The 42,450-nt window shown below is 68.8% G+C and carries 28 protein-coding genes; 18 read left to right on the plus strand and 10 right to left on the minus strand.

Annotated features, from left to right (window positions below):
* Positions 1 to 454 precede the first annotated feature (454 nt).
* Entirely contained in the window at positions 455 to 1,528 is a 1,074-nt protein-coding gene (locus tag I8N67_RS31875; RefSeq protein ID WP_200307721.1) for a lytic polysaccharide monooxygenase auxiliary activity family 9 protein, read from the plus strand.
* A 288-nt stretch (positions 1,529 to 1,816) separates the two neighbouring features.
* Here I8N67_RS31875 and I8N67_RS31880 read toward each other — a convergent pair whose 3' ends face one another.
* Entirely contained in the window at positions 1,817 to 5,614 is a 3,798-nt protein-coding gene (locus I8N67_RS31880) for a GH92 family glycosyl hydrolase (RefSeq protein ID WP_200307722.1), read from the minus strand.
* A 472-nt stretch (positions 5,615 to 6,086) separates the two neighbouring features.
* Between I8N67_RS31880 and ngcE the strand changes: the two genes are divergently transcribed.
* The 9 genes from ngcE (at position 6,087) to I8N67_RS31925 (ending at position 18,452) form a co-directional block, all read left to right on the plus strand.
* Positions 6,087 to 7,565 carry an N-acetylglucosamine/diacetylchitobiose ABC transporter substrate-binding protein gene (gene ngcE / locus I8N67_RS31885; protein WP_200307723.1) on the plus strand — a complete coding sequence of 493 codons (1,479 nt, stop codon included), beginning with the start codon at positions 6,087 to 6,089 and terminating at the stop codon, positions 7,563 to 7,565.
* 85 nt (positions 7,566 to 7,650) lie between these two features.
* Positions 7,651 to 8,577 (plus strand): carbohydrate ABC transporter permease, encoded by a 927-nt coding sequence (locus I8N67_RS31890; RefSeq protein ID WP_200307724.1) that lies wholly within the window; start codon positions 7,651 to 7,653, stop codon positions 8,575 to 8,577.
* A gap of 4 nt (positions 8,578 to 8,581) precedes the next feature.
* A complete protein-coding gene (locus I8N67_RS31895; RefSeq protein ID WP_200307725.1) occupies positions 8,582 to 9,505 on the plus strand; it encodes a carbohydrate ABC transporter permease in 924 nt (307 codons plus the stop codon).
* A 252-nt stretch (positions 9,506 to 9,757) separates the two neighbouring features.
* Positions 9,758 to 10,957 (plus strand): ROK family transcriptional regulator, encoded by a 1,200-nt coding sequence (locus I8N67_RS31900; RefSeq protein WP_200307746.1) that lies wholly within the window; start codon positions 9,758 to 9,760, stop codon positions 10,955 to 10,957.
* Positions 10,958 to 11,080: 123 nt separating this feature from the next.
* A complete protein-coding gene (locus I8N67_RS31905; RefSeq protein ID WP_372443847.1) occupies positions 11,081 to 12,178 on the plus strand; it encodes a sugar ABC transporter substrate-binding protein in 1,098 nt (365 codons plus the stop codon).
* 212 nt (positions 12,179 to 12,390) lie between these two features.
* Positions 12,391 to 13,182 (plus strand): ATP-binding cassette domain-containing protein, encoded by a 792-nt coding sequence (locus I8N67_RS31910; RefSeq protein ID WP_200307726.1) that lies wholly within the window; start codon positions 12,391 to 12,393, stop codon positions 13,180 to 13,182.
* Positions 13,179 to 14,516: a sugar ABC transporter permease gene (locus I8N67_RS31915; protein ID WP_200307727.1), complete on the plus strand. Its 1,338-nt coding sequence runs from the start codon at positions 13,179 to 13,181 to the stop codon at positions 14,514 to 14,516. The genes I8N67_RS31910 and I8N67_RS31915 overlap by 4 nt, the downstream gene beginning before the upstream one ends.
* A 312-nt stretch (positions 14,517 to 14,828) precedes the next feature.
* Entirely contained in the window at positions 14,829 to 16,748 is a 1,920-nt protein-coding gene (gene dxs / locus I8N67_RS31920) for a 1-deoxy-D-xylulose-5-phosphate synthase (RefSeq protein ID WP_200307728.1), read from the plus strand.
* A gap of 180 nt (positions 16,749 to 16,928) precedes the next feature.
* Positions 16,929 to 18,452, plus strand: a complete 1,524-nt coding sequence (locus tag I8N67_RS31925; RefSeq protein ID WP_200307729.1) for an amino acid permease — start codon at positions 16,929 to 16,931, stop codon at positions 18,450 to 18,452.
* 13 nt (positions 18,453 to 18,465) lie between these two features.
* Here the strand turns inward: I8N67_RS31925 and I8N67_RS31930 are convergent, their stop codons facing one another.
* Positions 18,466 to 18,834 (minus strand): PIN domain-containing protein, encoded by a 369-nt coding sequence (locus I8N67_RS31930; protein ID WP_200307730.1) that lies wholly within the window; start codon positions 18,832 to 18,834, stop codon positions 18,466 to 18,468.
* A 204-nt stretch (positions 18,835 to 19,038) separates the two neighbouring features.
* Here I8N67_RS31930 and I8N67_RS31935 point away from each other — a divergent pair, with 204 nt between their 5' ends.
* Positions 19,039 to 20,157: a DUF8189 domain-containing protein gene (locus tag I8N67_RS31935; protein WP_200307731.1), complete on the plus strand. Its 1,119-nt coding sequence runs from the start codon at positions 19,039 to 19,041 to the stop codon at positions 20,155 to 20,157.
* A 90-nt stretch (positions 20,158 to 20,247) separates the two neighbouring features.
* Here the strand turns inward: I8N67_RS31935 and I8N67_RS31940 are convergent, their stop codons facing one another.
* Entirely contained in the window at positions 20,248 to 21,363 is a 1,116-nt protein-coding gene (locus tag I8N67_RS31940) for an LCP family protein (RefSeq protein ID WP_200307732.1), read from the minus strand.
* 376 nt (positions 21,364 to 21,739) lie between these two features.
* Here I8N67_RS31940 and I8N67_RS31945 point away from each other — a divergent pair, with 376 nt between their 5' ends.
* From I8N67_RS31945 to I8N67_RS31955, 3 genes are read left to right on the plus strand one after another with little or no spacing between them, the layout of a single operon-like run.
* Positions 21,740 to 25,588 (plus strand): bifunctional glycosyltransferase/CDP-glycerol:glycerophosphate glycerophosphotransferase, encoded by a 3,849-nt coding sequence (locus tag I8N67_RS31945; RefSeq protein ID WP_307835431.1) that lies wholly within the window; start codon positions 21,740 to 21,742, stop codon positions 25,586 to 25,588.
* A gap of 16 nt (positions 25,589 to 25,604) precedes the next feature.
* Positions 25,605 to 25,784 (plus strand): hypothetical protein, encoded by a 180-nt coding sequence (locus tag I8N67_RS31950; RefSeq protein ID WP_200307734.1) that lies wholly within the window; start codon positions 25,605 to 25,607, stop codon positions 25,782 to 25,784.
* Between the two features lie 15 nt (positions 25,785 to 25,799).
* A complete protein-coding gene (locus I8N67_RS31955) occupies positions 25,800 to 27,356 on the plus strand; it encodes a hypothetical protein (protein WP_200307735.1) in 1,557 nt (518 codons plus the stop codon).
* A 104-nt stretch (positions 27,357 to 27,460) separates the two neighbouring features.
* On the opposite strand, the gene I8N67_RS31960 is transcribed toward I8N67_RS31955, so the two are convergent.
* From I8N67_RS31960 to I8N67_RS31975, 4 genes are all read right to left on the minus strand, one after another.
* Positions 27,461 to 29,596 (minus strand): 3-hydroxyacyl-CoA dehydrogenase NAD-binding domain-containing protein, encoded by a 2,136-nt coding sequence (locus I8N67_RS31960; protein ID WP_200307736.1) that lies wholly within the window; start codon positions 29,594 to 29,596, stop codon positions 27,461 to 27,463.
* Positions 29,593 to 30,819 (minus strand): thiolase family protein, encoded by a 1,227-nt coding sequence (locus I8N67_RS31965; RefSeq protein WP_200307737.1) that lies wholly within the window; start codon positions 30,817 to 30,819, stop codon positions 29,593 to 29,595. Before I8N67_RS31965 ends, I8N67_RS31960 begins: the two co-directional genes overlap by 4 nt.
* A gap of 225 nt (positions 30,820 to 31,044) precedes the next feature.
* On the minus strand, positions 31,045 to 32,079 hold the full coding sequence (locus I8N67_RS31970; RefSeq protein ID WP_200307738.1) for a LacI family DNA-binding transcriptional regulator: 1,035 nt from the start codon (positions 32,077 to 32,079) through the stop codon (positions 31,045 to 31,047).
* The gene (locus tag I8N67_RS31975; RefSeq protein ID WP_200307739.1) at positions 32,076 to 34,463 is read right to left on the minus strand and encodes a glycoside hydrolase family 2 protein; all 2,388 of its coding nucleotides are present in this window, start codon (positions 34,461 to 34,463) and stop codon (positions 32,076 to 32,078) included. Before I8N67_RS31975 ends, I8N67_RS31970 begins: the two co-directional genes overlap by 4 nt.
* A gap of 160 nt (positions 34,464 to 34,623) precedes the next feature.
* Between I8N67_RS31975 and I8N67_RS31980 the strand changes: the two genes are divergently transcribed.
* From I8N67_RS31980 to I8N67_RS31990, 3 genes are read left to right on the plus strand one after another with little or no spacing between them, the layout of a single operon-like run.
* Positions 34,624 to 35,940 carry an ABC transporter substrate-binding protein gene (locus I8N67_RS31980; protein ID WP_200307740.1) on the plus strand — a complete coding sequence of 439 codons (1,317 nt, stop codon included), beginning with the start codon at positions 34,624 to 34,626 and terminating at the stop codon, positions 35,938 to 35,940.
* Complete coding sequence (locus I8N67_RS31985; RefSeq protein ID WP_200307741.1) at positions 35,940 to 36,911, plus strand: carbohydrate ABC transporter permease; 972 nt, start codon at positions 35,940 to 35,942, stop codon at positions 36,909 to 36,911. The genes I8N67_RS31980 and I8N67_RS31985 overlap by 1 nt, the downstream gene beginning before the upstream one ends.
* Positions 36,908 to 37,765 (plus strand): carbohydrate ABC transporter permease, encoded by an 858-nt coding sequence (locus I8N67_RS31990; protein WP_234046629.1) that lies wholly within the window; start codon positions 36,908 to 36,910, stop codon positions 37,763 to 37,765. Before I8N67_RS31985 ends, I8N67_RS31990 begins: the two co-directional genes overlap by 4 nt.
* Positions 37,766 to 37,874: 109 nt before the next feature.
* Here the strand turns inward: I8N67_RS31990 and I8N67_RS31995 are convergent, their stop codons facing one another.
* The 3 genes from I8N67_RS31995 to I8N67_RS32005 all read right to left on the minus strand — a co-directional run bounded on the left by I8N67_RS31995 (position 37,875) and on the right by I8N67_RS32005 (position 40,966).
* Entirely contained in the window at positions 37,875 to 39,176 is a 1,302-nt protein-coding gene (locus I8N67_RS31995; RefSeq protein ID WP_200307742.1) for an HRDC domain-containing protein, read from the minus strand.
* Between the two features lie 176 nt (positions 39,177 to 39,352).
* Complete coding sequence (locus tag I8N67_RS32000; RefSeq protein WP_200307743.1) at positions 39,353 to 40,012, minus strand: helix-turn-helix transcriptional regulator; 660 nt, start codon at positions 40,010 to 40,012, stop codon at positions 39,353 to 39,355.
* A 324-nt stretch (positions 40,013 to 40,336) separates the two neighbouring features.
* Entirely contained in the window at positions 40,337 to 40,966 is a 630-nt protein-coding gene (locus tag I8N67_RS32005; RefSeq protein WP_200307744.1) for a DUF3000 domain-containing protein, read from the minus strand.
* Positions 40,967 to 41,194: 228 nt separating this feature from the next.
* On the opposite strand from I8N67_RS32005, the gene hemE reads away from it, so the two are divergent.
* Positions 41,195 to 42,262, plus strand: a complete 1,068-nt coding sequence (gene hemE, locus I8N67_RS32010; protein WP_200307745.1) for a uroporphyrinogen decarboxylase — start codon at positions 41,195 to 41,197, stop codon at positions 42,260 to 42,262.
* Positions 42,263 to 42,450: the final 188 nt, after the last annotated feature.

Below are 42,450 nucleotides of genomic sequence, written 5' to 3' on the forward strand. Positions count from 1 at the left end.
TTGCGCCTCAGCTTCCGCCTCCACAGTCGTCTCGCGCGGCCGTCCTCCCCTGGGCGTGCGGCAACGACTACGGAATGGAGCTCCTTCGACAGCATCTCCTTTCGTCACCTCACCACCGGTGAGCTGACCGTACGCCGGGTCCCACCGTCGTACGAGAGTGTTCCTGTCATCGCACGGGCCGCGCCCCTCCGGGTGCGGCCCTTGTGCGTCGGTACGCGTCAGGCGTTTACAAGCACACCACTCCGCGCTAGCTTCCGAAGAAGGTGGGGGTGGGAGCGCTCCCATACCGAGCGGCGGACCGGAACCCGCTGCCCGGACCGGCTCCCACCCCCACCCATCCAGCCACACGCGGACGTACACCCACACGTGCGTCCACAGGCACACGCGCATCCACACGTACATACACAGGCACACGCGCACGTACCCAAGAGCCGTACACGCAAGGAGCCTTGTCATGCTCGTGACAAATCTACGATTAAAGCTACCCCGCCGCCACCGCGCACTCCTCCTCGTTCTGCTCGCCCTCGTGACCACGATCCCGGCGCTCGGCCTGGTCGTCACGGCGGGCAGTGGCAAGGCGGAGGCGCACGGCACCCCGATGAAGCCCGGTAGTCGTACCTTCCTGTGCTGGCAGGACGGGCTGACCGACACCGGGGAGATCAAACCGGTCAACCCGGCCTGTCGCTCCGCACAGCAGGTGAGCGGGACGACCCCGTTCTACAACTGGTTCTCGGTGCTCCGCTCGGACGGCGCCGGCCGCACCCGGGGCTTCGTCCCCGACGGCCAGCTGTGCAGCGGCGGCAACACCAACTTCACCGGGTTCAACACCCCCAGCGCAGACTGGCCGTTGACCCACCTCACCTCCGGCGCGACCGTCGACTTCTCGTACAACGCGTGGGCGGCGCACCCCGGTTGGTTCTACGTCTACATCACCAAGGACGGCTTCGACCCGACGAAGACGCTCACCTGGAACGACATGGAGGAGCAGCCGTTCCTGAGCGTCGACCACCCGCCGCTGAACGGCAGCCCGGGCACGGTCGAGGCCAACTACTCCTGGACCGGGCAGCTTCCGGCCAACAAGTCGGGCCGCCACATCGTCTACATGGTCTGGCAGCGTTCCGACAGCGCGGAGACCTTCTACTCCTGCTCCGACATCGTCTTCGACGGCGGCAACGGCGAGGTGACCGGCATCAAGGAGCCCGGCAACCCCACCGAACCGGTACCGGGCGAGTGCGCCGCGACCCGGCGTACGACGGGCAGTTGGACCGGCGGCTACCAGTCCGAGGTCGTCGTCACCAACACCGGCGACGTGCCGATGCTCGGCTGGATGGTCAACTGGACACTGCCGACCGGGCAGAAGGTCGACAGCCTCTGGAGCGGCAGCCCGACCTATTCCGGACAGGACGTGATGGTGCACAACGCCGACTGGAACGGGTCGTTGGACCCCGGCGAAACCGCCACGTTCGGGTACGTCGTACAGGGGTCGGGAGGTGATCCCGCGGCGACGCTGCCCTGCCGGGTGGGCTGACCGGGCCCGATCCGCGGGACGGGCCCCGCGCTCGGGGCGGACCGGGTGAGCGGGCGGTGCGTGCTCACCCGGTCCGCGAGCCGCGCCCGGTACGGGGGAGACCGGGCGCGGAGGGAATGTGGCTCGGGAGACCGAAGGACTGGACAAGGACAACGTTGTCGAGTGGTCTGAACATGACTCTATCGTTTCAACGGCCAACGACGTCAAGCGGGTTGGGGTCGGGTGGCGCCGGACCGTCAGGACGGTCCGGCGCCGGACGACACCCGGGCGCATGTCGTCGCCCGGGCGTCAGGACAGGAGCTCCACCTCCGCCAGTGTCGCCGTGTCGTCCAGGACCAGCCGGTAGTGCCCGTACGTCTTCGGGGCGGGGAGCGAGAAGGCGCGGGTCTGGCGGTCCCAGGTGAAGGATTCTCCGGAGCGTCGGTCGAGGGTCCGCCAGCGGGTGCCGTCCGTGGAGCCCTGGAGGGTCCAGCCGGTGGGTGCCTCGGTGCGGTCGGACGAGGTGAGCGTGTACTGGACCGCCTTGGTGCGGGCGGGGACCGGGAGCGGCACGGTCTTCACCGATGCCTTCGTCGACGACGTGTCGTCGAACAGCTCGCCCTCGCCCTCGATGGCGTCCGAGCGCGGCGCGGGCACCTCGCCGTTCTTCGTGATCGACACCGGCGCGGCGCTCTCGCCCGTGCCCCAGCGGGACGGCTTCGGACCCATGTCGAACTCCAGGACCCCGCCCTTGGAGATGAGCGCGTGCGGCAGTGAAGTCGACGTCCACGCCTTGCCGTTGACCTTCAGACCTCGTACGTACACGTTCTTCGCGCTGTTCTTCGGGGCCTCGACCACCAGGTCCCGCCCGTTGTCCAGATGGACCGTCGCCTTGGTGAACAGCGGTGAGCCGACGGCGTATTCGCCGCTGCCCATCACCAGCGGGTAGAAGCCGAGCGCGGAGAAGAGGTACCAGGCGGACTGTTCGCCGTTGTCCTCGTCGCCGTGGTAGCCCTGGCCGATGTCGCTGCCGACGTAGAGGCGGGAGAGCGCCTCGCGGACCTTCTCCTGGGCCTTCCACGGCTGCCCGGCCGCGTCGTACATGTAGATCGCGTGGTGGGCGACCTGGTTGGAGTGGCCGTACATGCCCATGCGGACGTCACGGGCCTCGGTCATCTCGTGGATCACTCCGCCGTAGGAGCCGACGAGGTCGGGGGAGGCCGTCTCCGGGGTCGCGAAGTAGGTGTCCAGCTTCTTCGCCAGCCCGCTCCGGCCGCCGTACAGGTTCGCCAGGCCCTTGCTGTCCTGCGGTGCGGTGAAGGCGTAGCCCCAGCCGTTGGTCTCGGTGTAGTCGTGGCCCCAGACGCGGGGGTCGTACTTCGAGGAGTCGAGCCGCCAGGCTCCCGTGCCGTCCCGGCCCTGGAAGAAGCCGGCCTCGGCGTCGAACAACTCCACATAGTTCCTGGCCCGGTTGAGGAAGTACGCCGACTCCTCCCGGTAGCGCTTCTCGCCCGTCTCCCGGTACAGGGCCTGGCCCATCCGGGCGATGCCGTAGTCGTTGAGACAGCCCTCCAGCGCCCAGGACAGGCCCTCGTGGGTGTCGGTGCTCGTGTAGCCGAGGAAGGGCGAGGTGGCCATGCCCTTGCGGCCGACGCCCGCCGACGGCGGGACGACCGTGGCGTTCTTCAGAGCCGCCTCGTACGCCGACTCCGCGTCGAAGTCGACGCCCTTCACATACGCGTCGGCGAACGCCACGTCCGACGAGGTGCCCGTCATGAGGTCCGCGTAGCCGGGCGAGGACCAGCGGGAGGTCCAGCCGCCGTCCTTGTACTGCTGCACGAAACCGTCGGCCAGCTCACCGGCCTGACCTGGCGTCAGCAGCGAGTAGGCGGGCCAGGTCGTCCGATAGGTGTCCCAGAAGCCGTTGTTGACGTAGACCTTGCCGTCGACGATCTTCGCGCCGGTGTGCGTCGGGGTGTCCGGGCCGGTCATGGGGGAGAAGGGCGAGGCGTACCGGTACTGCGAACCGACCTTCTCGAAGCCGGAGTTGGGGTACAGGTACAGCCGGTAGAGGCTGGAGTACAGCGTCGTGAGCTGGTCGGGGGAGGCCCCTTCGACCTCCACCTTCCCCAGAACGCGGTCCCACTGCGCTCGCGCCCGGTCCTTCACCGTCTCGAAAGGCGTGCCGTCCGGGATCTCCTGGCGCAGGTTGTCCTTCGCCTGGTCGAGGCTGATGAGGGAGGTGGCCAGCCGGAGGGTCACCGAGCGGTCCGCGCCGGCGTCGAAGCGGAGGTGGCCCTTCACCCCGGTCGAGCCGCCGTCCGTCACCGGCGCGTCGAACACCCCGTACACGAAGAGCCGGGTCGCGCCCGTCGACAGCCCGGACTTCACGTCCGAGAAACCCGTCACGACCCCCTCGGCCTTGTCCAGGGTCAGGCCCGCCTGGTCCGTCACATTGTCGAAGAGGACGCTCGCGTCGTCGCCGGGATAGCTGAAGCGCAGCGCCGCCGCGTGGTCCGTCGGCGCCATCTCCGCCTTGACGCCGTTCTCGAAGCGCACCCCGTAGTAGTACGGCCGGGCCGTCTCGTTCTCGTGCCGGAAGGCCAGCGCCCGCGCTGTACGGCCCAGGTCGGGGGTGCCGGTGGCGGCCGACGGCATCACCTGGAAGGTCTGCCGGTCTCCCATCCAGGGGCTCGGCTCATGACTCGCGCTGAACGCCTGGACGGTCGGCAGGTTGTCGGCGTTGTTGGCCCGCGCGTAGTCGTACAGCCAGCTCAGCGAGCCCGCGTTGGTCACCGGCGTCCAGAAGTTGAAGCCATGCGGTACCGCCGTCGCGGGGAAGTTGTTGCCGCGGGAGAAACCGCTGCTGGAGTTGGTGCCCCGGGTGGTCACCGCGTAGTCGGAGAGATGGGCCTTCGGCCGCTCGGGCGCGCGCACCCGCAGCGTCACGTCGTCGAGCCAGCCGCGGAACCTCGCCGGCCCCTTCGCGGAGTCGTACGCCACCACGATCCGGTCCACGGTCCGCCCGGCGGCGACCGAGCCGATCCGCGCGACCACGTCGTTCCACTGATTGACGTACAGCACCTTCGCCGCGCCCTGGCCGCGCGGCGACAGCGGGAATCCGTGCTGGTCGACCGCCCGCAGCTCACTGAGCGAGGTGCCGTCGGTGAAGACCAGGTCCACCGCCACGTTCGTCGCGTCGTAGTCCAGATCGCCCTCCGCCATCGACGGGAAGATCCGGTACGCCAGCTCGGTGTCCCGCTCGACGTCCACATCCACGTCGAAGACCTTGTTGTACGAGTACGCCCGGCCGTCCGCCGTGTGCCGGCCCGCGTACCGCAGGGCCCGCTCGCCGGTGAAGCCCGCGCCCGCCTTCGCGGTCGCCGAGCCGCTCGGCCCCCGGTCGACCAGAGACAGCATGTCCCTCGGCGCGGGCTCCTGCCCGCCACCGGTGGAGAACTGCACGTCGGCGAGCTGGATGATGGTGGAGGCCCCGTTGTTCTTCGAGATGTCCAGCCGGTAGTGCCGGTACTCGGCCGCCGCGTCGCCGGGGAGGTCGTACGACTTCGTCTCGAACCGCTCCCCGAAGGTTTCCCCGGAGCGGGTGTCGAGGGTCCGCCAGTCCTTGCCGTCGGCGGAGCCGCGCAGGGTCCAGTCCTTCGGGTCGCGTGTCTCGAAGTCGTTCGCGGAGGTCAGCGCGTAGGTGACGACCTTGGCCGGCTTGTCGAGGTCGAACTCCGCCCAGCCCGTGGGCTGGAAGCTGAGCCACTTGGTGCCGGGCTCGCCGTCGACCAGGTTTTCCTTCACCTCGCCGCCGGAGGTGTTCTCGCCGCTCGCCCGGACGTCGGTGACGTGGTCGGTGATGTTGCCGGGGATGCCGGTGGTGTAGCCGCCGTCGACGCCGGATGTCCGCCGGGAGCCGTCCGGTGCCGTGTCGACCGTACTGAGCCAGTCCGGAGCCGGGTCGTCCGGTTCGAACGAGGAGCTGAACTCCCGCTCACCGGTCGCCGGTCGGTCCGGGAACGCCATGGCCGCGCCCTGCGAGGCCACCACCAGAGCGAACGCGGCGGCGCCGAGCGCCGCCGTGGAACCCCGTCTGTGCCGCATCGGCGAGCACTCTCCCTACGTCCAGCAGACCGTTTTCGATCAAGAAGTGATCAAAGAAGGACAACGTTGTCGATCGTTTAACGCAGGGACCAGTAGGGGTTGAAGTGACGAGTGATGTCAAGGGTGTTGAGTGCGCCATCCGGGTCGAATGGCGGGGATTTTCCGGTCGGGCGGTGCAAGGGCGCTCATATTTCCAAGAGGTCTCAACTCGGAAAAGACCGATGGTCAACCTTGCATTCGATCTTGCCCCCTCGACAGGAAGTGGACTATACCTGTCGGCGTCCGCATAGTGGTCGCACAGCTGCGGACGGGCACTACCTGGGGGGAATTACCGGCGGTCGCGGACGTGTCCGCGCGCCGACCGCGGTCTTGCCCCTGTTGAATCCTCACGCACGACCCCAGCTTGAACCGACCGCGGTGCCGGGAGGATCCGGTTCACCGCCTGAGTCCTGGAGAAGGCGAGGACTTGAGCATGGGATCCACTACGGCTGAGAACGACAACGGCGCCGAGGACATCGGCGCCACCGGCCCCGAAGGCGTCGGCCGCCGCGACCTGATCAAGCGTTCCGCTGCGCTGGGCCTGATCACCGTCCCTACGATGAGCTTCCTGTCGGCCTGTGCCAGCAGCGGCGGAGACGGCGAGGAGAAGGCCGAGGCGGGCGAGAAGACCGCGAAGAACCCGCTCGCCGTCAACGACAGCGCGCGGATGGAGTTCGTGCTGTTCGACGGCGGCTTCGGCAAGGAGTACGCCGAGGACGCGGTGAAGATCTACGAGAAGAACTTCCCCAAGGCGAGCGTGAAGTTCTCCGCCACCCAGAAGATCCAGTCCACGCTCCAGCCCCGCTTCAACCAGGGCACCCCGCCCGACCTGATCGACAACTCCGGCGCCGAGCAGATGGACATGGGCGTCCTGGTCGGCAAGAACCAGCTTGCCGACCTCACCCCGCTCCTCGACGCCCCGTCCTACGACGACGCCGACAAGAAGGTCCGCGACACGCTGCGCCCGGGCATCGTTGAGATGGGGCAGTTCGACGGCGACCCTGTCTGGATCATGTACTACGCCTACACGGTGTACGGCGTCTGGTACTCGCGGAAGGCCCTGGACTCGCTCGACGAGCAGTACCCCGAGACCTGGGACCAGATGCTCACGGTCTGCGAGAAGGCCAAGAAGAAGGGCATGGCGGGCTGGACGTACGCGGGTAAGTACCCGTATTACATCCCCTTCTCGCTCTACCCGATGATCGCCAAGGTGGGCGGCCGGGAGGTCCTCGACTCGATCGACAACCTGGAACCGAACGCCTGGAAGAACCCGGCGGTCAAGGCGTGCTTCGACGCCTACTACGAGCTCTACCAGAAGGGCTACATCCTCAAGGGAACCCCAGGACTGGACCACATCCAGTCGCAGACCGCCTGGGCCGAGGGCAAGGCGCTGTTCATCCCGAACGGCTCCTGGGTGGAGAACGAGTCCGCGAAGGTCATCCCGTCGGACTTCGACCTGGCCGTCTCCGCGCCCACCGGTCTCGACTCCTCCGACAAGATGCCCTTCGGCACCATCTGGGCCTCCGGCGGCGAGCCCTTCATCGTCCCGGCCAAGGCGAAGAACGGCGCGGGCGGTATGGAGCAGCTGCGCATCATGCTCAGCGAGGCGTCGTCCAGGAACTTCACCAGCAAGGTCAAGTCGCTGACCGCGTACAACGGCGGCACCGACGGCATCACCCTGACCCCCGGCCTCGAGTCCGGTGTCGCGGCCCTGGAGAAGGCCGGTGACAACGTGGTGAATCCGCGTATCCAGGACTGGTACGTGCAGTTGCAGAAGGAGCAGATCGGTGTGGCGGGGCTCGGCGAGATGATGGCCGGGCGGCTCACGCCGGCCGAGGCCATCAAGAAGATCCAGGGCTTCGCCGACGCGGCCGCCAAGGACTCGTCGATCAAGCACTACAAGCACCAGTGAGGAATCGCCACCAGGGCCTGTCCCGGGCACCCGTCCCGGGCGGGCCCTGGCGGCCGGGTCCGCGCGCAGATCGGGGTCGGTGGTAATGCAGCACGGCAAGTACCGGTTCATCGTGGGGTTTCTTGCGGTGCCCCTCGGACTTTACGCACTTTTCGTCGTCTGGCCTTTCATCCAGTCCATCTATTACTCGTTCACGGACTGGACCGGTCTGAGCCCCGAATTCAAGATGGTCGGGTTCGACAATTACGAGCGGATGCTCGACGACACGATCTTCTGGAAGTCGCTGCAGCACAGTCTTCTGTTCGCGTTGGTGCTGCCGGTGGTGACGATCGGTCTCGCGCTGTTCTTCGCCTTCATGATCAATGTGGGGGGCCGTCACCGGAAGGGCGGCCCGGTCGTCACCGGGGTCCGTGGCTCGTCCTTCTACAAGATCGTCTATTTCTTTCCGCAGGTGCTCTCGATCGCGATCGTGGCGCTGTTGTTCGCCTTCGCGTACAACCCGGACAGCGGCGCGATCAACTCGATCCTGCGGGGTATCGGGCTGGACAGCGTCCAGCCACTGTGGCTGGGCGATCCGGACCTGGCCCTGTGGGCCGTGATGGCGGTGCTGGTCTGGTCCACGGTCGGCTTCTTCGTGGTCCTCTTCTCGGCGGGCATGGCCTCCATCCCGACGGAGATGTACGAGGCCGCCCTGCTCGACGGGGCCGGCCGCGCCACCACGTTCTTCCGGGTGACCCTGCCCCTGCTGTGGGACACGGTGCAGTCCGGCTGGATCTACGTGGGCATCCTCGCCCTCGGCGCCGAGGCGTTCGCGGTCGTGCAGATCATGACGACCGGGCCCGGTGGCCCGGACTACTCGACCACGGTCATGGTCCTCTACGTGTACCAGAAGGCGTTCCGCGACGGGCAGGCCGCCTACGCCACCACGATCGGCGTCGCCCTGCTCGTCGTCACGCTGGCCTTCGCCGCCATCGTGATGCGGCTGGGCCGACGCGAGCGGCTGGAGTACTGAATTGATGAAGACCGCCGAGACCCCCGCCCCCGTACCGGCCGAGTCCGGTGCCTCCGTCGTCAAGGTCGACGGCCCGGCCGGGCCGCGTCGGAAGGAGAAGAAGCAGGGCGCCACCCTCAACGTCTTCTCGCACGCGATCCTGATCATCTGGGCGATCATGGTGGTGATGCCGTTGCTGTGGGCGGTGATGACGTCCTTCAAGGACGACCGCTCCATCTTCAGGTCACCCTGGTCGCTGCCGGACAGACTGCACTTCGACAACTGGTCGCGGGCCTGGACCGAGGCCAATATGAGCGACTACTTCCTCAACACGATCCTGGTGGTGGGGGGTTCGCTCATCGGCACGCTGGTGCTCGGTTCGATGGCGGCGTACGTGCTGGCCCGCTTCGACTTCCCGGGCAACCGCTTCATCTACTTCCTGTTCATCGGCGGCATGAGCTTCCCGATCATGCTGGCGCTGGTGCCGCTGTTCTACGTCGTGAACAACATGGGCCTGCTGAACACGATCCACGGCCTGATCCTGGTCTACATCGCGTACTCGCTGCCCTTCACGGTGTTCTTCCTGACGGCGTTCTTCCGCACACTGCCGACGTCGGTGGCGGAGGCGGCCTTCGTGGACGGCGCCTCGCACACGAGGACCTTCTTCCAGATCATGATGCCCATGGCCAAGCCCGGCCTGATCAGCGTCGGCATCTTCAACTTCCTCGGCCAGTGGAACCAGTACATGCTTCCCACGGTCCTCAACACCGATCCGGACAAGCGGGTGCTCACCCAGGGACTCGTCCAGCTGGCCGTCAGTCAGGGCTACAAGGGCGACTGGTCCGGCCTCTTCGCCGGCCTGGTGATGGCGATGCTGCCGGTGCTGGCGGCGTACATCGTGTTCCAGCGGCAGGTGGTGCAGGGGCTGACGGCCGGGGCGCTGAAGTGACTCTCCGGTACCAGGCGGGACCGCCTCACCTCTGCGACCCTGAAATAGACCGTGCGTGCGACCCTCAAGTAGCCGCAGAGTGACATTTAGTGGTCATTCGGTGACCTCAGTTTCCGTCAAGGACTTGACTGCGGTAACCCGTTCAGCGGAGCTTGGAGTTCACAACTTGTAAGTGACCCGGGTTTCGCAGCTGTGAGCCGGGTCACGGGCGGCGTCGGGGTCGCCCGGCCTGGGACGGGAGTGGATGAGTCGATGGAGACTCCGGGGTCGCAGTCGTCGCTGCACCGAGCAAATCTCGAACGCGTCGTCCGGGCGGTGCGCCTCGCCGGATCGCTGACGCAGGCGGAGATCGCCAGGACGACCGGCCTGTCCGCTGCCACGGTCTCCAACATCGTGCGCGAGCTGAAGGACCGTGGAACCGTCGAGGTCACGCCCACATCGGCGGGTGGCCGCCGGGCGCGCGCGGTCTCGCTCAGCGGGGACGCCGGCATCGTCATAGGCGTGGACTTCGGGCATACGCATTTGCGCGTCGCGATAGGGAATCTCGCCCATCAGGTGCTCGCCGAGGAGGCCGAGCCGCTGGATGTGGACGCCTCCTCGACGCAGGGCTTCGACCGGGCGGAACAGCTGGTCACCCGGCTGGTCGAGGCCACCGGCGTCGACGCCTCGAAGATCGCCGGCGTGGGCCTCGGCGTGCCCGGCCCGATCGACGTGGAGTCCGGGACGCTCGGCTCCACCGCCATCCTGCCGGGCTGGACCGGCACCAAGCCCGCCGCCGAGATGCGCGCCCGCCTGGGCGTCCCGGTGCACGTGGACAACGACGCCAACCTCGGCGCCCTCGGCGAGCTCGTCTGGGGCAGCGGCCGGGGGGTGCGCGACCTGGCGTACATCAAGGTGTCCAGCGGCGTTGGTGCCGGACTGGTGATCGATGGCAAGATTTACCGGGGCCCGGGTGGCACAGCGGGAGAAATCGGGCATATTACTCTTGATGAATCAGGCCCCGTCTGTCGTTGCGGGAACCGCGGTTGCCTGGAGACGTTCGCCGCGGCGCGCTATGTGCTGCCGCTCCTCCAGTCCAGTCACGGCACCGATCTGACCATGGAAGGCGTCGTGCGGTTGGCGAGGGACGGGGATCCGGGCTGCCGTCGGGTGATCGCCGATGTCGGCCGACACATCGGAAGTGGAGTCGCCAATCTCTGTAATTTGTTGAACCCGAGCCGCGTGGTTCTCGGTGGCGATCTCGCCGAGGCCGGAGAGCTGGTTCTCGGACCCATAAGGGAGTCGGTCGGCCGGTACGCGATCCCGAGTGCCGCGCGTCAACTCTCGGTGTTGCCAGGGTCACTTGGCGGCCGAGCCGAGGTCCTCGGGGCCTTGGCCCTGGCCCTGAGCGAGATGGGTGATTCAACCCTTTTGGACGGGACCCTCACTGCAGCAACCCCTGCCTTCACTTAGAGAACGAAACACGCCGTTGCCAAGCCGTAAGGATTTACTTCTTGACGTCGCACGTGTGGCCGAGTTGACTTCCAGTCACCTCGGTCGCAGTGCTGCGGCCCGTGTCAGGGAGGCACAACCCACATGAACGCAACGATGCGTAGAGTCGTGATCGGCGCCACCGCGGTTTCGCTGGCGCTCTCCGTCGCCGCCTGCGGCAAGGCCGGCGACGACGACTCGGACAGCAGCGGAAGCGGTTCGGACAGCAAGACCATCGGTCTGCTGCTCCCGGACAGCGTCACCGAGCGCTACGCGAAGTTCGACCGCCCGTTCTTCGAGGACAAGGTCGAGGAGCTGTGCTCCGACTGCAAGGTCGAGTACGCGAACGCGGCCGGCGACGCGGCCAAGCAGGCCCAGCAGGTCAGCACCATGATCACCAAGGGTGTCAAGGTGATCGTGATCAGCGCCCAGGACTCCGCCGCCATCAAGTCCTCCATCCAGTCGGCGGTCGACAAGGGCATCAAGGTCGTCGCCTACGACCGTCTGGCCCAGGGCCCGGTCTCGGCGTACGTCTCCTTCGACAACGTCAAGGTCGGTGAGCTCCAGGGTGAGGCCCTGCTCACCGCGCTCGGCGACAAGGCGACCGCCAAGTCGAAGGTCGTCATGATCAACGGTGACGACGCCGACCCGAACGCCGCGCAGTTCAAGGAAGGCGCCCACAAGGCCCTCGACGGCAAGGTCGACATCGCCTACGAGCAGTCCGGCCTGTGGAAGGACACCGTCGCCAGCCAGAAGATGTCCGCCGCCATCACGCAGATCGGCGCCAAGAGCATCGCGGGCGTCTACGCCGCCAACGACGGCATGGCCGGTGGTATCGCCACCACGCTCAAGGGCGCCGGGATCAGTGGCATCCCGCTGACCGGTCAGGACGCCGAGCTCGCGGGTATCCAGCGCATCGTCGCGGGCACGCAGTCCAGCACCGTCTACAAGGCCTTCAAGCCGGAGGCCGACGCCGCCGCCCAGCTCGCGGTGAACCTGCTGGAGGGCAAGGACATCAAGGACCTCGCCACCACGACGCTGACCAGCGGCTCCGGCGACAAGGTGCCCTCGCAGCTGCTGACCCCGGTGTCGGTCACCAAGGACAACATCAACGACACGGTGATCAAGGACAAGCTGTACACCGTCGCCGACATCTGCACCCCCGAGTACGCCAAGGCCTGCACGGCGGCCGGCCTCAAGTAGCCACTTGAGGCGTGACCGCCCCGCGCGGTCCCGTAGAGACCTGTCCGACGCCCGCCCCACTTCAGACCCCGCTTCCGGGGCGGGCGTCGGACGGAACCGCTGCCCGAGTGCGGCGGATCTGCGCATGTCCCCCTGTAAGCCTTGTGCGACAAGCACATTCCTCCGCGCCTGATCTCAAGCGCGGCATCCCCGCCGGTCAGGCGGCGAAGGAGATGGTTCACGTGTCCGCTACGCCCGTGCTGGCGTTGCGCGGAGTCTCCAAGCGATTCGGTGCGGTTCAGGCACTCACCGATGTCGAACTGGAGGTTCACGCCGGAGAAGTGGTCGCCCTGGTCGGCGACAACGGCGCCGGAAAGTCGACCCTGGTCAAGACGATCGCGGGTGTGCATCCCATCGATGAGGGCGTCATCGAGTGGGACGGCAACCCGGTCAGCATCAACAAGCCGCACGACGCGCAGGGCCTCGGCGTCGCGACGGTCTACCAGGACCTCGCTCTGTGCGACAACCTCGATGTGGTCGGCAACCTGTACCTCGGTCGCGAACTGCTCCGCAGGGGCGTCATCGACGAGGTGTCGATGGAGAAGAACGCCCGGGAACTGCTGAGCACGCTCTCCATCCGCATCCCGAGCGTCCGTATCCCGATCGCCAGCCTCTCCGGTGGTCAGCGTCAGGTCGTGGCGATCGCCCGCTCTTTGATCGGTGACCCCAAGGTCGTGATCCTCGACGAGCCCACCGCCGCCCTCGGTGTGGAGCAGACCGCGCAGGTCCTCGACCTGGTCGAGCGGCTGCGCGACCGCAACCTCGGTGTCATCCTCATCAGCCACAACATGGCCGATGTGAAGGCGGTCGCGGACACCGTGGCCGTGCTGCGCCTGGGCAAGAACAACGGTTCCTTCCCGGTGAAGGACACCAGCCATGAAGAGATCATCGCCGCCATCACGGGCGCCACGGAGAACGCCGTGACCCGTCGTGCGGGGCGTCGCACCACGGAGGCGGCAAAGTGAGCGACACGTCCAAGACCGTGAAGGACGATTCCGCCGGAACCGAGGGTGTCGTGAAGGGCCAGAAGACGGTCGCTCCCGCCGACGACCCCACGGCCGCCCCGGTCACCGTCGTCGACCCCCGGCTGCTGATCCGCGAAGAAGGCCTCAAGGGCTACCTCACCGAGTTCAAGCGCAAGATCAAGGGCGGCGAGCTGGGCTCGCTGCCGGTCTTCGTCGGCCTGATCGTCATCTGGACGATCTTCCAGCTGCAGAACGATCGTTTCCTCAGCGCCGGCAACCTCTCGGACATCAGCTACTTCCTGTCGGCCACCGGCATGCTCGCCATCGGTCTGGTGTTCGTGCTGCTGCTCGGCGAGATCGACCTGTCGGTCGGCTCGGTCAGCGGCCTCGCGTCCACGGTCTTCGCCGTCTTCGTGGTCACCCACGGCATGAACTCCTGGCTGGCGCTGATCCTCACGATCATCACCGGCATCGGCATCGGCGCCCTGCACGGCTGGTTCTTCGCGAAGATCGGCGTACCGGCGTTCGTCGTGACCCTGGCCGGCTTCCTCGGCTGGAACGGTCTGATGCTGTGGCTGCTCGGTTCGAGCGGCACGATCAACATCCCGGACGACAAGGGTCCGGTCCAACTGCTGGGCCAAGGCTCCTTCTTCATGGACCAGGCCATCGTCGGCGCCTACATCCTGGCCGGCCTCGGTGTCGCGTCCATGGCCGTGGGCTCCTTCGGTGAGCAGCGCCGCCGCCGGGCGGCCGGGGTTCCGTACCGGCCCACCAGCGAGATCCTGCTGCGCGTGGGCGCCCTCGCGGTGGCGTCGTTCGTGGCCGCGGCCGTGCTGAACAACGCGCGGGGCGTCTCCAACGCGCTGGTCATCTTCCTCGCGTGCCTCGTCATCGTCGACTTCGTGCTGCGGCGTACGCCGTACGGCCGCAAGGTCTTCGCGGTCGGTGGCGGCATCGAGGCGGCGCGGCGCGCGGGTATCAACGTGCCGCTGATCCGGATCACCGTGTTCGGTATCTCCGGCATGTTCGCGGCGATCGGCGGCATGTTCTTCGCCGGTCAGACGGCGAGCGCGACGCTCAACGCCGGTGGCGGCAACACGCTGATGCTGGCCATCGCGGCCGCGGTCATCGGTGGCACCAGCCTCTTCGGCGGGCGTGGGTCGGTGTGGTCGGCGCTGCTGGGCATGCTGGTGATCCAGTCGATCCAGAACGGTCTCGACCTGCTGAACATGAACACGTCGATCCAGTACATGATCACCGGTGCGGTGCTGCTGGGTGCGGTGGTCATCGACTCGGTCTCCCGCAAGAGCCAGAAGGCGGCGGGGCGCGCGTAGCGGTTTGCGGGGGCGCCGTCGGGGTCCTGCTCGTTGTCGGCTGCGGGTCGTCCGTGGGCTGGTCGCGCAGTTCCCCGCGCCCCTGGCGGGGGCGTCGGCGCCCCTCGATGGAACAAGTGCTCGGTGTCGAATGTGGCGCCGGGCACTTCTCTTTGTTGTCGGACGTTTCGTACGGGTACGTCTGCGCAGGATGGTCTACGGCCATTCGCGTGATGCGGGACCCACCGGCCCGGGGGTCGGGCGCGAACGCGGAAGAATTAGACTTCGACGAGCCCGGCAACGCTCGAACAGCACTATCGCAAGGAGGCACGGGTGCCGCTGCTGACCCGCATCAGGGGACCGCGCGATCTGGACCGGCTCAGCCTGGAGCAGCTGGACCAGCTGGCGGAGGAGATCCGGACCTTCCTCGTCGAGGCGGTGTCAAAGACCGGCGGTCATCTCGGCCCGAACCTCGGCGTGGTCGAGCTCACCATCGCGCTGCACCGGGTCTTCGACTCGCCCAAGGACAAGGTGCTGTGGGACACCGGCCACCAGTCCTACGTCCACAAGCTGCTGACCGGCCGCCAGGACTTCTCCAGGCTGAAGATGAAGGGCGGCCTGTCCGGCTACCCCTCGCAGGCCGAGTCCGAGCACGACGTCATCGAGAACAGCCACGCCTCCACGGTCCTCGGCTGGGCCGACGGCCTGGCGAAGGCCAACGAGGTGCTCAAACGCGACGACCACGTGGTCGCGGTCATCGGCGACGGCGCCCTCACCGGCGGTATGGCCTGGGAGGCGCTCAACAACATCGCCGACGCCAAGGACCGCCCCCTGGTCATCGTCGTCAACGACAACGAGCGGTCGTACGCGCCGACCATCGGCGGGCTCGCCAACCACCTGGCCACCCTGCGGACCACCGACGGGTACGAGCGGTTCCTGGCCCGGGGCAAGGACCTGCTGGAGCGGACGCCCGTCGTGGGCCGGCCCCTCTACGAGACGCTGCACGGCGCCAAGAAGGGGCTGAAGGACTTCATCGCCCCGCAGGGCATGTTCGAGGACCTGGGGCTCAAGTACGTCGGGCCGATCGACGGACACGACATCGAGGCCCTGGAGTCCGCGCTCGCCCGCGCCAAGCGGTTCGGCGGGCCGGTCATCGTGCACTGCCTCACCGAGAAGGGCCGCGGCTACCAGCCCGCCCTCCAGGACGAGGCGGACCGCTTCCACGGCATCGGCCCCATCCACCCCGACACCGGCCTGCCGGTGAAGGCCTCGGGCGCCGACTGGACCTCCGTCTTCGGCGACGAGATGGTCCGGCTCGGCAAGGAGCGCGAGGACATCGTCGCGATCACGGCGGCGATGCTTCAGCCGGTCGGTCTGAAGAAGTTCGCGGACTCCTTCCCGGACCGCATCTACGACGTCGGCATCGCCGAGCAGCACGGCGCCGTGTCGGCGGCCGGCCTCGCCGCGGGCGGTCTGCACCCGGTCTTCGCGGTGTACGCCACCTTCCTCAACCGCGCCTTCGACCAGGTGCTGATGGATGTCGCCCTGCACAAGTGCGGTGTGACGTTCGTCCTCGACCGGGCCGGTGTCACCGGCACCGACGGGGCCTCGCACAACGGCATGTGGGACATGTCGATCCTCCAGGTCGTGCCCGGGCTGCGGCTCGCCGCGCCGCGCGACGCCGACCAGGTGCGCGCCCAGCTGCGCGAGGCGGTCGAGGTCACCGACGCGCCGACGGTGGTGCGCTTCTCCAAGGGCGCCGTCGGACCCGCCGTACCGGCCGTGGGCCGCGTCGGCGGCATGGACGTACTGCGGGAGCCGGGCACCGACACCCCGGACGTGCTCCTCGTCTCCGTCGGCGCCCTCGCGCCGATGTGCCTGGAGATCGCCGGCCTGCTCGACAAGCAGGGCATCACCACGACCGTCGTCGACCCGCGCTGGGTCAAGCCCGTCGACGAGCACATGGCCCCGCTCGCCGACAAGCACCGCGTGGTCGTCACCGTCGAGGACAACTCCCGTGTCGGCGGCGTCGGTTCGGCCGTCGCCCAGGCGCTCCGCGACGCCGGTGTCGACCTCCCGCTGCGCGACTTCGGCATCCCGCCGCGCTTCCTCGACCACGCCTCCCGCGCCGAGGTGATGGCGGAGATCGGGCTCACCGCGCCCGACATCGCCCGCCAGGTCACCGGGCTCGTCTCCAAGCTCGACGGCCGCCTCGAAGACACTCCCTCCGAGGTGGAGCCCGCGCGCGACTGACGCAATGAGTTGGGCCGTCAGGGCCGGTTTCGCCATCCTTTGCGGTGGTGGGACCGGCCCATTCGCGTGAAACCGCTCGCGCCGGGGCACACGCTCCCCAGTCTCGGCTTCGCTCGACCGGGGGACCCCCATCGCCCCCTCTCGATCATGTCGAGGACGCCAAGTGTGGGAGGTAGGCCCGTGAGCAGCACACTCTTCCGGACGAAGAAGGTCGAGCAGTCCATCCTCGATACCGAGGAACCAGAACACGCGCTCAAGAAATCCTTGTCCGCGCTGGATCTGACGGTCTTCGGCGTCGGTGTCATCATCGGCACCGGCATCTTCGTCCTCACCGGCACGGTGGCCAAGAACAACGCCGGTCCCGCCGTCGCCCTCGCCTTCGTCGTGGCCGGTGTCGTCTGCGCGCTCGCCGCCCTGTGCTACGCGGAGTTCGCGTCCACGGTCCCGGTCGCCGGATCCGCGTACACCTTCTCGTACGCCTCGCTCGGCGAACTGCCCGCCTGGATCATCGGCTGGGACCTGGTCCTCGAGTTCGCGCTCGGGACGGCGGTGGTGGCCGTCGGCTGGTCCGGGTACATCCATTCGCTGATGGACAACGCGGGCTGGGAGCTGCCGGCCGCGCTCGGTACGAGGGACGGGGCGGACGGGTTCGGCTTCGACATCCTCGCCGCCGCGCTGGTCCTGGTGCTCACCGCCGTCCTCGTGCTGGGCACGAAGCTCTCCGCGCGCGTCACCTCGATCGTCGTCGCCATCAAGGTGACGGTCGTCCTCACCGTGATCGTCGCGGGCGCCTTCTTCAGCAAGGCCGACAACTACGACCCGTTCGTGCCGAGGGCGCAGGAGGTGCCGGCGGGCGACAGTCTCCAGTCGCCGCTGATCCAGCTGATGTTCGGCTGGGCGCCCTCCAACTTCGGTGTGATGGGCATCTTCACCGCCGCGTCCGTCGTCTTCTTCGCGTTCATCGGTTTCGACGTCGTCGCCACGGCCGCCGAGGAGACGAAGAACCCGCAGCGCGACATGCCCCGCGGCATCCTCGGCTCCCTGCTCATCTGCACCACCCTGTATGTGGCTGTGTCCATCGTGGTGACCGGCATGCAGAACTACACCGAGCTGTCCGTGACCGCGCCGCTCGCCGACGCCTTCAAGGCCACCGGGCACCCGTGGTTCGCGGGCTTCATCAGCTTCGGCGCCGCCGTCGGCCTGACGACGGTGTGCATGATCCTGCTGCTCGGCCAGACCCGGGTGTTCTTCGCGATGAGCCGCGACGGACTGCTGCCCCGCTTCTTCTCCCACGTCCACCCGCGGTTCAAGACCCCGCACCGGCCGACCATCCTGCTCGGTGTGATCATCGCGGTCCTCGCGGGGTTCACACCGCTGAGCGAGCTCGCCGAGCTGGTGAACATCGGCACCCTGTTCGCCTTCGTGGTCGTCGCGATCGGCGTGACCATCCTCCGCCGCACCCGCCCCGACCTGCACCGGGCGTTCCGCACCCCGTGGGTCCCGTTCGTCCCGATCCTCTCGGTGTGCGCCTCCCTGTGGCTGATGCTCAACCTGCCCACCGAGACCTGGCTCCGCTTCGCCTTCTGGATGGTCCTCGGCTTCTTCGTCTACTTCGCCTACGGCCGCTCGCACAGCCGGCTCGGACGCCACGAGGAGACCGGCGTGGACGAGGTCCTCAAGCCACCGGGCCGCGACGCCCCCTAGCGTGCCCGCCGGCTCAGCGGTCCCCCCGCACCGTGCGCGGGCCGGCCACCTCAGCGCCCAACTCTCCGACCCTGCGCCGTAGTTCACGGTCGGCGGTGACGACGAGGCAGGCGCGGTCGCGGCCCTCCTCGGCAACCAGTTCCACGATGCGGTCGTCACCGCTGCGGGGGGCCGCGTCGACCCGTACGCCCGGCACCGCAGCCACGCCGCGGGCGGCGCCCTCGACGACCATGACGAGTTCGACCGGCTCGTCGCGGCCGGGCACCCCGTCCCGGGCGAGCCGGTCGCGCAGGCGCTCCGCAGCGCCCCGCCGGTCGCGCCACCAGCCGTCGGGGACGGAGCCGATGACGTTGGCGGCGTCGATGATCACGAGTGTCGTCACGGTGCTGCCTCCTGGGTCGTGCCGCGTCCCGTCCAGTGTCGCCGACCGGCCGCGACGGCCACGACCAGGCGCCCGGCGAGAGCGCGACCGGGCGACCGGGCCCGAGGGAACTGGTGAACGAGCGGCATATGATGTGCCGAGAATTCAAGGTCCCGTGTGCATGCATGTCCATGACGCGGTGGATTTCGGAAGGGACGCCAGGCCATGCGGAGAAGGTCGGCAGGTTCCACCGGCGCTGCCCGCCCGGCCGGGGCCACGGGGACGACGGACCGCCGCCATCTCGCCTCGGGAGCGGCCCACGGCACTTGGCTCACCTCCGGCAAGGACGACCGGCTCAGTCTGTACGCGCCCACAGACGGCGGAGTGCTGCGCTGGACGGAGGCGCGTCCGGGCGGGACGGACTGGAGCGGGCCGCACTTCGTGGCCGTGGCCGGTCTGACCGACCTGACGGTGGTCCAGGGCGCCGATCGATATGTCCATTTCCTCGGCCGCCGTGAGCGTACCGGCGCCGACGGGGCGAAGAGCGTGGACATCGTGCACGCCATCCAGTACCAGACGGGTCTCGCCGTCACCGACTGGCGCTCGCTGGGCAACCCGCACAAGGACCGCGAGCAGGGCCGGGATCTGAGCGCGCCGGTGGGTGCGATCGCCTCCGACGGAACCGTGCACGTCTTCGCGCGGAACGCCGACCACGCTCTGGCGTCGCGCCGCGAGGCGCCGAACGGCAAGTGGCGGGCCTGGGAGGATCTGGCCGGAAACGGCGTCGAGGGACTGCCCGCGCCGGTCGCCCTCGCCGACGGCCGGATCGAGGTCTGCGCCGCGGCGCGGACCGGAGTGCTGCTCTGGCGGCAGCCGGCGGTGGGCGGCGCCTTCGAGGCGCCGCGCGGGTTCTCGCTGCGGCCACAGCCCGGCACGGTCGCGGCTGTGGAGACAGGGCCGGACCGGGCCACGTTCTTCTGGACGGACGCCGCCGAGGGCTCCGCCGCCGCCTGGCGGCCGGGCGGCTGGCCCACCGCGCTGGGGGCGTCGCCCGCCGAGAGGCCGTACGCGGCGCTGCGCACCTCGCTCGACGGCTACGACTGCGTGGTGCTCGCCTACCGGGGACAGGACGGCGCGGTCGTACTCGGCCTGGGCGGGACCGAGAACGAGGCCGACGGCTTCTGGTGGTACGCCCTGCCCGAACTCTGCCAGGGCGCTCCGGCGTTGACCCGGGACGGCCGGGGCCGCGTGGTCATGGCGCTGATCGATCCGGACGGCGTACCGCGGGTGGCCCGCCAGGACGAGACCTCGGGGCTGACCCTCGGGGAGTGGCAGCGGCTCTGAGCCGGTCGTCGAGCCGCGCATGATCCGCGGGTCGGTGAGCCGGGGCCGCCGCCGGTTCGGGCAGGGGCCCCCAGATGCTCGACCTGTCGCTCAGCCCCCCGTGGCGGGCGACTTCTTGGCCGACTCGGGAATCGCCGAGTCCGTACGGATCGCCTTCCACAGGGTCGTCGCCTGCGGCTCCGCCGCGACCACCCGGTTGGGGTCCGTCTTGTCGTAGGCCACCGGAAGCATGATCGTCTCCATGGTGGCCGGGTCGACGCCGTTCATGCTGCGGGCGAACGTGGCCAGTTGGCTCAGGGAGTCGAGCTCCGAGTCGGTCGTGAGCGACTCGGTGAGGCTGTTGGCGATCTTGTACGCCTTGGTGGGGCTGCCCAGCAGGTCCTGCTCCTGGATCTCGGAGAGCAGGGCGACCATGAACTGCTGCTGCAGGCCGATGCGGCCGAGGTCGCTGCCGTCGCCGACGCCGTGCCGGGTGCGGACGAAGGCGAGGGATTCGGTGCCGTCCAGCTTGTGGGTGCCCGCTTCCAGGTCGAGGCCGCTGGACTCGTCCTCGATGGCCTTGTCGGTGGTGACCGTCACACCGCCGATCGCGTCGACGAGCCCCTTGAACCCGGCGAAGTCGATCTCCACGAAGTGATCCATCCGGACGCCGGACATCTGCTCCACGGTCTTGACGACACAGGCCGGACCGGCGAGCGAGTAGACGGAGTTGAACATCACGCGCTTCGCCGAGGCGAGCGTGGAGCCGTCGGACTTGGTGCACTCGGGGCGGGTCACCAGTGTGTCGCGGGGGATGCTGACGGCGACGGCCTTCGTGCGGCCCTCGGGTATGTGCATCACCAGGGCGGTGTCGGAGCGCGCTCCCGAGACGTTGCCCGTGCCCAGCGACGCGTTGTCGCCCGAGCGGGAGTCGGAGCCCAGCACGAGGATGTTCTGGCCCGAGGTGGGAAGTTTCTCCGGCCGGTCGTCACCGATGGCCTTGTCCAGGTCGACGCCCTCGATGTTGCCGTCGAGGCTGCTGTAGAGCCAGTAGCCGGTACCTCCCGCGCCCAGCAGCACAACCGCGAGGACCAGCAGCACTATTCGGCCCCACCGGCGCTTGCCGCGCTCCCGCCGCCGGCGTCGGCCGGCGCCCCCGGACTGACCTCGGCCGCCGGGAGCGGCTCGCCGGGCACGCCGCGGCTCGGTGGTCGCGCTGTGCGTCATGGTGTTCGGTCCCTCTCCTCACGGGCTCCGCGCAGCGGAGTGATGGGGCCCGGGTGGGGGGAGGCCGGCCCACCGATGTCTTCCGTCCAGTGGCGCAACTATAGGCATGGGTCAAAGAAGCGCGAACTGTAGCCCAAGAACGCGATTAACAACACATTACGAGCACTTGACCACCCTTAAGGTGGACATAAGATGTGGTGATCCTGTGGTGTGTGTATCGGACATTCTTTGGAGTGGCGAACGATGTCACGGGGTTGGCGGTGCTCGGAGGCAAGGGGGCCTGGGCCGGGCGATGCCGCGCAGATACGGGGTGTCCGGAGGAACCTGGCCGGTTTGTCCGGATAGGTGAAATGTCAGGGTGGGAGCGGGGGGCTTGGTGGAACGGCCGCGTCTGAGTGTTGTCGTGCCATTTCAGGATGTCGAGGTCTACCTGGCCGAGTGTCTGGAATCGATCGCGCGCCAGTCCTTCGGTGACTTCGAGGTGATATTGGTCGACGACGGGTCGACCGACAGGTCCCCCGAGATCGCGGCGGAGTTCTGCGCCAGGGACCGACGTTTTCGGGTGATCCGTCAGGAATCGTACGGACCCGGGCATGCCAGGAATGTCGGCATCCGCGCCATGCATCCCGAAGGTGAGTTCCTCGCCTTCGTCGACGGCGACGACGTCATTCCCGAGTACGCCTACGAGCTGCTGGTCCGCACCCTGGAGGAGTCCGGTTCGGACTTCGTCTCGGGCAACGTGCAGATGATGAACTCCTCCAAGAAGTGGCAGTCCCCGCTGCACAAGAGCCCGATGCAGAAGAACCGCCGCGGTACGCACATCACCAAGTTCGAGGCGCTCATCTACGACCGCACCGTCTGGAACAAGCTGTTCCGGCGGTCCTTCTGGGACTACCACTACATCCAGTTCCCCGAAGGCGTCCTCTACGAGGACTCGTGGGTCAACATGTTCGCCCACTTCCGTGCCGACAAGGTCGACGTCATCACGGACATCGTCTACTTCTGGCGGCGCCGCGAGGGCGGGGCGGCCCCCTCGATCACCCAGCGGCACACCGAGCTCTCCAATCTCCGGGACCGGGTCGCCGCCGTGCGGTCGGTGAGCCGCTTCCTCGGCGAACGCCGTTCCCGTACGTACGTCGAGAGCAAGCGCAAGTACGACCTCGCCTGTCTGAAGTCCGACCTGCTGCTCCATCTGAAGGTGCTGCCGGACGCGGACGAGGAGTACCAGGACGCCTTCATGGACTGGGCCAACGAGTTCCTGGACGAGGCCGACCCCGACATCATCGACGAACTCCCGGCGGACTCCCGCGTCAAGTGGCTCCTCGTGCGTGAGGGCCGCATGGACGAGCTGCTCGACGTCATCGAGTTCGAGCGCAAGGGCGGCCCGATGCCGGTCCAGCGCCGCTTTCGCCGCTACCTCAAGTACCCCTACCTCGGCGACCGAGGAGTGGGTCTCGACAAGAAGGCCTACCGGCTCGACAAGGAGTTCTCGCTCCACGGCTCGCTCACCGGTGCGCGCTGGCACACCGCCGACATGCTCACCCTCACCGGCAGCGCGTACGTGCGCTTCATCAACGTGCACCGACGCCACATGTCGACCAAGGCCATCGCCCTGCGGAACAAGAAGCAGGGCCGGATGCTGCTCACCACGGCGAAGACCACCTACGCCCCGCAGGCCACCGAGCAGTCCAACCAGAATCGTTACTGCTACGACTGGGCCGGTTTCGAGTGCCGTATCGACATCACCCGCCTCAAGCACAAGGGGCAGTGGGCCGAGGGGACCTGGGACGTGGCCGCCGGCGTCTTCAGCCGGGGGCTGTTCCGCTACCGGGGCATCGACCGGGGCGGCTCCGGCAGTGCGGCCAACCCGCCGTACCGTTATGTCGACAAGAACACCCGCGTCCTGCCGCTGTTCCTGCAGGGCAAGCTGAAGCTACGCGTGGAGACCGTCCGCTGCCGGATCACCGGGCACCGCGTCGTCGGCGAGACACTGGAGCTGCGCGGCGTCTACCTGGGGCCGAAGGAGCCCGAGTGGGGCAAGCTGCGCGTCGCCAGCATGAACGGGGCGGGACGGCACGATTCGTGGGTCCGCTTCACCCCCGGCGGTGAAGGGTGGTGGACCTTCACCACCCGGATCCCGCTGCGTGAGCTGGTACCCGGCTTCCGCGCCGAGGCCAAGTCCGGCGCGGAGATCCCGAAGTCCTGGAGCATGGGCAGCAACGGCTGGCGGACCACCTTCCACGTCGAGGGTCGCAAGACGGCGATCTATCCCGTCATGGCGGAGGACACCCAGGACGGCCACTACCGCGTGCCCGCCGCACTGCAGACCAGCGAGGGCGACCGCCAGGTCGTCGTGCACCGCAACGGCTCCGGCTACCTCGTGCTCTTCGAGCGCGCGACCCTGCCCACCGCGACCCGCTTCGCCTGGCAGGAGGACGGCTCGCTGGAGATCCAGGGCCGGTACGTGGCCGCCGATCAGCTCTCGGCGGCGGAGTACCGCGCCGCTCACCTCGTGGTGCGCTCTCGCGCGCACGGTGCCGAACGCGACGTGCCCCTGGCCTGGGACCGGGACCAGTTCCGCTGTGTACTGACCCCGGCCGCCATGCGGACGCTCGCCGGCGATGTGCCGCTCGCGGCCGGCCGCTGGGACTTCTTCCTCCGCCGCCAGGACCTCTCCGCGGTCACCCGCGAGGAAACGCTCGAAGACCTCATGGTCAAGATCGAACAAGACCTCATCCCCGCGTTCCCGCAGGACTACGAGGAGAACGAGCGCCGTTACGAGCTCCAGGCAGAGGCGTACGACCGCCTCTCGCTGCTCGTCCACTCCGCCATGCCGGATCACGCCCGCGGCCCGTACCGCCAGAAGATCCTGCGCACCAAGGCCTACCCCGCCGCCCGCCGCAAGCCGGTCCGTCCCGCGATCCTCTTCGACGCGTTCAAGGGCACCCAGTACTCCGACAGTCCGCGCGCCCTGCACGAGGAGCTGGTGCGGCGCGGCGTCGACCTCGAACACCTGTGGGTCGTGCGCGACGACCAGGTCGACGTGCCCGAGACGGCCACACCGGTGCGGATGTGGTCGCCGCAGTGGTACGACGCGCTGGCCAGGAGCGGGTACGTCGTCGCCAACAACCACCTTCCCGACTGGTTCGAGAAGCGGGACGGCCAGGTCGTCGTCCAGACCTGGCACGGCACTCCGCTGAAGAAGATCGGCCACGACATCGAGGCCATCCACTTCGCCGACCAGCGCTATCTGGAGCGGGTCGAGAAGGAGGTGCAGAACTGGGACATGCTCGTCTCGCCCAACAGCTTCTCCACCCCGATCCTCCAGCGTGCCTTCGGTTTCCCGGGCGAGATGGTGGAATGCGGCTATCCGCGCAACGACATCCTGCGAAGACCCGGCATGGAGCAGCGCGAGCGGGAGATCCGCCGCCGTATCGGCCTGCCCGAGGGCAAGCGCGTCGTCCTGTACGCCCCGACCTGGCGCGACGACCAGTTCTACTCACCGGGCAAGTACAAGTTCGACTTCCGCATCGACCTGGAGGACGCGCGCGCCCGCCTGGGCGCCGACCACGTGCTCATGGTGCGCCGCCACCCGAACGTGGTGGACCCGGTGCCGGGGGCGGGCGACGGCTTCGTGTACGACGTCTCCGACTACCCGGACATGGCCGACCTGTCCCTGATCACCGACGTGATGATCACGGACTACTCGTCCCTCATGTTCGACTACGTCAACACCGGCCGCCCGATCCTCTTCTTCACCTACGACCTGGACCACTACCGCGACACGCTGCGCGGCTTCTACTTCGACTTCGAGCAGAGCGCGCCCGGCCCGCTGGTGTACAGCTCGGAGCAACTGGTCACCGCGATAAGTGAGATCGACCGGATCCAGGAGCTCTACACCGAGCGCTACCGGTGGTTCCAGGGCGAGTTCTGCGACCTCGACGACGGCTACGCCTCCGCACGCCTCGCCGACCGGCTCCTGATCGCGGGCGGCGACCTGGCACAGCAGGACGCGAAGGCCCCGGCCGTCGGCACGGTCGACACCCGGCACACGGGCCGCCCGCTCACACCGATCCAGCAGCGGAACACCCACAACTGGTTCGCGCCGCCAGGACAGGCACAGCCGATGGACTCGATGCCCGCGCAATCCCATCCGGAGCAGCAGCAGCGGCCGGTCCGCTCGCTGAACGACGGCCGGGTCTACGAGGGTGTGATCGTCCGATGACGGTGAACCTGGATCCATGAGCAGGTGGACGACCCCGCCCGAGGCGCTCGACGCGAACACCGCCCCGCACAGGTGGATCGAGCGCCTCGTCGGCGTTCCCTCGGCCGGGGACGCCGTCGGGGCCATCGCCACGAACGCGCCGGCCGAGGCGGCACTGACCGGTCACCGAGCTCGCCCGACTTCGAAGCACCTCTGAGAGTGGAGTCCGTACATGTCCAAAGCACCTTCGAACGGGCGACAGCTGCTCACGGGAATCGAGGCCTCGGGCGCGTTCCCGGTCGAGTACCGGTTCGCCCACGCCGCCAAAGGCAACCGTCATCTCGTTGTGGTCTTCGCCAACTTCTCCGCGCCCCAGGACTACGGCTGGTCCAACGGTGTGTTCGACAAGCTCCGGTCGAACGTCCTCTGGATCCGCGACAAGTTCGACGGGAACCGCAGCTACTACCTGTGCAGGGAGATGGACTTCTCCCTGGAGCAGTCCGTCGTCACCCTCATCACGAAGGTGATGCACTCGCTCGATCTCACCCCGGACTCCGTCACCCTGTGGGGCGGTTCGAAAGGCGGCAGCGCGGCCCTCTACTTCGGGCTGAAATACGGCTTCCGGAACATCGTCGCCATCGCTCCGCAGCTCTCGGTCGGCACCTATGTCAGGGACGTGCACCCCGGTGTCGCCCGCTACATGCTCGGCGAGGGCGTGCCGGAGGAGAACGTACGGGTCGTGGACTCGCTCATCCCCGACCTGCTGCGCTCGGGCAGGAACCACACGGCCAACATCTATCTGGTGTCCGCGGCCCAGGACCAGCAGTACCCCGTCCAGATAGAGCCCTTCCTGGGCCTCTTCCAGCCGTACGAGAACTTCAATCTCATCTACAGCGACTCCCCGCACATCACCGACCACACGGAGGTGGCGGGGCGCAACGTACCGGTCCTCATGGGCATCGCCAACTTCCTGATCGACGGGATCGCCCCGCGCCTGGGATTCGTACGCAACGGATATGAGGAGCCCGATCGCGACCGGTCGGCCATCACGTCCTACCTCGCGGCCACGTCGGTGATGCGCGGTCCGGAGTTTCCGCCGCCCGTGGTGACGGCCCCGGCGTACCAGGAGGAGGTGGGCCGGGACGCCGTACGGTTCATGGGCTATGCCCAGAACGCCGTCCGCGTGGTCGTCTGGGAGCACGGCAAGTATCTGGGCCAGACCGATGTCACCCCCGACGGTACCTGGTCGTGGGAGCTGGGCCGGGCCTGGAGCAAGGGCAAGCACCCCGTGAAGGTCTACTCGGTGGACGCGGCGGGCTTCCAGAGCGAGCGGGTCGAGCTGAACTTCACCGCGGTCGACACCCCGAGCGGCGCCGCCGCCGCACCGGCGGGCCCGGGTGGGGTCTTCGCTCCGGCGAGCGCCGGGCCCGGCATGGGCGGCCGGGGCCCCGTTCCGGCGACGGTGGGGCAGAGCGCGACCGCGCCGATGGTGCTGGAACCCGTGGCCCATGAGCAGGTGATGGACGCGCGGGTGGTCTTCACCGGCACCGCCACGGGCGCCGCGCAGGTCGGATTCCGGGAGAACGGGGTGCTGCTGGGCGGCGCCGGGGTCGCCCCGAACGGCGCCTGGTCGTGGGAGTCGGGCTGGGCCTGGAGCGAGGGTACGCACATCGTCGACGTCTTCGCCGTGGACGCCTCCGGCGCCGAGTCCCCGGTCACCCGGATCCCCTTCACCGCCATGAACGTCTCGGCCGGGGCGGCGACCCCGTACCACGGCGGGACCTACTGACGACGAGCACGACACGGCACCGGCGGAGGCTCCGCACGGCAGAGCCCCGCACGGCGGAGGGCCCCCGCCCGAAAGCGGAGGCCCTCCTCACGTCGGTACGACCGTTACGCGGGGACCGAAGCCACCCCGGTCTCCAGGAACTTCTTGCCGTTCACCCGCTCGCTGACGCCCTCACGGTCCAGGTACGGCGTGATGCCGCCCAGGTGGAAGGGCCAGCCGGCGCCGGTGATCAGGCAGAGGTCGATGTCCTGGGCCTCGGCGACGACACCCTCGTCGAGCATGAGCCCGATCTCCTGGGCGACGGCGTCCAGGACGCGGGCCCGCACCTGCTCCTCGTCCAGGACGACATCGCCCTGCTTGAGGAGCGCGGCGACCTCGGGGTCCAGCTCCGGCTTGAAGCCGTTCTCCGCGGAGTAGACGTAGAAGCCGCGCTTGCCCGCCTTGACGACGGCCGCGAGGTTCGGGGAGACCGTGAAGCGGTCCGGGAAGGCCCTGTTGAGGGTCTCCGAGACATGCAGACCGATCGCCGGGCCGACCAGTTCGAGCAGGACCAGCGGCGACATCGGCAGACCCAGCGGCTCGACCGCCTTCTCGGCGACCTCGACCGACGTGCCCTCGTCGATGACGTTCTGGATCTCGCCCATGAAGCGGGTGAGGATGCGGTTGACGACGAACGCCGGGGCGTCCTTCACCAGCACCGCGGTCTTCTTCAGCTTCTTGGCGACACCGAAGGCCGTGGCCAGCGCGGCGTCGTCCGTCTGCTCGCCCCGGACGATCTCCAGGAGCGGCAGGATCGCGACCGGGTTGAAGAAGTGGAAGCCCACGACCCGCTCGGGGTTCTTCAGCTTCGACGCCATCTCGGTGACCGACAGCGAGGAGGTGTTGGTGGCGAGGATCGCGTGCGCCGGGGCGACCGCCTCCACCTCCGCGAACACCTGCTGCTTGACGCCGATCTCCTCGAACACGGCCTCGATGATGAAGTCCGCGTCGGCGAAGCCTTCGGCCTTGTCCAGGACACCGGTGACCAGCGCCTTGAGACGGTTGGCCTTGTCCTGGTTGACACGGCCCTTGAGCAGCAGCTTGTCGATCTCGGCGTGGACGTAGCCCACACCCTTGTCGACGCGCTCCTGGTCGATGTCGGTCAGCACGACCGGCACCTCGAGGCGGCGCAGGAAGAGCAGCGCGAGCTGGGAGGCCATCAGACCGGCGCCGACGACACCGACCTTGGTGACCGGACGGGCCAGCGACTTGTCCGGCGCACCGGCGGGACGCTTGCCGCGCTTCTGCACCAGGTTGAAGGCGTAGATACCGGAGCGCAGCTCGCCACCCATGATCAGGTCGGCGAGGGCGACGTCCTCGGCGTCGAAGCCCTGCTGGAGGTCGCCGTTCTTGGCGGCCTCGATGATGTCCAGCGCGCGGTACGCGGCCGGGGCCGCCCCGTGCACCTTGCTGTCGGCGACGAACCGGCCGCGCGCGACGGCCTGGTCCCAGGCCTCACCGCGGTCGATGACGGGACGCTCGACCTCGACGTCACCCTTGAGGACGTTCGCGGTCCAGATCAGCGACTGCTCCAGGAAGTCCGCGCCCTCGAAGATCGCGTCCGCGATCCCGAGGTCGAAGACCTGCCGGCCCTTGAGCTGCTTGTTCTGGTTGAGCGAGTTCTCGACGATGACCGTGACGGCCTTGTCGGCACCGATCAGGTTCGGCAGCAGCGTGCAGCCGCCCCAGCCCGGGACCAGACCGAGGAAGACCTCGGGCAGCGAGAAGGCCGGGAGGGCCTTGGAGACGGTCCGGTAGGAGCAGTGCAGACCGACCTCGACACCGCCGCCCATCGCGGCACCGTTGTAGTACGCGAAGGTCGGGACGGCGAGGCCGGACAGCCGCTTGAAGACCTCGTGGCCGCCCTTGCCGATGGCGAGCGCGTGCTCGTGCTCCTTGAGGATCTCGACGCCCTTGAGGTCGGCGCCGACGGCGAAGATGAACGGCTTGCCGGTGACACCGGCACCGATGATCTCGCCGGCCGCGGCCTCCTTCTCGACCTGGTCGATGGCGGTGTTCAGGTTCGCCAGCGAGGCCGGGCCGAAGGTGGTCGGCTTGGTGTGGTCGAAGCCGTTGTCCAGCGTGATGAGCGCGAAGCGCCCGGCGCCGAACGGCAGGTCGAGGTGGCGTACGTGCGCCGACGTCACGACCTCGTCGGGGAACAGCTCCGCCGCGCCCTTCAGGAGTTCAGTGGTGCTCACTTGTCGCCTCCGGCGTCCTTGTGGTGCGGGTTCTCCCAGATCACCGTGGCGCCCATGCCGAAGCCGACGCACATGGTGGTGAGGCCGTAACGGACCTCCGGCTGCTCCTCGAACTGGCGGGCCAGCTGCGTCATCAGCCGGACGCCGGAGGAGGCCAGCGGGTGGCCGTACGCGATCGCGCCGCCGTACTGGTTGACGCGCGCGTCGTCGTCGGCGATGCCGTAGTGCTCCAGGAAGGCGAGCACCTGGACGGCGAAGGCCTCGTTGATCTCGAAGAGGTCGATGTCCTCGATGGAGAGACCGGCCTGGGCCAGCGCCTTCTCCGTGGCCGGGATCGGGCCGTAGCCCATCACCTCGGGCTCGACACCCGCGAAGGCGTACGAGACCAGGCGCATCTTCACCGGCAGGTTGTTCTCGCGGGCGAAGTCCTCGCTGGCGATGAGCGAGGCGGTGGCGCCGTCGTTCAGACCGGCCGCGTTACCGGCGGTGACCCGCCCGTGGACGCGGAACGGCGTCTTCAGCCCGGACAGGTTCTCCAGGGTGGTGCCGGGCCGCATCGGCTCGTCGGCGGTGACCAGGCCCCAGCCCGTCTCACCGGCTTCCGCGTTGGTACGCCGTACGGAGATCGGGACCAGGTCGGCCTGGATCTTGCCGTCGGCGTAGGCCTTGGCGGCCTTCTCCTGCGAACGCACGGCGTACTCGTCGGCGCGCCGCTTGGTGATCGTCGGGTACCGGTCGTGCAGGTTCTCGGCGGTCATGCCCATGAACAGGGCGGACTCGTCGACCAGCTTCTCGCTGACGAACCGGGGGTTCGGGTCCACGCCCTCGCCCATCGGGTGGCGGCCCATGTGCTCGACGCCACCGGCGATCGCCACGTCGTACGCGCCGAAGGCGACGGAACCGGCGACCGAGGTGACGGCGGTCAGGGCGCCGGCACACATCCGGTCGATGGAGTAGCCCGGCACGGACTGCGGGAGACCGGCGAGGATGCCGGCCGTGCGGCCGATGGTCAGGCCCTGGTCACCGATCTGCGTGGTCGCGGCGATGGCGACCTCGTCGATCTTCGCCGGCTCCAGACCGGGGTTGCGGCGCAGCAGCTCCCGGATCGCCTTCACAACGAGGTCGTCGGCCCGGGTCTCGTGGTAGATGCCCTTCGGGCCCGCCTTGCCGAACGGGGTGCGGACGCCGTCGACGAAGACGACTTCCTTGACGGTACGAGGCACGATGGCTCTCCTCCAGGGTGCGGGACGGCACTGCTGCGATACGCAACCGCCTGAGCGGGCGCTCAGCCCTATGCTACTTACGAGTAACAGCGCTGCACACCCCTGGGAGGGGGAGCGGCGAACGTCACACGACTTCCGCATGTTACTGCCGGTTACACGCAGCCGCCTCAGGCGCGCGGGGAAGTGCGCGACCAGCGACGACGCACCCGCGGCCCCGTACGGTGATCAAGGGGCAGGCGCTGTGGACCCCCGGGGGACCAGTACAGGCGTAGCCACCGGATGCGACACCCCGGCCCCGTCTCCGTCCCCCGCGATCACCCCGAACAACGTCCGAGCCACATCCGCCCCGAACCCATGCACGTCATGACTCATCGCGGAAAGCGTCGGCCGAGTGAGCCGGCAGAGCTGCGAGTCGTCCCAGGCGAGCAACGAGACATCCTCAGGCACGCGCACCCCCATCTCCGCCGCCACAGAAAGCCCCGCCACCGCCATGATGTCGTTGTCGTACAGGATCGCGGTCGGCCGATCCCCGCCGGCGCCGGTCAACAACGCCCGCGTCGCCCGCGCCCCCGCCTCCCCCGAGAAGTCGGTCGCCACCTGCCAGATCCGGAGCAGCTTCAGCGAACCGGCCGCTCTCTCGAACGCCGCCGTACGAAGGGCCGAGTGCCCCAACGTCACCGCACCCCCCACCCGCGCGATCCGCCGGTGCCCCAGTGCCCCCAGATACCGCACGGCCTCCGTGACGGCGGTCGCGTCGTCCGTCCACACGGATGTGAGCCCCCCGGTCAGCGACGGATGCCCGACGGCCACGACCGGCATCCCCAGCCGTTCCGCGGCCGCCACCCGGGGATCGTCCGCGCGGAAGTCGACGAGGATCGACCCACTCACCTGCCGCCCCCGCCACCACGCGTCCTGAAGCCCCACCTCCTCCTCCAGATTCCGCACCAGCCGCAGCAGCAGCCCGCAGGACCGCTCGGTCAGCACGCTCTCCACCCCGGAGATGAACTCCATGTAGAACGGTTCGAGCCCCAGCAGCTTCGCGGGCCGGCAGACCGCCAGGCCCACGACGTCCACCCGCTGACTCGACAGCGACCGCGCCGCCAGGTTCGGCGCCCACCCCAGCTCCCGCGCCGCCGCGAAGATCCGGTCGCGCGTGGCGTCGGCCAGCCCCGGCTTCTGGTTGAACGCGAGCGACACCGCCCCCTTGGACACGCCCGCACGCGCGGCGACATCCTTGATGGTGACGCGTGGGGTCGTCATCGGCCGGGCTCCAGGCAGAAGAGGGCTGATCGAGCGATGTCCGGGTCGGCGGCCTTCCAGCCGCTGACACCGATGGTCACCTGTTCCCCGGGGAGCAGGGTGACGAGCCCCCGGTCGGCCCGTGCGTCCGGGGCCAGCCGGTCGGCCTGGAGCAGCAGATCCCGTACGAGGGTGTGGGCCGTCACGGTGACCGCGCCCGGTGTGACCGAGACCTCGAACTCGGGGCGGGCATAAGGGATTTCGCGGTCCGCAGCGGCGAAATGCAGGGCTCGCAGCCCGTCCGTGTCGGCGACCAGGAACTCCTTCGGTCCGACGGGCTCCAGCTCCTTCGGCACGCCGACGAGAGCCACCGCCCGCCCCTCGACCGCGAACTCCGCCCCCGTCTCGGCGATCACCACCCCGTCGACCGACATCCGACGCAGCCGCACCTCACCCGGCCACGCCTCTCCCGACTGATTCACGGCCGCCAACACCAGCCCCTCGCCCCGCACTTGAAAAGTCAGCAGCCGGTCCGCGTACAGCCGCCGCAGCTCGTGGTACAGCGGCTTCTCCCTTCCGTCCCCGTCGATCGCCGCCCAAGAGGTCACCGGCCAGCAGTCGTTGAGCTGCCACACGATCGTGCCCGCGCACACCGGCCAGTGCGACCGCCAGTGCTCGATCCCGGCGGCGACCGCCCGCGCCTGGTTGACCTGCGTCAGATAGTGCCAGCGGTCGAAGTCCCTTTCGGGCAGCGCGAAATGGCGAGCGAGCCCCCGCGCCAGCTTCCCGTTCCCGTCCTCCGCCTTCTGGTGATGCAGCATCCCGGGGGAGTCGGCGGCGAGCTCCTCCCCGTCCAGCGCCCGCCGCAGCGTCGCGTACGCGGGCGGCGCCTGCCACCCGAACTCGGCGACGAAACGAGGCACATTCGCGCGGTACTCCGCGTAGTCCTCCCGGTTCCACACGTCCCAGGAGTGGTGCGTGCCGTGCGCCGGATCGTTCGGGTGCCGGTCCCACGACCCCGACCACGGACTGCCCGCCGTGTACGGCCGCGTCGGGTCCAACTCCGCGACGACGCGCGGCAGTACACCCAGGTAGTACCCCTCGCCCCACGACTCCCCGGCGAGCCGCTCCTCCCACTCCCAGTCCCTGAACCCCCACAGGTTCTCGTTGTTGCCGTTCCACAGCACCAGCGAGGGATGCGGCATCAGCCGTACGACGTTCTCCCGCACCTCGGCCTCCACCTCGCCCCGCAGCGGCTGCTCCTCCGGGTAGGCCGCGCACGCGAACGGGAAGTCCTGCCAGACCAGCAGCCCCAACTCGTCGCAGACGTCGTAGAAGTCACCGCTCTCGTAGATCCCGCCGCCCCAGATCCGTACGAGATCGACTCCGGCCTCGGCCGCCTGCGTGAGCCGCTCGCGATACCGCTCGCGGGTGATCCGGGACGGGAAGACATCCTCCGGGATCCAGTTCACCCCGCGCGCGAAGAGCCGCTCCCCGTTGACGACGAAGGTGAAGCCGGTGCCGTGCTCATCGGCACTCCGGTCCAGCTCCACGCTCCGGAACCCGACCCGCCGCCGCCACACATCAAGGTCGCCGCTGTCGCTCCGCAGCACCAACTCGACGTCGTACAACGGCTGTTCACCGGACCCGCGCGGCCACCACCGCTCGACGCCCGGCACTTCGAGCCGTACGACCCCGCCGGCGCCCTCGACCTCCGCGACCGCGCTGACGCCCCCCACCCGGGCCTGAAGCCGCAGCCCCGCCTCGACCGCCGCCCGCTCCACGTCGACGAGCAGCTCGACGTGCCCGGTGCTGCCCTCGACCGTCACCAGCGGCCGTACCCGGGCGATCCGCGCGGTCGACCAGTGCTCCAGCCGGACGGGCCGCCAGATACCGGCCGTCACCAGCGTCGGCCCCCAGTCCCAGCCGAAGGAGCAGGCCATCTTCCGGATGTACTGGAAGGGCTCCGGATAGGCGTTCGGCCGGTCGCCGAGCCGCTCGCGCACCGCCTCGGCCTCGGCGTACGCGGAGGCGAAGCGCACCGAGAGCCGGCCGCTCGCCCCGGTGACATCGAAGCGGTACGAGCGGTGCATGTTCCGTACGGAGCCCAGGAGCCGGCCGTCGAGCCGGATCTCGGCGGCGGTGTCGAGTCCGTCGAAGACCAGATCGGTCTGGTCGTGCCCGTCGGCCGCATCGACGCCAGGCAGCTCCACTTCGTACGTCCACTCCCGGCGCCCCACCCACGCCACCTCGGTCTCGTTCCGCCCGAGAAAGGGGTCCGGGATCAGCCCCGCCGCCAGCAGATCGGTGTGCACGCACCCGGGTACCACGGCGGGAAGCGGGTCCGAGGCGCTCTCGGGGTGTCGCAGGATCCAGCCCTCGGTGAGCGGTGTGGCGTCCAGCATGCGCACTCCCTAAACCGGTCAAGTCGGTTCAACGACAGTATCGCGAAATCTTTCGACAGCCTTGGCGAAATAGGGACTTTACCGGTTCAGTAACCGGCTGCCAGAGTGCCGAATCAGCCAACCCACCCGTGCTCATCCGTCCCGAACGGAGCTGGTGCACATGAACCACCGAAGGACGCTCACCGGAACACTGATCGCGGCAGCACTTCTCGCCTCGGGCTGCACCGGCAGCGGAGGCAGCTCGGAAGGCGCCGACGCCAAGGCTCCTGACGATCCGTCAAAGGTCTCGGGCACCATCAAGGTCCTCACCCACCGCACCGACATCGTGCAGGACGGCACGATGAAGAAGTACGCGGACGACTTCAACAAGACCTATCCGAAGGTCAAGGTCGAGTTCGAGGCCCTCACGGACTACGAGGCCGAGGTCAAGATCCGGATGAACACCGAGAACTACGGTGACGTCCTGATGATCCCGGCCGTCATCAAGAAGAACGACTACCCCAAGTTCTTCGCCTCGCTGGGCACCGAGAAGGAGCTGAGCGAGAAGTACCGCTTCACCGACTTCACCGCGGTCGACGGCAAGGTCTACGGCCAGACCACGAACGGCGGCACCCCCGGCTTCGTCTACAACAAGAAGGTCTGGGCCGAGGCCGGCGTCACCGACTGGCCGACCACACCGGACGAGTTCCTCACCGACCTGGCGGCCATCAAGTCCAAGACGGACGCGGTGCCGTACTACACCAACTTCGCCGCCCAGTGGCCGCTCACGTCCTGGACCTACGTCAACGGCTCGGTCAGCTGCGACACCGGGGCCACCACGGCGCTGAGTGAGGGCGACCCGTGGGCCGAGGGCGCCGACCTGCGCGTCGCAGACACCCTGCTCCACGACATCGTGAAGCAGGGCCTGATCGAGAAGGACCCGACGACCACCAACTGGGAGGGCTCCAAGCCCCGGTTGGCGAAGGGCGAGATCGCCACCGCGTGGCTCGGCTCCTGGGCGGTCCTGCAGTTCCGGCAGGCCGCCGAGAAGGCCGGCACCGACCCGGACGACATCGGCTTCATGCCGTTCCCGGCCCAGGTCGACGGCAAGTTCTGCGCGGTCCTCAGCCCCGACTACCAGCAGGCCGTCAACATCAACTCCGACCACAAGGAGGCGGCCCGCGCCTGGATCGACTGGTTCTCCACCGAGTCCGGCTACGCGGACGACAACCTGCTGCCCTCCGTCCTCAAGGACGCCCCGCTCCCCGCGGCCCTGAAGCCGTACGAGGAGGCCGGTGTGAAGCTCATCGAGCTGGACGACGCCAAGGGCGCAGTGGTCAAGGAGATCGACGGCGCCTCCGAGGTCGGCATCTACGGCCCCGCCTACCGCCAGGACCTGGTCGACCTCGCCCGCGGCGCCAAGGACGGCAGCCTCGACGACTTCCTCGCCGACCTGGGCAAGCGCTGGACCGAGGCAGAGAAGACCGTGGGGTCCTGATGACCCGTACGCGTACGACCACCCCCTCGCACGCGACGGAGAAGGAGGCGCGGCCCCCGACGGCCGCGCCTCCGCCCCCCACGCCCCGGCGGGCCCCACGCAAGGTGCGCCTCTGGCGGAAGGTCACCCCCTGGCTCTTCCTCGCCGCCCCGCTGGCCCTCCTGATCGCCTTCACCTACGCCCCGGTCGCCAACATGCTGGCGTACAGCTTCACCGACTGGGACGGCGTCAGCCCCGAGCTGAACTACACGGGCACCGAGAACTACATCGAGATCTTCACCCGCCCCGAGCTGTTCCAGGTCTTCTTCGTCAGCGGCTACTACCTGGCCGCGTCAGCCGTCCAGATCGCCGCCGCCCTCTACTTCGCGACGATCCTCAGCTTCAACATCCGCTTCCGGAACCTCTTCAAGGGCATCCTCTTCTTCCCGTACCTGATCAACGGCGTGGCGATCGGCTTCGTCTTCCTCTACTTCTTCCAGGACGGCGGCACCCTCGACTCGGTCCTCGCCCTCTTCGGCTACGAGTCCGACCGCGCCTGGCTGGGCACCTCGACCTCCGCGAACGTCTCCCTCGCGGGGGTCTCCGTCTGGCGCTACATGGGCCTGAACTTCGTGCTCTTCCTCGGCGCGATCCAGTCGATCCCGGGGGAGCTCTACGAGGCCGCGGAGCTCGACGGCGCCAACCGCTGGCACCAGTTCCGGTACATCATCGCGCCGGGCATCCGCCCGGTCCTGAGCCTGAGCGTGATCCTCTCGATCTCCGGCTCGCTGTCGGTCTTCGAGATCCCGTACATCATGACCGGCGGCGCCACCGGCACCGAGACCTTCGTGATCCAGACGGTGAAGCTCGCCTTCCAGTTCAACAAGACGGGCCTCGCGTCCGCCGCCGCGGTCGTCCTGCTGCTGATCATCCTGGCGGTGACGTGGCTGCAGCGCCGACTGGTCCCCGACGACAGGGTGGACCTCGTATGACGACACTGACGACCCCAACCCCGGTGGTCCGCAGGCGAGTGGCCCGCACCCTCACCTACCTGTCCCTGGTCGGCGCGTCGGTCGTGGTCCTGCTGCCCCTCCTCGTGGTCCTGCTGACCTCGCTCAAGACCGAACGGCAGATGGCCGACGACAGTGGCGCACTCACGCTGCCGGACAGCCTCCTGAACTTCGAGAACTACGCGACGGCCTTCCACGACGGCGAGATGCTCGCCGCCCTCGGCAACACGGCCTTCATCCTCTTCTTCGCGGTCAGCGGCACGGTCCTCATCGGCTCGATGGCGGCCTACGCGATCGACCGCTTCACCTTCCGCTTCCGGAAACTGGTGGTCGCGCTCTTCCTCGTCGCCACCCTCGTCCCCGGCGTCACCACCCAGGTCGCGACCTTCCAGATCGTCGACAGCTTCGGCATGTTCGACACCCTCTGGGCCCCGATCGCCCTCTACATGGGCACCGACATCGTCTCGATCTACATCTTCCTGCAGTTCGTGAGATCGATCCCGATCTCCCTCGACGAGTCGGCCCGCCTGGACGGTGCCAACGCCTTCACGATCTACCGAAAGATCATCTTCCCGCTCCTGAAACCCGCGATCGCCACCGTCGTCATCGTCAAGGGCATCACCGTCTACAACGACTTCTACATCCCTTTCCTCTACATGCCCTCCGACGATCTCGGCGTGATCTCGACCTCCCTCTTCCGCTTCAAGGGCCCCTTCGGCGCCCACTGGGAGACGATCTCGGCAGGAGCGGTCCTGGTCATCCTCCCGACCCTGATCGTCTTCCTGGCCCTACAGAGATTCATCTACAACGGCTTCACGAGAGGAGCGACGAAGTAGGGGCATCCATCAAGCGCCGGGCAGGGAAGCGCAGTCAAGGGGCGCGGGGAACTGCGCGACCAGCCACAACAAACCCGCACCCGCCGACGAAACCGCACCCCTACGGCGACTAGGCCCCCTTGAGCTTCGCCGCGGCGGACAACGCCCCCACCAACACCGGCGTAACCAGCTCAACCTGCCACGGCCGCGCCCCATACCCCGCCAGGGCCCGGGAGATCGACTCGGCGTCAGCCGTGACCGGCGGCTCCCAGCAAACCCGCCGCACCGTATCCGGAGTGATCAGATTCTCCTGCGGCATATTGAGCTGCTCGGCCAGCGCGGACACCCCGGCCCGAGCCGCCGAGAGCCGAGCCGCGGCGGCCGGGTCCTTGTCCGCCCAGGCCTTCGGCGGCGGCGGCCCGGTCACCGGCTGCCCATGGGCCGGCAGCGCGGTCTCGGGAAGGGCCTTGGCCCGGTCCACGGCCACCTGCCACTGCTCCAGCTGCCGCCGCCCCATCCGATGCCCGAACCCGTTCAGCGCGGCTAGCGCCGTCGCGTCGGCGGGCAGGCCGAGCGCCGCCTCCACGATCGCCGCGTCGCTCAGCACCTTGCCCGGCGACACATCCCGCCGTTGCGCGATCCGGTCCCGCGTCTCCCACAGCTCCCGTACGACCGCCATCTGCCGCCGACGCCGTACCTTGTGCATCCCGGACGTACGGCGCCACGGGTCCCTGCGCGGTTCAGCCGGCGGGGCCGAGGAGATCGCGTCGAACTCCTGGCGGGCCCAGTCGAGCTTGCCCTGCCGGTCCAGCTCCTTCTCCAGGGCGTCGCGCAGGTCCACGAGGAGTTCCACGTCGAGGGCGGCGTACCGGAGCCACGGCTCGGGCAGCGGGCGGGTCGACCAGTCGACCGCGGAGTGGCCCTTTTCGAGGACGAAGCCGAGGACGCCCTCGACCATCGCGCCGAGGCCGACCCGGGGGAACCCGGCGAGCCGCCCGGCCAGCTCGGTGTCGAAGATCCGCGTCGGGATCATGTCTATCTCGCGCAGACAGGGCAGGTCCTGGGTGGCGGCGTGGAGCACCCACTCGACGCCGGAGAGCGCTTCGCCGAGGCCGGAGAGGTCGGGGCAGGCGACGGGATCGATGAGCGCGGTGCCCGCGCCCTCGCGGCGCAGCTGCACCAGATAGGCCCGCTGGCCGTAGCGGTATCCGGACGCGCGTTCGGCGTCCACGGCGACGGGGCCGGAACCGGCGGCGAAGGCGGCGATCACCGCGGCGAGCGAGGACTCGTCGGCGATGACGGGCGGAATGCCGTCCCGGGGCTCCAGCAAAGGGGTGGGCGCCCCCGCTTCAGAAGATCCGCCGTCGTCCGGAGGGGCGCCTCCGGTGGTTCGCAGGGTGCTGTCTGCTGCGGTCTCTTGGGCGTCGGTCACCTGTCAAGGGTATCTGTGTATGGACATGGCCCGCCGACGGAACGTTCCGTCGACGGGCCTTCCAGGGGCGTAAACCAGTCACGTGTCACACGTGTCAGTGAATGTTCCCGGCGAACCGGGAGGGGTCGGGCATCGATGGACGATCCCGGCCCCTCCCGGTCTCCGGGTCCGTGGTGTCAGTGGATGATCCCCGTGCGCAGGGCCACCGCCACCATTCCGGCGCGGTCGCCGGTGCCGAGCTTGCGTGCGATTCGGGCCAAGTGGCTCTTGACCGTGAGTGCGGACAGGCCCATCGAGACGCCGATCGCCTTGTTCGACTGTCCCTCCGCGACCAGGCGGAGCACCTCGACCTCGCGGCCCGACAGTTCCCGGTAGCCGCCCGGGTGGCTGGGGGAGCCCGGAGGGCGGCGGTGCATACGGTGGGCGGAGCCGATGGGCGCGGCGCCGGGGCGGCTGGGCAGGCCGATGTTGTTGCGGGTGCCGGTGACGACGTAGCCCTTCACACCGCCCGCGAGGGCGTTGCGAACGGCGCCGATGTCGTCGGCGGCCGAGAGGGCGAGGCCGTTGGGCCACCCCGCCGCGCGGGTCTCGGAGAGGAGGGTCAGGCCGGAGCCGTCCGGCAGGTGGACGTCCGCGACGCAGATGTCACGGGGGTTGCCGACGCGGGGACGGGCCTCGGCGATGGACGAGGCCTCGATGACATCGCGGACACCGAGAGCCCAGAGATGGCGGGTGACAGTGGACCGAACGCGCGGATCTGCCACGACCACCATCGCGGTCGGCTTGTTCGGACGGTAGGCGACCAGGCTTGCGGGCTGCTCGAGGAGAACGGACACCAGGCCTCCTGGGTGCGGGACGGGGGCCGGTTCGCGGGGCTCGTGGGGTTGAAGCCGGGACGAACCGTGCTTTCAAGGTCACAGAGGTCTTCGGCACCAAACCCATGCTCCTTTAGAGAATGATCACGATTTGGTGAGTAACAATACGTGCAATTCGGACACGTCTTCGATCATTCGAAGATCGAACGGTGTCGCTTCACGTCGATACGCGGCCGAAAGTGGCCGTATCGACAAAGTGATGGTTTCGATCGGCGTGGCGACACACACCAAAAAGGACCGTGCGCGTGGCGCACGGTCCTCGTCCCGCGAAGTACTGCACGGTGGTCAGCGTGACTGGGGCCCCCGCCGCTGCGGCAGGCTCACCACGGCCGCGTCGCCCGCGTCGACCGCCGGCGGCAGCCCCGCGATCTGGGCGAGCAGGTCGCACCAGGAGGCGAGGTGCGCGGCGGTGTCGGGAACGCCGCCCAGGACCTCACGTGGGGTCCAGGACGCCCGGATCTCGATCTGCGAGGCGGCCGGCCGGGCGGACAGCCCGCCGAAGTAGTGCGAGCCCGCCCGCGTCACCGTGCCGCTCGGTTCGCCGTACGACAGCCCGCGGGACTGCAGCGCGCCCGTCAGCCACGACCAGCACACCTCCGGCAGCAGGGGGTCCGCCGCCATCTCGGGCTCCAACTCCGCGCGGACCAGGGTCACCAGCCGGAAGGACCCCTGCCAGGCGTCGTGCCCCGCCGGGTCGTGCAGCAGGACGAGCCGGCCGTCGGCCAGATCCTCGTCGCCCTCGACGACCGCGGCCTCCAGCGCGTACGCGAACGGCGCGAGCCGCTGGGGCGGCCTGGTGGACTCGATCTCGATCTCCGGCCGCAGTCGTGTGGTCCGCAGCGCTTCGACGGCGGAGCGGAACGGCAAGGGTGCCGTCTCCATCGCATCGCGCTCCCCCTCTTTCGCGTCGTCCATTCCGCCAGCGTCGTCCGACAGTCGTCCCTGAGCCGCAGCCATGCCGGAACATTAAGGGGAACGGGGCCTCGGCGCAGGGCAAGACACCCGTGCGCTGGGTCACTGTCGCATCGCGCTCAGCGAACGGAGGCCGGGCCGGCCACCCGAAGCCGTGGCCGGAAACAGCCGTCTCCGGGTTGTCCACAGCCCGGGCCGTCGGGGTCGGGCGGGCGTGCGAGACTTTGCCTCGTGAGTGCCAACGCCAGCCCCTCGGGCCACCAGCCGACCGCCACGTACAACTCCGCCTTCCTGAAGGCGTGCAGGCGTGAGCCCGTGCCGCACACACCGGTGTGGTTCATGCGGCAGGCCGGGCGCTCGCTGCCGGAGTACCTGAAGGTGCGCGAGGGCGTCGGGATGCTGGAGTCGTGCATGCGGCCCGAGCTGGTCACCGAGATCACCCTCCAGCCGGTCCGCCGGCACCACGTGGACGCGGCGATCTATTTCAGCGACATCGTGGTCCCGCTGAAGGCCATCGGCATCGACCTCGACATCAAGCCCGGCGTCGGCCCGGTCGTCGAGAAGCCGATCCGCAGCCGCGCCGACCTCGCCCAGCTCCGCGATCTGACCCCCGAGGACGTCTCCTACGTCACCGAGGCGATCCAGCTGCTCACCGCCGAGCTCGGCGAGACCCCGCTCATCGGCTTCGCCGGCGCGCCCTTCACCCTCGCCAGCTACCTCGTCGAGGGCGGCCCGTCCCGCACCTACGAGAACGCCAAGGCGATGATGTACGGCGACCCCGAGCTCTGGGCCGACCTGCTCGACCGCCTCGCCGAGATCACGGCCGCGTTCCTCAAGGTCCAGATCGAGGCGGGCGCCTCGGCCGTCCAGCTCTTCGACTCCTGGGCCGGCGCGCTGGCCCCCACGGACTACCGCCGCTCGGTGCTGCCCGCCTCCGCGAAGGTCTTCGACGCCGTCGTTGGGTACGGCGTCCCGCGCATCCACTTCGGCGTCGGCACCGGCGAACTGCTGGGCCTCATGGGCGAGGCCGGCGCGGACGTCGTCGGCGTCGACTGGCGCGTCCCGCTCGACGAGGCCGCCCGCCGCGTCGGCCCCGGCAAGGCGCTCCAGGGCAACCTCGACCCGACCGTCCTGTTCGCCGGCACAGCGGCCGTCGAGACCAAGACCCGCGAGGTCCTCGACTCGGCCGCCGGCCTGGAGGGCCACATCTTCAACCTCGGCCACGGCGTCATGCCCAGCACGGACCCGGACGCCCTGACCCGACTCGTGGAGTACGTCCACACGCAGACGGTGCGCTAGGGCGCTGCCCGTGGATCCCCGCCCTTGATCGGCATGGCCGGACCGTAGCCCGCCCCCTGGCCGTGTCTCACCGGGGGGTCGGGACCGTGGGGTCACTCAGGCCGCCGGGGTGGCTGGACGTAGGTGCAGATGGTCAGGGGTTCGGACTGCTGGCGATTGACCGTGCACAGGCGTGTTCTGGCGTACAG

This window comes from Streptomyces adelaidensis (assembly GCF_016598475.1).
Taxonomy (GTDB): domain Bacteria; phylum Actinomycetota; class Actinomycetes; order Streptomycetales; family Streptomycetaceae; genus Streptomyces; species Streptomyces adelaidensis.

Coding starts and splice junctions, on each gene's coding strand:
- I8N67_RS31975 (WP_200307739.1), bottom strand. CDS start 34,463: ATGCTGGACGCCACACCGCTCACCGAGGGCTGGATCCTGCGACACCCC.
- I8N67_RS31970 (WP_200307738.1), bottom strand. CDS start 32,079: ATGACGACCCCACGCGTCACCATCAAGGATGTCGCCGCGCGTGCGGGC.
- I8N67_RS31950 (WP_200307734.1), top strand. CDS start 25,605: ATGAGCAGGTGGACGACCCCGCCCGAGGCGCTCGACGCGAACACCGCC.
- I8N67_RS31940 (WP_200307732.1), bottom strand. CDS start 21,363: ATGACGCACAGCGCGACCACCGAGCCGCGGCGTGCCCGGCGAGCCGCT.
- I8N67_RS31895 (WP_200307725.1), top strand. CDS start 8,582: ATGAAGACCGCCGAGACCCCCGCCCCCGTACCGGCCGAGTCCGGTGCC.
- I8N67_RS31935 (WP_200307731.1), top strand. CDS start 19,039: ATGCGGAGAAGGTCGGCAGGTTCCACCGGCGCTGCCCGCCCGGCCGGG.
- I8N67_RS31955 (WP_200307735.1), top strand. CDS start 25,800: ATGTCCAAAGCACCTTCGAACGGGCGACAGCTGCTCACGGGAATCGAG.
- I8N67_RS31900 (WP_200307746.1), top strand. CDS start 9,758: ATGGAGACTCCGGGGTCGCAGTCGTCGCTGCACCGAGCAAATCTCGAA.
- I8N67_RS31985 (WP_200307741.1), top strand. CDS start 35,940: ATGACCCGTACGCGTACGACCACCCCCTCGCACGCGACGGAGAAGGAG.
- I8N67_RS32005 (WP_200307744.1), bottom strand. CDS start 40,966: ATGGACGACGCGAAAGAGGGGGAGCGCGATGCGATGGAGACGGCACCC.
- I8N67_RS31990 (WP_234046629.1), top strand. CDS start 36,908: ATGACGACACTGACGACCCCAACCCCGGTGGTCCGCAGGCGAGTGGCC.
- I8N67_RS31890 (WP_200307724.1), top strand. CDS start 7,651: ATGCAGCACGGCAAGTACCGGTTCATCGTGGGGTTTCTTGCGGTGCCC.
- I8N67_RS31910 (WP_200307726.1), top strand. CDS start 12,391: ATGGTTCACGTGTCCGCTACGCCCGTGCTGGCGTTGCGCGGAGTCTCC.
- I8N67_RS31880 (WP_200307722.1), bottom strand. CDS start 5,614: ATGCGGCACAGACGGGGTTCCACGGCGGCGCTCGGCGCCGCCGCGTTC.
- I8N67_RS31980 (WP_200307740.1), top strand. CDS start 34,624: ATGAACCACCGAAGGACGCTCACCGGAACACTGATCGCGGCAGCACTT.
- I8N67_RS31875 (WP_200307721.1), top strand. CDS start 455: ATGCTCGTGACAAATCTACGATTAAAGCTACCCCGCCGCCACCGCGCA.
- I8N67_RS31905 (WP_372443847.1), top strand. CDS start 11,081: ATGAACGCAACGATGCGTAGAGTCGTGATCGGCGCCACCGCGGTTTCG.
- ngcE (WP_200307723.1), top strand. CDS start 6,087: ATGGGATCCACTACGGCTGAGAACGACAACGGCGCCGAGGACATCGGC.